Source organism: Bacteroides sp. MSSM.1001136sp1_RTP21357st2_D2_RTP21359_211015, assembly GCF_040913205.1.
GTDB classification, from domain to species: domain Bacteria; phylum Bacteroidota; class Bacteroidia; order Bacteroidales; family Bacteroidaceae; genus Bacteroides; species Bacteroides ovatus.
The window spans coordinates 57,672-115,342 of sequence record NZ_JBDFVF010000020.1 but is presented as its reverse complement, the minus strand read 5'-3'; the positions used below and the strand labels follow the sequence as shown (position 1 = coordinate 115,342).

The window sequence follows — 57,671 nt, the reverse complement described above, 5'->3', positions numbered from 1 at the left end:
ATAAAGTATTTGACAGCGGAAACAAATTTTCTACTTCCTTTATTAATTTACAATTGTTTAAAAAGACCTTAAACTGAACACACACCAGTACAATTACCAAACCTACAATAATAACATAGTCCATAAATTCAACAAGTTCAATTATTTTATTTCTATTTTTGCTTTATCAACGATTCTCCATTTGCCATTATCTTCCAATACGACTCTACCCGGAGTGATGGAAACCGTCTTTCCTTTTTGGTAAGCACCTTTCACTTCGCAAGCATCCGTAATTCCTGAACTACTAACCCTTGACAATTTAACTTCATACAATTGCTCATCATCAATAAGGACAAAATTCTGCTGATTTACATTCAACCGATATACAGACTTTTTTGTTTTATTTTCATTAACACGCACAAAACAATCATCACTCACATCTACATCCGCATAGTAAAAAACAAGCTTACTTACCGCTACTGTTTTTTCAGATATTGACAGATCCATAGGAGACTCAACAACATTCTCCCCTGTTTCAACAGTATTATTGACTACCTCTTGTTGTGTACCATCAGTAACAACACTTTCTTTACCTTTTTCTTCTCTCCTATCTTTTTCCAGTTTTTTAATTTTATCGTTCAATTTTTTATTTTCTTGTTCCAGTTTATCAACGTCTTTCTCCAAATTTCTATAGCTTGTTTTTTTGTTATCTAATTCATGTTCACAATTCAACAATTTGAAAAATAGCACAGCTACCCCTACGACAAGACAAAAAACAACAGAACCTAGCAATATCCAAAATCCAATAGGCAACCTCGCTTCACTACTCTGTTCTTGAACCTTGGTTTCACCTTTCTCTTCATCCTCCGGTTTATTCTGTTCTTCCGAATTCTCTTCGTTTTGAAAGATGTAACTTAAAATTTTGCGTTCCAATACACGTTCATCCTCTCTCTTAATGTTGAATCTTTCAAATCCTTTTGCATCAGCGACCTTATAAACAAACTCAAATATTTCATCAGACGACTTCAAATATTCAACATTCCTGTCATTTAAGGGTTTCGTTAAATTTTCTGCAGTTGTTTTCATCTCGTTCGCCTTCAGAATACGATCCAACTCCGCATATTGATAAGCATTTTCAATGGAAATAGTATCTATTCCTTTGTTTTTAATACCTTGATTTTCTTTCTTCAAATTCGGATGAGCCAAGATATATCTTGCAGTATAAAAACAATTAACGTAATTGATTATCTGTTTTTGCTTTTCCCTACTAATGTTTTGCGCTTTGCAAATACATTCTACACCACCAACAATCATCAGTAGCATAATGAGCAGTAACTTCTTCATACTATTATTATTCATCTTCCGGTTCTAACATTTTTTCACTACCTCCTATGGCACATAGTATTTCACGAATAGGATAGAAGAATAACGTTTCTTCCACTTCATCTTTCCCATCTTTCCCGCTAATACCATCCTTTACTGACTTGGCAATATCTCGACTGAAATATGGTCTTAAACTTTCCCAATCTTTTGTTACACCAAACCTTTTGTTGAAAGAAAACTCTTTGTTCAATTCATAGAATAAATCGGTAAACGCATTAATTTCATTTACCACCCCATTTATCACATTTGAATCAACATCTGCATATTTAAAAGAGGAAGGGACAAGAATATCTTTTGTTCCCAACAAGCACACTTTCATTTCATCCATCTTGGCTACACTCATCGTTTTCATTTCCAATAATCCACCCTTACAAGTCACCTCTTTAGGATTGCTGGTATTGATCAGAATATCCAGTCCGTTTTCATCATACTTCTCGCCATACACTTTTTCAAAAATAAGTTTTGTGTATTCCTCCAGAACGCCCTTTTCACGGACAGATACTAATATCTGAAGAATCTTAGAACCGGTTCCGCTAAACGCCAAATGTCTTGGACAATCCAGCAATTTGCCTTTCATTATTTTTGCAATATGATAAATCAACGCTGTATAAAAAAGAAGGAACAAGATTTTCAGCTTAGAGTCTGAAAACAACATCGAACTATAATTTACTTTACTGATTATACCCCTTTCGACAATATCCTTGTTCCGCACCAAAGAGAATAAAAGCATCACAATATCCGAGGCGGGTCTATCTTCCTCCATCCAACTATCGACCAAACTCATTACCTCGCCATTTGTTTGCGCGTCAAGAATCTTACGGAATGTGTCAATATACTTACTTATAAACGGATTACTACGCGATGGCTGACAATCAAAGATTGAATTTGCCGCAAAACGACAGGATGACAGATAGAGGGGAATGCCGTCTTTCACCAGTAGAATGTCTGAAGTGCCTCCACCTATATCAACGGATACAACATTAGTCGTCGCCTTATTGTTTTTCTTGTAATAATAGTAAGGGACAATCGATTCAGACATTGTGACAATCTGCGTTTCAGGGTCTCCTCCAAAATACAGGGCATAAAGTTCAATCCAAATATCTTCGATTTCCTTGACGCGTTTAGAAGACATACTAGCTGGATAAAACCATGCCAGTTTGGTAGCCGACAAATCACCGCCATTCATCAGCACTTTGTTTCGCATCAGTATAATCAGATTTTCAAAATAAGAGCAAATTCTATTTCGGCTTTCTTGCTCATTTGCCCATTTTAAGTCAACAGATGATTTATTATAAGGAGGCAAAGGAAATGTTTCAAAGACAAAAGGCAAATTAGTTTCCGCCATGGGAGTCACAGTATCAACAAGCCAATCAATACCTATTTTTTCAGATAGAACCGTACGGGTAGGGAACTTGAAGCTCTTCCCAATGACATTCGGCAAGAAATCGGCCTGAACCGGATTATCAGAGTCTTTACCATAGTTTAAACTCATAGGTTGTATCATACGTTCATCTTCACTGATAGTAAACGGCTCTATTTTTCCACCATCCTTCCGACATTCAATGTGAGTATTCGACGTACCAAAATCAACGGCAAACTCAAATGATTGAGCACCGGTTTTTCCATGAAACTCCGGAATAATAATATTCTCCACCCCTTCCACATCAAAAACGATATAGGAGAAAGCTTTGTCAAAGACAAACGTTTGTGGATCAAACACTCCACCTCCTGTCGGCTTTATCATCTCTCCATCCTCTGTGCGGTTTCTCCCTAGGCAACACTTTTTCTCAAAGACATCCTTACCATCTCCAAAATGCAAATCATAGTTATCATCCCCCGCAAAATCCATTACATTGACACGATAATCCGCTTTCACATTGTTTTTCACCTTCAAAAACGGAAACAAATACAAGCCAAAGTCTTTCACGATTACCCGTCCGTTCTTTTCATCCGAAACTCCGGAATTCGTTTCATAATAGAATCGTTCGTATGTAACATAATTCACCTGTCCGTTCTGTTCCTTAATAGGGATTTCCAATGTCACTTTCACCGTTTTATCATTCGACACATCGCGCCTTTCAATGCGAAAATGTTTTTTGAGATCATCTATAGTGAAGTATTTAAAATACTCTTTTTTGATGGGAAGCAGATAGCTATATCCATCCGATTGGCTACACAATTTGTCTCCTCCATTATAAAAACAAGTTTCATTCAACGGATAAGTGTTGCAGATAATGACATCCTCTAGAAAATCGCCCATTGTCAGATAAGGATAAGTACGTCCATCCACCGGCAACTTCCGCTTGGAAAGATCTTTATTTTTGTCATGAACAGGCACGACAATCTTATCATCCCATGGATCTTGTGTATATATCAACGGTTTTCTGAAGATATCAACAGGAAGCACCAACGGTTTCTTTCCATCCACTGAAAAATCACTGTCTATCACAAAATCCGAACAAAACGGACTGTCCACATCCAGACACTTCAGCTCACAGCCCAGCACCTCCACCAAATCGTCTCTGTTGACAATGGGAATAGACTTATATTTAACCATTTGTGCTTCCGTCATCACATTAACCCTGTCTTTAAGTTCTTGCGGCAAGTGCCTATATGTCAAATCCAAATATTCATCTACTTCCTTAAACAAATCAGAGAAAGAACGTTCCGTGCTTTTTTGCAACTGATTCCAGTAATTCTTCAGTCCAAACCAATACAGAATGAAATTTGGATCACGCTTATATAGCGGCTGAAAATCTGAATCGAAAGGCTTGTCATTGCCAAATCGCACATGGTCAGATACATAATTCAGATTATTGGCAGATGTAAAAAACAAAGTCACCGGAGAAGTGGCACCTACGATATTCAACTGGGAAGGTGCATCCGGGCCTTTATAGTTCAGTAAATAGATATTCTTAAGCAAATCAAAATTATAGGCTTTCGCGTCCTGATTCAAATACATAACAAGTGTCTCGCCCAACTGCTTATGAGCCGGATTACCTCCCTCGAGCAGTTGTTTAAGAGAACTTTCCTTGTTCCATGTAATAATGTCAAACTTGTCACGCAGCTTTTCAATATTAAAGAAGATTTCCGCCACATCCAAACAATCCGAAACCAGTTTATGATAGATGGTTTCTTTATTATCCAGGTCTTTGCTTTCCACAACTTGTCTGAACGCATTCTTCATTAAATCTATACGAGCGAAAGGACTGGGTATAGATGTTATTTCTCTTTTGCAGGATCCACCCTCCGGGTCACTGATACTGCTGATTGCCTTTGTTCCATATCCATTGGAATCATTCCAGCCTTCGATATTATCATTACCACCGGCTGTATATAAACGAAAAACATGTGCCATATTCTACAATCTGATTTTATCGTTAATAAGCTCTTCGGTTACCGTATAAAACAACTCCATGAAACGTTGTTCTAAAGACAGTCCTTCCTTGAATTTTTTCTCTTTCTTATTCAAATAGCCATCGAATAAAGCATAATTTGAATCCACACGAAACAGTACTTTTTTAGTTTCGCACCCCTTGACCAAACTGAACACCGCATTCCTATTCTCACCTAATTCAAAAGGAGCGAATCCGCGTTTGTTGTTTTGCATTTCTGTCAACCATGTCACATATTCCGCCACGAATCTATTGATATAGCTTTTCACATAACGGTCAGCGAACCATTTTTTTTCATTAAAGCGAACCGTCCAAGGCAATTTTTGGCGAATGGAATCACTCAACTGCTCGTTAATGAATTTACAGAACAAGGTAAACTGTGTCAATGGTTTGGCAATTGTATCATAAGTCATATCACAGAGATCGGGAAGAGTCAGATTCTCGGAATTTGACTTTACACCAAACTCCCGATAAATAGTTTGAGGACTTCTTTCCTTGATACTCTTATCAAAATCCACAATAGCCAAAGCGGCTGCAAGTTCCATCAAATGAGCATCATTCTTTTGATTTTCACCGCCTTCGTTGTTTTCATACTTATTCTTTATGTCATCCGCCAAATAGTACAAGAGATCAATAGTACTCATATTCTGATTATAGTAAGTCAATGCCGCCTTCGTTTTCGAAATGAACGTAGCCTGATCAATAGCACTTTCGTCTTTTGGTTTTACGCCAAAATAGGGCAATACGGAAATAGCTCCTATCACGCAGTCCTGGATTTCTTTACCATTCGGAAACTGACTGTCTTTCTGCAATAATGTGCGCAGGTTCTTTAAAAGTACAGGAAAACCACTGGCTCCTGTTCCACCGAATATGGAACTGATAATAAAGATCTTGTCTCCCCCTTGAAAATCGGATGCAAAATCAAGAAACTGAACAGATTGAGTGAAACGGTTGAGCACCACACTCCCAATATTGGGATTTCCTTTAAAACCCACTTCCATATCCGAATTCAAATTATCATCCGAAAACAATATTTTGGCAAAAGCTTGATTGGCTCTATCCATAGTACTCAATTGAATATACTCCTTGAAACGCAAATTTTGAGTATTTTCCAGATTCATTCTAAATCCCGGCAATAGTTCCCTTATCTCTGTACGAAAGAAATCACATTGAGTATCGGTGGTAAAGGTTAATTTCCCACGAATGTTATTAAACGTATGTATCAAGTCCACAGTACGTGTCAAGTCGGCCGCTGCTACATCAGGGTCTATAATGATAGGAACAATAGCATCCGAGTCCATTTGTACTCCACTCGCCAACAACATGGTTAAAGATTTGATAACTCGCGATCCGGTTCCACCGATTCCGAAAATATAGATTTTACTCATACTGACTTTTTTATTTAAAAAGGTGATTTTCTACAATTAACGCTTCTCCATTTCAACAACATCGAAAGCATAAAAAAAAGGAATAAGGATATGATGGCATTGGCAAGACTGAATCCCCAGAAACTGCTATCCGTTATATAAGACTCGATAATAGTTCCGGCTTCATCTCTCTGGTAAAGCAGACAATCCCCTATCAAGTTGTTTTTAAAGTCCTCAATAATCCACCAATAGGCAAAGAAAAAGCAGAGCAAACTATTGGAAAACAGCATAATCAACCAACTCCACCAACGATGAAAACGACTACTGTTTATGATATAATAGTAGAGCACACCTATCACAAGCGAGATAGAAAGAGTCCATAAGGCAATACGCGAAAAGAGTGCAGGATTGGTATAATCTCCTGTCTCGCAATTATATCCCCACAGATACTCACCCAGTTGCTGTCCGAACAAAGATTCAAAAAAGCAATAAATACGGCCTATAAATTCCATAACCTAAAATTATTAATTAATAAAAACTTTTAATTCCGCAAAGTTGTTGTTATCATCCTTGGTGAAAGCTTCATAGATTCCCTCAAAAAGATACCTCAATCCATAGGTTTGCGTCATGGCATCACCTTCGTGTATATCTAGTCCTTCTTCATCCGTACATTGGATAATCCATGACGGCAACCGCTTCTTTAACGCAACTTTCAAATCGCATTTACCAGGCTTCGGCATTTTGGAATTCAACGTAAAACCTAACAGATGTGAATGTTTTCCTTTCCCTTTGAAGGTTGAGACACTTAACGCATAATCTTTGGAATTCAATTCATAATTCTCCGGTTCAAGCAAATAGTCATTTTCAATCGGAAAATCGGAAAAATCCACACCCAAAGAAAACATAAAGTTTCCCTTGTTCTTTCCTTTAGAGGCTTTTTCCGCATCAACAATGTGATATTTAGGGTTTTTCATGCACTTCTTGAATGTGCCAATCTTAGGAATACCAACAATTTCATAGTTTACCTTATGCGGCATATTACTGATGGTAAAAGAATGTTCAACCCCTCTTCCTTTGATTTTATCTTCCGGCACTTTTCGGGTGATGACATTGACCATCTCCTCACTCCCTATCAGCAGGAGATAAAAAGGACGTATTTCATTGATATTGGTAGGTTGATTCAGCCTATTATAGTACCGTCCCTTAAATTTTCCATTTAGCCGATATGCTTTCACACAAAGGTCATTATAGTCTTTCAATTTATCAGCGAAAGCGACCTTAATGCCAATTTGTTGATTGACAAGATATTCGGAAGCATTAACGCCACTACCCGGAGAAAAGATGCAATCAGATATGAAGATGGACACCGTTTCATCATCGGTCTTATCCAAAATAGAAGTCATCATTTCTGCTATATCCGTCACACCTAAAGAACCTCCCGCACTTACAAAATGATTGGGAGACAACTTCTCAATAAAATCTTTGATGCGAGCACTATGTCCAAGGTTACTTTGCTGTGGAATGATTCGATTGTTAATATAGTACAAGTTCAAAGAGTCGATACCACTCAAACAAATATCGGACAAATAGCTGTATACAGATTCTTCAAACTCCGTCAATCCATTGACATAGCCGAACATACTGCCCGAGTTTTCCAAATATACATTCACTATCGGTTTTTGCCCACTTAAGTTCCTGGACATTCCCGATTTGAACGTTTGGCATCGAGGACATTCTTTTGTGCCCAAATCATTACAGCCGCATAGCATAAACATACATACAGTCAATGCCACTGCATAAAGTGATTGATTTAGCAATCCGCTTACCCGCATCATAGCGCCTTAAAAGTGTTGCGCCCGACAGATTCCCGAACCGAACGGTTCATAAATTAGATATAAGTAATCATATAAAAAAAAAGCGCGGGAATCTGTACCTGTCACTCGTCCCGCTACTTTAGGCCTTCGCATTGCCCATCACTGTAGAACGAGCAACGCAGAAGCCCACGCCGATATGTATACGAAACATCATACGCCTTTCAGGTTTCCCCCAAAAGCATATCAAGAATATAAACATATCCCGCAGACATCTACCGTTGCTTTGTTCTTTGACAGTGATTAAAAGTTGCGAAGTTTTAAAGTAGCCAAAGACAAAACGTCAAGTAAACGCCTTTCTTTATATAATATACGCCCCACACCTCCCTAATCTCATAAATGAGATATCGGCGTGAGATCGTTTGCAAATCTATGAAAATATAATTGAATATCCTACATCGAGACAATCTTTTTGTTTGCTACCTATACAAAGACACCGTTTCCCGCCGACTACGTTCATATTACCATCACTTCTCTTCCAATTCATTAACAAATAAATTGCTCTTCATCGCTCACAAACTTCTTTTTGCCGAACAATAAACTTTTCTTTGCCTAAATATAAACTATAGACAAAGGCTTTGATTGTAAAATTGAAAGCTTCATTTTTATAAATGCAAGCTTCGTTTGTAAAAACAAAGGCTTCGTTTATAGTTTGTGATTAGGCAAAAAGCTCTTTAAAACCGGAAGAAAGGAAGTTTGGAATGAGTACAAAAGAAGTTTTCTATTAATAGAAAGGAACAAATCTGCTAATACTTTAACCCCACTGATATAATGCGTGAAGATACACCATATATATAATATTACACACATCTGCAAGGAGACAGGGAAGGCGTGATACTAATCCGAGTACTGATAAACTTTTAAATCAAACTTCGGAATCATTGCCAGCAAATGATCGAAGATATCCGACTGAATACGCTCGTATTCTTTCCAGACCTTATTGCGGGAGAAGAAATAAACCTGAATAGGTACTCCGTACATCGTAGCTTCTTTCTGACTGATAATCAAATCCAACTCCTGATTGACCACAGGCAGACTACACAAATAGCGTTCAATATATACCCTGTACACTTGAGAATTGGTAGGAACGACTCCTTCTTCCGGCTGATAATCCGCCATTAATGGAATTTCTTTCCGGTAACGGTCCAACATTTCCGGAGTACAGAATTGAAGTGTAGTCAAATCCAAAGTTATACTCTTCATCACCCGTCGTCCTCCCGACTGTGTCATTCCCCGCCAATTCTGAAAAGGACTGCTCACTAATGTATAAGGAGGAATAGTGGAAATGGTATTATCAAAATTCTGGATCTTGACTGTATTCAGCGTTATTTCCTGTACAATGCCATTTGCGTCACCGGAAGGAAGCGTCACCCAGTCCCCCGGACGAACCATATCGTTGGCAGAAAGCTGGATACCCGCCACAAAACCTAATATGGAATCTTTGAATACTAACATTAAAATAGCCGCTGAAGCGCCCAAGCCCGCAAACAAAGTAGCCGGAGACTTATTCACGATAATAGCAATGATTACAATCCCGCCAACAAAGAAAAGAAGCACCTGCAACACTTGGATAAAACCTTTCATCGGGCGGTCTTTCATCGACTCTCTTCCGTCATAGATATCCATTATCATCAACAGAATCCCATTTATAGCCAATAGTAAAGAGAAAATAATATAAATGACGCACGCCTTCTGGGAAATCAGCAACAGCTCTTTTCCACGGATAAAAGCCATCGGCAACAACGAATAAACCAGAAAAGCCGGGATGGTATGAATCAAATTATGAAATACCCTACGCTTCATCAACAATGTATTCCATTGATGAGGTTTACGTCTCGTATACTGTTTCATACCTCCAATAAGAATTGCCTGGCAAAGATAATTCAAAACGATAGCAACCACTATCATCAGTAAAGCCATAATAGTCTCATCAAAACGATCGGCAACTGCCGGATCTATTCCCCAATTAATGAGGGTTTTATTCATCCATTTTCCTAAATCTACTACTAACATAACTTCTGTCTTTTTTTATAAATAACAGTAAAATATTCATTTGGTTTAGAAAAAAAGAGACTAGTATCCGATTTATCAAGAATCAAGACACCGGTCTCCACTGCTACTCTCTAAGCATATCATTTTTCGATGAGGGCTCCATCAGGGAATCACCATCACCCCTATTTCATTCATATTTACTTTAGCAACGGTAGCATCAGGTGTAGTGGCCTCCAGTTTAATGAAACGTGCCTGTACTTTCTGACTGAAAGCAACCGTCTGTGGCAACGGATTATGCATAATATTGCTGAACTCTCCACTGGCAGGCACTTCTTTCCAGCTCTTACCATCCATGCTTACAAAGAATTGATAACGGAATGCCATCGTCGGCTTTGCCTCCGCTTTTGAAGGCGCGTACGTGAAACTGCTCAATGTTACCGTCTTCCCCAAATCAATCGTTAATGGAGAAGCAGCAACCTGTTTCCATCCGGAACGCGGCAAATTATTCCAGTCTTCTTTCGTTGTTTCTTCCTGCAAAGGTTCTGCATAATAAGCGGCAACCTGACTAACGTAAGCAGTCAACCGGCACTCGTCTATTCTCACCCGGAGCTTATTGGCATTAACTGCCGGAAAGCGCAACATACGTTTATATCCTATCGTCGTACCTTTTCCTACTTCTTTCCAGCCATTATCCGTCAAGGCTTCCACAGTAAAAGCCTCTACCCTCTGCCCTTTCGTTATATCTTCCTGCAACATGACCAGATTGATTTCCGATTTGGACTTCAAGGCATAGACAGCCTCACCGCCCGAAGTAGTGCTCCAGTATTTTCTTCCGTTTTTCACCCGGTTGTCAGCAAACGTTTGTTGCCGATAATCAGCAAACTCTTTCAACCGCTTGATATCAGCTTCATGAATCAGTCCCCTCCGGTCAGGTGGAATATTCAGCAGGAGCACTGAATTATATCCTACCGACTGGAAATAAATATCTGATAAATGCTTCAAAGATTTCACTTTACCATCTTCCTCCGCATGATAGAACCATCCCGGACGGATAGATACGTCGACTTCCGAAGGATACCAGAATAATTCCGTAGCTTTCTCCAAGATCTTACGACTTCCCAAATCCTCTGCTTTACTGAAAACACCCAAACGTTTGTTGTTCTCTTGTGAACGGGCATATATACCGGGAGTCAACACAGTTGCGTTCCATTCCGTTTCACGGCCTACTCCTTTCTCGTTTCCGACCCAGCGGACATCATCCCCCATAATTGCCATCACAGCTTTGGGTTGGAGGCGTTGGATGGTTTGGTAAAAAGCGTCCCAGTCATACACTTGCTTCTTTCCGTTCGGACCTTCTCCATTCGCCCCGTCGAACCAGACTTCATGCACTTCACCATAATTGGTGAGCAATTCCGTCAATTGCCGAATAAAAAAATCATTGTAACGGGGAGAGTCTCCATAACATTCCGCATTCCGGTCCCAGGGAGAAAGATATACTCCAAACTTCATATCATATTTGTCACAGGCAGCACGAAGTTCTTTCACTACATCGCCTTGTCCGTTTTTCCAGGGAGAAGAGGCCACGGAATGTTTCGTAGTAGCCGTTGGCCAAAGGCAGAAACCGTCGTGATGTTTTGCAGTCAGAAGCACCATTTTAAAGCCGGCTTCCTTGAGGGTACGTACCCATTGTTCAGCATCCAGTTCCGAAGGATTAAAGAGCGCGGGATCTTCTTTCCCGTCCCCCCATTCACGTCCGGTAAAGGTGTTGATACCAAAATGAAGGAAAGCTGTTAATTCCATTTGTTGCCAAGCGTATTGCTGTGGAGTAGGTACCAGACGCGCTGCCATATCAACCTTCTGTTCGATAGTTGCACTTTGAGGAAATTCAACATGCTTCACATAGTAATTTTCTTTTTTCTGCGCCTGCGCTCCACTCATGAGAGTAACAGACAATAAAAGAGAGGTTAGTAGTTTATTCATGGTCTATTAATTATTGCAATCGTACAAAGATAAAATAAAGGTGCAGATTTCACGATCCTCATGGAATATTTTCTTACGACATTCCATCCAATCAGTGTAACCCCCACCTTTATATATAATCTAAATAACCTATTGATTTAGTATCTATTTCACCGGATAAAGGGTAAATTCAAAACTCTGTTTCTTTAATGGAACCAAGTATTGCGGTAATACTCCGGGACCACAAGTAGCCGTTCCCACACCTGCCTGTTCAGCATCCAGATGCACTGTCAGCAATCCATCGCGTTCCAGTTCATTGATATGGCGGGCCTTCTCTAATAATACATCCGAAAAAGGAATGATACTAAACTGGAAAGCACGATCCGACTCAACAAAGATACCTTCGCCGGAAGTATCTCCCAACTTCACCCAACGTACATCGGTGCGGTTGCCTGTAGATTGCGGAGCAACATAATAGTGGAACATCCGTTCCGGTGTGGTCTGATATACACCGATTTTACCGGACTGATTGCGGTCAATATAGGTTTCATTATCTCCACGTCCCAAGTAAGAAACCTGATCGTAGGCGTTCGACACACGGAACGTCAATCCCAGGCGTGCCATTGATTTCACGATGGTCGTGTCGGGTTGGAAAGTTGTATGTACTTTCAGTGCACCGTTTCTATCCAGTGAATAAACAAAGTCAGCAATTCCTACCCTTTGCGTTTTTGCATTTAGAATTTCTACACGGGCAGTGGTCGAAGTCTTACTTTCCTTCAATGACACTACTTTCTGGGTCAGACAATCCAATCCCGCATCACGCCACAAGCGTGCGCCGTTCTTATCCCGGTTGTCATTATCCGTTGCCGGGCGGTAAAGGCTCAATGTCAGCGGAGTAGCCAATAATTCTTTGCCGTTCAGGTTCAATGAAGTCAGTGCGCCAGTTTGCTTATCAACGGTGAAAGTCGTTTCACCTGCTTTGTGCGGACGGTAGCCTGTGTAGTTCTTATTACCGGCAAATACAAACTGGTCGTATGCCACCTCCCAATCCTTATCTATCATTGAAGAAGCTTCACGACGGGTCCAGCTGATATTCAAATAAGCCTCACGGACTGTATTCGGAAGTTTTACAGCACCCAAAGTAACATCAACAGTAGCGTGCGGTGCACAATCAACCGTTTTTGTACCTTCCGCCAAAATCTTGCCATTATCTGCCGTCACATTCCAGTTCAGTACATACTCATTCAAGTTAGAGAAATCATACCAGTTCTTGACACGGATAGTCAGATTCTTCTGATTCGCCAGCGTTACTTTTATGTTCTGATATACTTTCTTTACTTCGAGCAAATGCGGGTGCGGTTCACGGTTGGCGCCCACCAAACCGTTACAGCAGAAGTTTCCGAAACTTGGAATTCCTTCCGGTCCGTAATCACCGCCATACGTCCAGTACCATTTACCGTTCTTGTCTATTTCGCGGAATGTCTGATCCACCCAGTCCCAAACGCAGCCACCTTGTGCCATCGGATTGTTTTCAAATACGTCCCAGTATTCTTTCAGTCCGCCGCAACTGTTTCCCATCGCATGAAGATATTCACAAAGAATGAAAGGGCGGTAGATGTCTTTCTCTTTTACGTATGCTTTGATATCGTCTACACTGCGGTACATACGACAGTAAATATCCGTATTATAGTTCAATTCGGCACGTTCATACTGTACAGGGCGAGTTTTCTCTACCGATTTCAGCCAGTCATAAGTACGTTCGAAGTTAATTCCATTTCCTGCTTCATTTCCCAATGACCAGATAACGATAGCCGGGTGATTCTTAGAACGTTCATACATCCGGTGAGTACGATCCATGTGTGCAGTCAGCCAGGTACTATCCTTGGCTAGGGAAGCAGGACCATATCCCATTCCGTGAGATTCGATGTTTGCCTCATCAATCATGTACAAACCGTAACGGTCGCAAAGTTGATACCAGTAAGGATGCGTAGGATAATGCGAGTTACGCACCATGTTGATGTTGTGCTGCTTCATCAGTTTGATGTCCAGTTCCATCAGCTCCTTGCTCACGGTACGTCCCAGTTGAGAATGCTCGTGTCGGTTGGTTCCCTTCACCAATACCGGAACGCCGTTGATGCAGAAACGTCCGTCTTTGATTTCCGAGGTACGGAAACCGACTTCACAACCAGTCAGTTCGGTTACCTTGCCTTGTTCATCCTTCAGTTCGAGTATTAATGTGTAAAGATGAGGATGCTCTGCACTCCAAGCCTTTACATCGGGAATATTCTTTTCATCAAACGTGATAAAATTGCTCAATCCGCGGGATTTTATCCGGATAGCATCCTGCAGGACAGCTTTACCATTGGCGTCTTTCAGGGTATAAGCAATAGAAGTAGCTCCAGATATAGCAGAATGTCCCTCTACGGTCACTTCAAGTCCGAAAATACCATCTTTGTATTTCTCTTTTTCTAAAGAAGCATTCAGTTTATAATCCGCAATGTACTGTTTGGGAGTACTGTAAAGATACACGTCACGTTCGATACCACTCAAACGCCACATATCCTGACATTCCAGATAAGCACCCGAACTCCAGCGATACACTTCCAAAGCAACCACATTTTCGCCTTCATTGAGGACATCTGTAATATCCCATTCGGCAGCCGTCTTTGATCCCTGATTATATCCAAGTAATTTTCCATTCACCCATACATAATAGAAAGAAATGACTCCTTCACAACACAGTACTACCCTGCGTCCTTTCCAGTCGGCAGGCACTTTGAAGGTACGTCGGTAGGAGCCGACTTCATTCTCTGCATAAGGCACCAGCGGCGGATTCTTCTTGAAGTTGAACATTTTATCATCAAACTCATACGTTTCGTTGACATAGATAGCCGTGCCATACCCCTGGCGTTCCCAGTTACCGGGCACATTGATATCCGCCCATCCTCCTGTATAATAAGAAGGTTGGTAAAAGTCCTTCGGACGATTATCGGGATTCTTCACCCAATGGAATTTCCACTTTCCATTGAGACTCATATAAAAAGGAGACTGTTCATACCCTCCCGGCTTTTCAATGTCGGAAGCGTTGGCATAAGGCCATACGTATGTGTGAGGAGCGAGCTTGTTCAGTCCCACCGCATACTGGCTTTGCCATTCGGGCAACGGTTGTTGCTGCGCTAAAGTGAAAGTAGCAGTCAGTCCTGACAATAGAACTAAAAGAGTTCGTTTCTTTAAGCTAATATTCATAAGCATGTCATCATAATTGGTTTATATAATAAATTAGGCACAGATTAAGCTGATTGACGCTATTATTTTATATACTCATCATTCTAAAAACCGTGAAATTCGTGTAATCCGTCTCTAATAATATAAGATTATTCTGCAAGAGCACTTAATTGCTGTTTTTAACTATTTGATTACTATTCTATAATCACTTCATCAAAATAGACTCTCGCTTCCTGACCGGGACGGACATGCTCGTCGGGACATATCCCCGCACCTTCCGCCGTCACTCGGACATAACGGGCAGATACTCCGCCCATATCTATCGAATAGTCATTTCTAAAAGTTCCTTCCAGATAGATTTCTTCCGGAGAGAAGTTCAATTCTCCCATAGTATGGTAGGTTCGATTGTCATCGGAAACTTCTACGCGAATCATCTTCGGTTTATGTGCTCCCATTCCATAATTCGTAATGCAACCGATGGCAAATTTATTCAAAATCTCCCGCCCCTGCAAATCTATCGTGAAAGATATAGAATCATTTTGATTCCAGTTACACCATTCAAAATCAGTATATTTCAGGCTTCCCCGCAATCCGTTGACTAATAACATTTCGTTCTTCTTATTGCCAAGCAAAGGTTTTGCCGTAGCTTTGTTCCATGTGAGTTGCAACTCTAAAGTTTCTCCCATTTGCTTGCCGTTCATAAAGGTAGCGGCTTTCACCATTTGTGTCTTCGTCACACGGATAGGTCCGTCGTAACGATGAGAAGACATTGCCGGATTACTTCCGTTCAGTGTATAATGAATCTCTACATCCGGGCGGATACATTCCAAATTCACTTCCAAATGTCCGTCCACTGATGTCACCGTCTGTTGTATGTTATACATTGAACGGGCATAGACAATTCCTTTTTCCGCAATATGCGCGTTGTATGCGTCCATCCGCTTCAAGAATCCAGACCAGTCCTTCGTTCCTGCGGGCGTCCATGCCACTTCTGCTAAAGCGGCCAGGCGGGGAAACAAAAGATAATCCACATCTTCGGGTTTATTACAGAACTCTGTCCACATACAAGCCTGTACTCCCATTAACAAAGACTCATATTCCGGTTTCCAATCCTTCTGTACAGGTTCGTAATCGAAAACATCTTTCAGGGTATTGTTGCCAAAATAGGTTACCGGTTCAAACCATTGCGGTCCCTGATAACGAATCAAGTATAAGACACGCGCCGGAGTCATGATAAAACGATGTCCCTTTTCGGCAGCTTTCAGAGCAGCCGTACCCATTCCCTGCCAGCCTAGGATAATAGATTCTTCAGGAAGAAAAGAGCTGTTTGTCAACTCATCCCAGCCAATCACTTCACGACCTTTCTTACGCAGATAATCACTGATACGTTTCATGAAGTAACCCTGCAAATCTTCTTCATTGGCCAAACGCTGTTTTTTCATCCGTTTTTGGCAAAGCGGGCATTTCTCCCAGTTTGTCTTTCGCGCCTCATCTCCACCAACATGAATATAGCGAGAAGGGAAAAGCTCTAGAATTTCGTCAAAAACATCTTGCAAGAATGTAAATACGCTATCATTTCCCGCACAGTAGATAATCTCGGAATTTCGTCCTCCCAGTCCGGGAAGTACACCGACAAAGTCTTTCACAACCGGACAGGCAAGCTGGGGATAAGCAGCTAGAGCAGAGTTACTGTGCGCCGGTACATCTATTTCGGGAATGACTTCTATCTGTCTGTCGGCTGCATAAGCTACAATTTCCCGGATGTCCTCCTGCGTGTAGAAACCGCCTATCGGAGTAGGTTCTCCCCGTTCCGGGTTGCGACGTGAGTGGAAAGGCACATCTGTACGGTCTACTCTCCACGCTCCTATTTCCGTCAAACGGGGGTATTTCTTTATTTCAATCCGCCAGCCGTTATCGTCTGTTAGATGAAAATGAAGTTTGTTTATTTTCAGCATCGCCATACAGTCAATGATTCGCAGTACATTCTTTTTAGGGATAAAACAACGTACCGGATCCAACAGTAATCCGCGGAAACCGAAACGGGGTTCATCCTGAACCGTCATTGCCGGAACTCTCCAATCGACATTCCGGACCGGTTGTTCCGATTCTATGGCAGCCGGCAGAAGTTGGCGGATAGATTGCAGGGCATAGAAAAAGCCTTTTGTATCCGAAGCTTTAATGAGTATCTGTTCCGGCGTAATCTCCAGTAAGTAGGCTTCACTTTTTAAAGAAGAATCCGTCACAAAACGGACTTGTCCCTCTTCACGCCCGACATTCAAAGCAGGAGTTATTCCGGCAGCACGAGTAAACAAGTCAATAAAATTGCGGGCAATCACGGCTTGTTCCTGACTTTCTACCGCAAACACCGTTTGGGCTGAAAAGGTGAAGTTACCACGGCCCGGCACAATCTGTGTCGGGCGTGGTACTATTGAAATTAAAGGGGATGTTAAGTTATCAGCCTGCAAAAACGCTGTCAGTGGCGAAAGCAGTATGAGAATGATTAAGATGTATTTTTTCATGGCGTATGTACATTGGTATTATTCCTTGTCTCTCTCCGGTGAGAAGCGGACAGGATCATTGTATTGCTCCTGAAGTTTCAGCATTTCTTCTTTTAGTTCTTTCACTACCGGTTCATATTCAGATTGTCCGTAGAGGTTGTGCATTTCCGACGGGTCTGCCTGCAGGTCGTAGAGTTCCCACCAGTTAATGTCATTATAGAAATGAACCAGTTTATAGCGTTCCGTACGTACACCATAATGACGTTTCACCATGTGTTCAGCGGGATATTCGTAGAAATGATAGTAGAGAGCCTTCCGCCAATCTTTCGGATGTTCGCCTTTCAGCAAGGGGACGAGGGATACACCTTGTATGTCTGAAGGAATCTCTGCTCCTGCCAATTCGAGGAAGGTAGGTGCATAATCGATGTTCTGAACCATTTCGGTGATGTCGCCCCTACGGTCGAATCCTTTCGGCAGACGCATGATGAGTGGTGTACGCATGGATTCTTCGTACATGAAACGTTTGTCGAACCAACCGTGTTCGCCCATGTAGAATCCTTGGTCGGAAGTATAGACAACAAGTGTGTTATCCAGTAATCCCTTCTCTTTCAGGTAGTCGAGTACACGACCAACATTGTCGTCCAGCGACTTCACCGTCTTCATATAATCGCGCATATAACGCTGGAATTTCCAGTTGGCTAGTTCCTTGCCTTGCAGGTTCTGTTTATAGAAATCGTCTATTATTGGGGTGTAGAATTTGTCCCATGCAGCACGTTGTGCTTCATCCATACGACCAATATATTTCTCATATAAGGATTTCAGACGGGTATTTTTGTCGGGACGAAGCATTTTGAGGTCATAAATCATGTCCATGTCTTTCATAATACTCATCTCTTGTGCGGCAGCGGCAGGGCGTCCTTCGTAATTGTCAAAGAAATTGTCCGGTAGCGGGAAGGTTTTATCTTCGTACAAAGCCAGGTTGCAAGTATCTGCCAACCAATTACGGTGAATAGCCTTATGGTGAATCAAAAGACAGAAAGGTTTCTCCGGATTGCGTTTGTTTTCTATCCAGTCAATGGCATCGTCAGTGATAAGGTTCGTGATATATCCATGTTTTTGGATAGTGTCATTGTTCTGTGTGATGAAATCCGGATTGTAGTAGTCGCCTTGTCCGGGGACAATCTGCCAGTAATCAAAACCGGAAGGCAAACTTTCAAGATGCCATTTACCTACCAGTGCTGTCTGATAACCGATTTTCTGCAACAGCTTCGGAAAAGTCTGTTGCGAACTGTCGAATACGCAAGTGGTATTATCATAGAATTTATTAGCACAACTATGTTTACCCGTTATCATGCAGGCACGACTGGGACCGCTTAATGAATTGGCTACAAAACTTTGAGTAAAGCGTACACCATCGGCAGCAATACGATCGAGATTGGGTGTTTCCATGTAGCGTGTGTCATAACAGCTCATCATCTGAGCTGTGTGATCGTCTGTCATAATGTAGACGATATTCAAAGGTTTCTGTTCCACAGGCTTTTGCTTGTTTGAACAGGAAGCAAAGGAAGCTACAGCTGCTACTCCTGCTAAAGGAAAGAATAAGTTTGGTTGCAATTTTTCCATAAATACTAATTTGTATAAGATTGTGTCAGCAAAGATAGAGGACAGCCATCTATTTAACTTCCACAAATTACCATTTAATTTCCAATAATCTCCATTTCTGCATAATTGACTAATAAATAGCCGGAAGCATATCGCCTTCTAACGATAGCTTCCGGCATAAAATTCATTTCACACTATTGAAAGCTAATTGAAAGAGATAGCATTAATAAAATAACTGATTAGCCCAGACTTTTTCAGCATCAGTCTGTACATAATTCTTATTTGTATAGATACGAATCCAATCAATTTCCATTCGAGGCGTATTATCATCCGTTTCACAATTGGCAATACTTTTCAGTACATTATCCCAACCTTCAGGCGCTTTACCAGCAGCCCGTTCCGAGCTTTCAGCCAATCTCATAAAGAAGTAGAGACCGGCACTGCCACCAGCAGCAGTAGCAGGATCAGGATTAGCAGTAGCAGGAGTTCCAGCCTTGTCGAATGGCCACCTGTCAGGAGATTGTGTACGATTCACAGTCAGATTGGTTGCTCCATTAATTCCTAAATTGATTATATTTTCATCCACAAGTTCCACCCAATATATATTCCATTCATTCGCTTGAGGTATTGCTACACTCTTTGAACCTATCTCATTATCAACAGTTACAGCCTGAGTAATTACAGAACCTTGAGTGTTCTTGAGAATATCGATCTCATCTTTCGTGTTCGGAAGGGAATTTTTCTGATTTTTAAGTCCGATTGTCGGAACAAAACCAGTCCGTATTCCTCTCAAACGCGCCTTCACTTCAATTCTCATACCAGGAAAGAACCGAGTATGTTGTGGGGCAAAAATACCACCAAATTTAGAACATTGCAATGCGGCGACACCGTAATCCTTGGTAGCAGTCATGGCACCAGTCCCCTGAACATTTTTATCCACCCACATATTTAAAATACCTTCATTGGTTATATTTGTACATTTTGCATTATTCACAGCTTGTATTTTCTGTGACGGTGCATCATTAATATCAGAAAAGGCCCAAGAAATACGATGTCCGAAAGCATTAGGGGTATTATTTCCGCCACTAAAACTATTATTAATATAATGGAACTCTATCGCATTGCATAATACCCAATCTTTATCTTTCAAAGCTGAAGTGGGATGAGCGCTATTCTTATTCATAGCTATTTTATCTCCCGTAAACCAACTTTCAATTGCAGTTTTATTTTTATCAGACATAAACGGCCTATCCGGGAATTCATACACCTTCGTTATATCAAACAGATTAGGATCTCCCATAGATTCCAAATCAGTCATAGTTATAGTCAGAGTAGAATTTATCATCGGATTCGCTGGAGAATCACTCTCCAGATTCAATACCAGTTGCAAATCCCCTGTCATTTCAAAATCCTGTTTAATAGTCACAGCATCACTTTTTGCCGAAGTTCTTCCTGCAGGAATTGTTAATGTAGACGGTAAATTTTCATACCTATCTCCTTCCCCTTCTTTCGGAGTAATTTTCATATTAAGAGGTACGGAACTTGGTTTTTCAATCTTTGCAACTAATACAAACTTACCACCTTCCATTACTACATTCTCCGCATTGTTCTCCAATGATGCCATTATCCGATAATAATCGGAAACCTTAATTACCTGACTGGAGCCTTCCATCTTATAACCACGGGCAAAAGCCGTAAAGTTTATAGCAGTACTACCCGTCAGTCCGGATGCCTTTATCGGAAAATCCACCTGAATCTGTTTCTCCCCCTTCGGAAAAGTAACGATTCCATTGAACTGTTCGAATACATTCGAAGCATCCTCCGTTCCGGCTTTCGCCGTAAAGTAAATATCAAAATCTTCATTTGCTACAACCTCCTTGCCATCAGCATCCGGTTCCACATTAATATTCACTTTCAAGTGTTCTCCCATCGCAAATGCGTTGTCATTGATGCTCATCGTTAATGGCACGATTTCCGGCAGAGGGCGGTATTTCGTTTCTTCCTCACACCCAGTCAACCCCATGGTCAACAAGCATATCGGAAATATTTTATATAATATGTTCTTCATATCTTTATCTATCTAATTATCATAAATGAATTTTATTCAGTTCCCTTACTTAGTCGGCCATCCCGGATTCTGATTCAGCTCATGGTCCATCTGGATTTCATCCGGTGGTATGGGTAACAAGTAATCACGATCTTCATTAAACTTGTAGCCTTCAGGCAAGTACTCTTTCAACGGATCCATCCATCCTTCATTATCTGTCAGTACATGATTCAGTCCTTCTTTCCGCAATGTAGGCGAAAAGCTCAGATAAAGCACACCGTCTTTGCCCAGATAAGCTCCACGTCCGCGTCCTTCCACACCTTTCAACGTACCGGCTACCCTCCAACGCATCAAGTCATCCAAACGAAAACCTTGCAGAGATAGCTCTGAACGTCTTTCCCGACGTACCTCCTGCACTGCCGGCGGCAGGCCTTGGAAAGGGAAGTGAGGATCAGCCGCCGGAGTAACATAGGCCACACCGGCTCTTTGACGCAATGGCTTTAATGTTTTCTCTGCCACGTTATCATTATACTGCCCTAATTCGGCAGCAGCTTCAGCATAACAAAGCAACCCTTCGGCATAGCGGAACATGACATGAGCCGTTTCACAATTGCCGGTTACATAGGTCGTATCAATGCCAAGGCGAGTATGGAATCCGGTCACGTTCTTGTAAATTCCATCCCCATTCAAGCGCGGAGATGAAATATCTTTATTCTTTTCCTTTTGTTCTGCTTCGGTCCCTGTCTCGTCATACGCTCTCACATTCATCAAGCTATTAGACTTGAACTTACAACCGGTATGCATCACCATAGCCAAAAGTCTTCCGTCACGATCTTTAAATACCTCATTAAAGTCCTTATACTTTTCATCGGTCGGATCAACCGGCGTACCATCCACATTCAGAAAATTATCCACCAAAGACTTGGATAGTCCCGAAGGCTTCACATTATCTGTTACTCCACCGCTAAGCTGTTGAGTAACGGTATTGAACACGCCATCAGCTATTGAATATTTTTTCCAAAAAGTCACTTCGCTAATGTTGGAAAGATCGTTTGAATTGAATAGCTCCGAAAAAGCGTCATCTATATTGGTAGCTTTCGGATTGGTTGCTGTCATATGCAAAGTCAGTCCGGCCGGGAACAAATATTGATCTCCCCAGTTCATCACTTCCTTAAAAAACTCTTCAGAGTTATCTTCCGTTGCAAAATCAGTTCCCTTGTGATACTTCTCCCACGAACCTTCGTACAAAGCAACTCGCATAGCCAGAATCATGGCCGTTTCTCTGTTGACACGCAATCCACTGTATTTACTGCGGGAATGTAAATTAGCACGAGCCTCCGGTATCAACCCAATAGCCGCTTTCAAATCGTTCAGGATAAAACGGGCTGCATCCGCACGTTTTGTCGCAGGAATTTGCAAACCGCCCAACGTAGCATTGCCATCCCAGAAGTCATCCATAATGGGAATATTACCAAAACGTGTGAGCAGATAGAAGTGCCAATAAGCACGGAAGAAATACGCTTCCCCTCTCAATGAAAGCACTTCGTCCGTTTCGTCCACTTCGGAAACTGCGTAATAATGAAAAAAGTAATTCACCATACGCAAGTTTTTATAGCCTTTATTCCAATCGTCAGAGCCACTGAATTGATTATTCTCTCCATTCAGGCGCATATCATACTTTTCCGAAAGGATATTGTCACTGTTCACCTCTTCTCCTCTGACACCAATACCATATTGAGCCGGAGCCGGTAGAGAAGTATACAAATTATTTATATAGCTTTCTACATTCTCTCTAGTTTTCAAGAAATCTTCATTGTTAGGCTGCGTATAGGGTTTACGGTCCAAATAGTCGGAACACGCCGACAACAGTAAGCCTGCAAAAACAGTCAGGATAATTATTTTATTTTTCATGATAGCGTTCCTCTTTAATTAAAATGTAAAATCAAGTCCAAACACGAAATTACGGTTCATCGGATACACCTTTCCGTTACCATTCTGATTTTGAGCCGAGGTAAGTCCCGGAGCAGCCGCGTTACTTCCGCCTGCCCACGCGTTCACCTGATTAAGGGTTTCCGGATCAAACTGATTCGGCAGTTTACTGATGGTAAACAGGTTATCGCATGTAAAGTATACTTTCAGGTTACTTAGTCCAATATTCTTCAACAATTGAGGCTTAAAAGTATAGGATACTGTCAAGTTCTTCATACGCATATATGCCGCATTCAGCATATAGCGGGTAGTATTGTATCCCGTATTGGCATTCGTTGTCTGGGCATCGGTCGTCAGTCGAGGTAGATATCCATTGGGATTCTCGGGACTGAAATAATCGAGATGCTCCTTGAACCATTCTTTACCACCGAATAGGTAAGTACTGGCGGCCATCGGGAAATCTCTCTTGGCAACTCCTTGCAGCAAAGTGGATATTTCAAATCCCTTATATCCTACGTTTAGATTGATACCGAAACTGTATTTGGGAGTGGCATTACCGATAATTTTCAAATCACCATGGTCGGCCAATGTACCCTTACCCGGATCCACTTTACCGTCACCGTCGGAATCAATGTATTTCAAGTCGCCTCGTTGCCACTTGTCACCGGACTTAAAGAAACTAAGATCTACTTGTCTGAGGTATGCATCCACTTCACGATTGGACAAAAAGAGATCATTCGCTTCATATCCCCAAATCTCACCAACGTCCATTCCTTCATAATATCCTTTATTAGTTGCCAAACCGGTATGATTGTTGTATATCAACCCCTCCGGATTATTATATTTGGTGACAACAGCTTTGTAATTGAATACATTGAATCCTATGCCATAGCTAAAACCACATTTCAACTGGTCCTGCCAGTTTACAGACAATTCCCAACCACGATTACGTAAAGTAGCGTTATTGACCTTCGCACGGTCATCCGTACTAATACCTCCGAGATTCGGAATAGCTTCAGCAGGTCCAATCATGTCGCGCGTGGTACGCTGATAAATATCGGCAGTAATAGACAGTCGGTTATCCAACAACATCAAGTCGATACCTAAGTTGGCATTATCCACCTTCTCCCACGTAATATACGAACTGATCATCTTAGGCGTAGTGGCTAAAGTTCCTTTTTGAGGAGTAGCTTGCACACCGGGCAACAGCCAAGCATTGGGTGAATCGGAGGTCAAACTCTGAATCCCAAGGTAATCGTAGAGTCCCGCTCCGTTCTGATTACCCAAGCGACCGTAAGAAACACGTACTTTCAATTGAGAAACCGGCAGATTCAAAGCTTTGAAATAGTCGGTACGAGAAATGTCATAACCGGCTGAGAAAGAAGGGAACAATCCCCAGCGATTTCCCGGAGCAAAACGGGAAGAACCGTCATAACGTCCACTGAATTCCAGAAAATAAATCTCCTTGTAATTCCAATTCAGTTTAGCGTACATACCCATTGTAGCCCAATGCGTCCGGTCTTCACCTGCCAATACTTGCCCGTTAGCATTCACAAAAGAGAATATATCACTAGTCAGCAATCCGTCTTTATAAGTATAACCATTCGAATTTTCTTGCAGTTCCATCTGGAAACCCGCCATCGCCTTAAAGAAGTGGTCGCCCCAAGCATGTGTGTAGGATGACGATACGTTTGGAGACAGGTAGTAGTTGAAAGTATTACCGCGTGTATAAGAGCCCCAATTAGAGTTTTTCCAGTTCATGCCCGGATATTGATACCCCTGCTTGGTTCCCTTACTTATATCCAACGTTCCGTCAGGCTTTTCAGCAGTGGGATATCCGCGTTTGAAGTCATTGTTTTCCACATCGAAGCGTACTTTCATTTCACCTACAATATCCCAACCTTCCAGCGGAGTAATCGTAGTGGCAAACGACATCGCATCAGAAATTCTGTTCTGCACATAATGCGATTGTTTCAGATAACGGTATTCGGAATTGTCATTATATTCCGACTTTACAGGAAGATGGGTAGGAGAATTCGGAAAGCTGCTTCCGATAGTTCCATAAAAAATGGTCTGGTTAGCCATCGGACGCTTCAGTATATTCAGCGAAAGGTTATTATTGAAATTAAACTTCAACCATTTATTGGCTCGGATCTGAAACTTCGAGTTTACATTGTACTTACTCAAGTTATCGTCCACTTGATCCAGTAATCCTTCCTGGTAAATATATCCCAAACCTACGTAATAATTAAATTTATCAGAACCTCCCGTTACGCTCAGATTATGAGAATGACGGATGGAAGCTTTTTTAAAGTAGTAATCATACCAGTCGGTATTGGCATACACAGCATCTTTAGAACCTGCCCAACCGGTACCGTCCGCATTAGGTCCTATGCCCGGGAACTTTTCCGAATAAGGATTCTCCATAAAGCCCTGCATCTTTTCGATGAGCGCATCAGGAATCGAGTGTTTTACTCCATCGTTATCATCTCGTTCGTTCAGATAATTGGCAAATTCAATAGAATTCATCATTTGGGGCATATTAATAGGAGAACTGAATCCTACAGTACCACTGTATGATATACGTGTTTTTTCCTTTTTACCACTTTTGGTAGTGACGATAACCACACCATAGGCGGCACGTGCACCATAAACGGCAGCAGCAGAAGCATCTTTCAAAACACTGATGGTTTCAATGTCGGCAGGATTCACATTCTGCAAACTTTGCTCCACTCCGTCTACCAATACATAAGGTTCGCCTCCATTGATAGAACCGATACCACGAATATTGAATTTAATTTCGGCACCGGTCTCACCGCCTACCCCATTAGCAACCGCATCAGAAGAGAAGTTTAAACCGGCTACATTACCCTGAAGGGCACTCGTGAGGTCAGTAACCGGACGGTTGACAATAGCATCGGAACCTACAGTAGCCACCGCCGCCGTAATGGTGCTTCGTTTCTGTTTATCCATACCTACTACTACCACTTCATCCAAGACTTTTGTATCCTCTTTTAACGTAAATCGGTTGCCTTCTGCTTTTGTCACCTTTATTTCAAGGGGAGTAAAACCGACATAAGAAATAACCAATGTGTTACCTACTTTCCCTTTCACGGAAAAGTTACCGTCAATGTCAGTCAGCGTCCCATCTTTAGAACCTTTCACCATCACTGTGGCGCCGATAATGGTTTCACCTTTATCATCTACCACTTGTCCTTTTATCATTTGTTGCTGTGCCAACGCACTCAAAGGAAAGGATAGCAGGAGTATCAGAAACAGAATCAAAAATTTCTGTACTCGCATGAACTTCTTTTTTTCCATAATATTGTATTTGATTAATTTAGATTCTCTTTTATTCCGTCGGATTCGCATAATATTCAAACTCTTCTTTTATGGCCTTCAACAAAGACTTATTATTGGTTACGTCAATATCCGTTGCCAAATCCCAACTCATAATACCTGCAAAGCCTTCTTCACACACATATCTCGCTTTCTTGCGAATCGTTTCTACACTGTTGAAAGTATATGTATTTCCTTTATATGTATATGTATCCTCAATCGTAGTAGCCAGACCGTCATTCACGAAATCATAATAGGCAGCAATCAGACTACCCGTAGAACCATAGAAAGGGACTCCCATCACTAGTTTATTCTTAGGAATTCCATATGTTATAGCCATTTCTCCATCTTTTACAAATTGCTCATAAGGAAAACGCATCACTGCAGGGCCATAACATTGATAAGAGATAAAATCCAGTGCATCAATAGCTTCCGGAGATATTTTAAAAGAAACCGGATGCAAAGACGCAGTGAAGTAAACATACTTTCCTAATGTAGAACGCATTTGGATAACTGTTGCACTATAATTATTAAATTCATTCGTATTTGTAGGCCATTCAAAATCAAAATCAACTCCATCAAAATCATATTGTTCGATAATCTTCTTCACCTCGGAAGCAAATCTTGTGCGAGCAGTGGCATCAGCCATCATCTTTTTCCATTCTCCACCGGCAATGCCCAAGCGCAATCTTCTATCTCCCTGTTGTCCCTGTAAAGCGGTACGTATATTATTCAAACGCCCCAGCCAGGAATGTGAATCCTTGCCAGGTTTCGTGGCATCATCGTATTTCCAGTAAGCAAGTATTTTGGAATTATTCCAATTGTCAAAGGTGATAGGATTTCTACCTGATGTACCTACTACCAGACTGCTTACAAAAGTTTCATCTAAATAACCTTTAAATTTATCTCCAATCAAAAAATCAGTACGTGTATTAGGTACTTCATTAGGGAGAGCACCTACAAAACTTATTGCAGTATTGTTTGTATCCACATAAAGTTTCGCCGTTCCCTGTTCATAAGTCAGCCCAATATAGTGCCAGCCTGTTGCCAGATCAGGAGTGGTAACGGTTGCAACCGAACTTCCAATAGACAGTTTCAAACTATTAGCTGTCGCACCCATTTGAAAAGCAATGATCGTGGAGTTTCCATCCATTTTCTTAAAGAGAAAAGCTCCGTCCACCCATTCACTTATATATATATAGGTACCAAAGGTGAATTTATTAAAGGCCCCATCAGCAGAGTGAAGTAATCCATCACCGCCATTCATAAAACTTGTTCCTTCAAATTTAACCACTCCATTACGACCTTGAAAAGTGCCTGTATGAGATACGTTTGTCATCGTCGCATCATTCAACGGCAATTCAAAAGCTACCTCACCATTTGCATAAGGACGCGCTGCCAAATAAATCAAATCTGTACAAGCACCCATACTGGCTGCCGAAATACGGTTTATTTCAAAAAAATCCCCCCGAATGTAAGAGCAATTAATGAATGATTTTACAGTAGGATCATCCGGTTCTTCCGGTTCACCAGGTTTTCCTGTGATTGCACCTTCAGGAGGAGTACCAGTTGGAACGTCTACCCATTTTGTGTCTTTACAAGCTGTCAACGTTCCAAAAAGGAAGAGACAAAGAAATAGGAATTTGTTTCTCATAAATTTAATAATTAAGATTAGCTTTATTTAATAATTGTGCTGTCCCTTTTGACAATCACGATCACAAATGTAGGCTATATTAAAGGCAAAGAATGTTCTATTTTAGCTACGATTCTTCCAAATTTGTCTAAAATCGTCCATTTCATCGATATATCTAAACATCATAGACATTGTTGGACATCTTACGAATCAAAAAAAGAAAGCGGAAGTATTCATTCCTGAATATTCCCGCCTCTTTTATATTTTATCCTAATATAACTACAACAATTTTCCTACGAAGATATATTATAGGTTTTCTATATCAGAAGATTGAAGACCCGTGTATTTGATAATTGTATCAATGGATATTCCGTCCTCCCTCATCTTTCGAGCAATTTCAATTTGCTTCTTTTGCTCTCCTTTCTCCATCCCTTTCTCCATTCCTTCCTTTATTCCTTCTCTTATCCCTTCCTTTAGCCCTTCTTTCATCCCTTCTTCAGCCGCTTTTCTCCGCATCTCTTCGTTTTTACGCCGTTCATCCTCCTCTACGATTTGATTGACTCTATATCGATCTAATGCCTTATCATAAGCGATACGATTTTCTTCCGAAAGATCGGCAACTGCTGCCAATCTCGCCAGATGTTCAAACACTTGTTCTTTCAAAGCATCCGGCATTCTATTCCAATTGCTCATATTCTTCAGTGCATAAATCAATTTATCATATAATGTATGGCAGTCCGACAAGTCCTTTGTAAAATAAGGAAATTGCAAATAAATCTGCCGGAGATGCAGATTTACAATCTTCCCAGTATCACGGCCGGAAAGAACCGTATCCGTACGGAATTTAGCCTCCAAATTTTCCTTACGGATTTATATAGTTCATATCTAATTTACGAGGCAAAAAGAACCCCTTTATACAATTAGGATTACGCACACATATCTGAATATGATTCTTTTCTCTAAACCCTGCGTCTGGATAGAGTTCAACACCTTCCCAAAATACACCTTTCACTGAATCAAATTCTCTTCCTGATACTTCTCTGTTAATCTGATGTGCCGTTTCAATAACTGCACAATCCAATCTGCGCAATAGCTTATCTTCAGATATTCCTATTGTAGAATTTGTAGGAAGAGAAATCCCTGTTACACGACATGTTTCCACAAGTACATTATAAGATTCCTTCAATTCACCTAAATACAATGAATCTGTCAAGTCCATGCAGTATCCCAAATCAATAATAGCACCAATTACAGCTGGGCATTTAACAGATGAATGAGCTCTACCCATCATATCATTTGCATATTGCAATGCACGAAGCTCGTTGTTTTCCCAAAAATAGATTCCATGTCCCAGCCAATCATAATCATTAGTACTTGCAATTAGATCATCTTTACCTTCAATTATCTTATTTGCAATTGATTGATCACAACCATGAAAGCCAACAACAAGATTAGAACGACGTGAGTATAATGTTTCTTTCATCTATAAATTTTGGTAAGTTCACCTGATTTAGAGACTATTCCAGCTTTTTTTAGAAAAGATTGGGCATTCCTTTTATTAGCTGTAATTTTCTTCACTACCTCAACTCTAAGTTCTTCCCGAGTTTTTATTTTCTTTGTAGCAGTCATTATATACCTCCTTTCTTGTACAAAGATAACTATTTAAATCCATAAACATAAAAAACAATCCCAAACTTTACGGATTTATAGCCTTTTATAGTAAGCCGTCTCCCTTTCAATTCCTCCAAACAAACAAGAGAAATGTTCTATTTTTCAGATTAAGAAAGAAAACAAAACTATTGAAGATGGGAATCCGGAATTAAAAGCATCCATATTATCACATATATATGCATATTACTGCCACAATACAGCATATATTTTCAGATAATATGCGTTTTCTTTAAAGAAATAAATGATTTTCCTCGGTGAGCAATAAGCCATTCCTCGGTGAGGAACACATCCTTCCTCACCGAGAAAGCCTTCCATACTCACCGACCAAGTTATAAAAGCCCTTGGAAAAGCCCGTTTATAGGCTAGTTCATCATCACATGCGCACCAAAAAAGAATGATAAAACAAACTACATACGGGCAAACAACAAGCATATAGATAGCAATACAGAGGAATTATTTATTTTTAGACAGGAATTATCCAGGATAACAAACAATCCTACATTCTTTCATCCAAAATGCAGAGCGTTTTTTCCTTCACCACAAACAAGTGACTGATATATTAAAAACAGAAAGAATAGAATATACCCTTTTTCAGATCAGCACATTTCTAATCCCATCCTTTCAACAACCATACTCTTTCAGCGTCTGCATCAACTTCGCGCCATTGATCGGCTTCACCAGATAATCATCACAACCGGCTTTCAACGCAGCTACCCGGTCAGCATCAAAGGCATGAGCAGTCAGGGCGATAATTGGAATTTCAGCATTGAACTTCCGGATCTCCGAGGTTGCAGTACGTCCGTCCATAACAGGCATCTTCATATCCATCAGTACCAAATCCACCGGTTGGGTACGGACAATCTCAACTGCCTCCAGTCCATTCGGTGCGTGTAACAACTGGCATTTGTTTTTCAAGATAGAAGATACCAAAAAGAAGTTACTTTGTATATCTTCAACGACCAGTACTCTTTTAGGTACTTTTTTTGTTTCTTCGGAGTCAAGAATATTTTCTTTATTCGCATCCTTCTCATTGTTCCGACGTGAAGAAGTCGGTTCGCTGTTAACCGATTCGAACTGGCATGGCAAAACCGCCCAAAATAAAGACCCTTTATCAAATTCTGACTCAAAGCCTATCTCTCCTCTGCAAGCCTCAACAATGGCTTTACAAATGGACAATCCCAATCCGGTTCCCTGTGCAAATTCATCCAGTTTCTCAAAACGATGAAATACTTTATCTTTTTTATCCTCCGGTATGCCGATACCTGTATCGCGAACGTAAAGACGAATATTTTCGTCTATCTTCTCATACCCCATTTCAATAGTTCCTTTGGAGGTATATTTGATAGCATTAGTTACAAAGTTAGTGAGAATCTGCGCTAACCGGTTTTTATCCAAACGAACGGTACAAGTTTCATAAGGATTCACGGGAACTAACCGAACCTGCGGATTTACTACACGACGATGCATCGAAGCAGCTAATTCGTTGAAATAAACAGCCAAATCAAAATTTTCGTATTTCAGTTCTACCGAGCCGGCTTCTATTTTCGAAAGATCCAGTATGTCGTTAATCAGCTTCAAAAGCAACTCATTGTTGGCATTGATAATCTGAATAAATTCTTCTTTTTCTTCTTGATCTTCCGTCACCATCAATAAGTCGGAAAAACCAACGATAGCATTTAACGGTGTACGAATTTCATGGCTCATATTTGCCAGAAAGGCGGATTTCAACTTATCGGATTGTTCAGCGCGGCTCCTTGCCTTTTCAAGTTCACCAATCATGTGCTGCCGCTCGGTAACATCATCTACACGAATCACGACACCGTCAACATCTCCCTGTTCATTAAATATGGGAGTAGCAAAGACTTCTATGACATGCTTGTTATCCAGATTAAACAAGATAGACTCTACCTGACCGGATTTCCGGGCACGTTGCATCACACAATTCTCACAAGGAGTGGTGCGATTATGGGCTGTCAGATAGCAAGGTTCTCCTTTTTTGTAAGCCTCATAAGAAAGGCTTTTACTACAAAGCGAGATATTCTCCCATTGTACGATATAGTCGTTCGCAATATATGCCAATCCCGAATTAATATTGTTCAATACCAATTCATTCTGACGAATCAAATGGATCATTCTTTGTTCGCTCTCAAGAAGTTCTTTTTTCGAACGCACAACCTCTTCGTAAAGATTATCATATTTGTTTTGCCACAAAACACGTTCGGTGATATCTTGAGTTATCACCATATAATTGGTAATTTCAGACTTATCATTATGTACAAAAGAAACGGTAATCTCGAAGAATTTTATACCGGACAGATTAGTAGGAAAAAGACGGCACAAGTCATCAAAATCATATTTTGCCATGAAACGCACTGTTTCTCCTTTTCTGATCTGTTCCTTGATTTCATCAGAGAAACTGGTGTAGTTGAATAGATTATAGCCCAAAATATCCTTTTTGTCTTTTATCCCCATTGATCTCAACCGTGAATAATTGACATCTATCATGAAACCGTCCTTATCATACAATTCCAAGCCTACAGACAAGTCATTAAAGATATTATGCAATAAGTTATCAGCTATCCCATTTACCAAAGTCTGTTCCATGCAGCAAAATTTGTATAGTATTACAATATTGATTGTTTATCCAAGCAAAGTTACTTTAATATTTTGTTACATAGAAAGAAAGAGGCCTTTTAGCCTCTTTCAGTATCTTTATTTCGCATTTTGGTATAAGAAGCCTTCTGCTTTCGCTAATGTTTCCGGTTTGCCTATATCAATCAGATGCAACTTTTCTGTCAAGTAACCACCATAGTTTACTTGCCGGCAAGTGGCAAGATAGAAATCCATGATAGAGAATTTTCCATCCCATGAGGGAGAGGTCATCCATTGAAAAATGGCGGGCGAAAGTACATGGATGCCACTGAATGCATATTCTTGATAAAGGGAAGAATCATACTGAAAACCTTCCGGTTTCACTTGTTCCGTATCCTTGTTTATCCATCCGCAAAGTCTCTTATCTGTATCAAAAAGAAGATAGCGGGAGGTTTTACGTTGGCTGGCCAGTAAAGTGGCAACAGCACCGCTTCGTAAATGGTAGTCATATAATTCTTTCAGATTCACGTCTGAAAGAATATCGACATTGTGTATCAGGAAAGGCTCATCGGAGTTTTCAAAGAAAGAACGGGCTTTCTTAATTCCCCCACCGGTGTCGAGCAACAGATCGCGTTCATCGGAAATATGTATGATAAGCCCAAAATTCTCATTGGCTTCTAAGAAATCAAGTATTTGTTCGCCAAAATGATGGATATTAATCACTATTTCTGTGAATCCGGCAGCTTTCAGTTTTAAGATCACATGTTCCAACATCGGATGTCCGGCTATGGGAACCAAAGCCTTCGGCATGGTATCGGTGAGCGGCTTCAGCCGGCTACCCAAACCGGCTGCAAATATCATTGCTTTCATTCTTTCGGTTACTTTCTTCTTTAATATTTACTCTTCTTAGATTGTTGCCTCAAACGTATGTTCGATATTCTGTTCCCGATGCACCAGTTCGACTTTCACACCAAATTTCTGATTCAGGTGCTCTGCCAGATGCTGGGCAGAATAAACAGAACGATGCTGTCCGCCGGTGCAACCGAAGCAGACGGACAAATTGCTGAATCCGCGTTCCATATAACGTTGCACGGAGGCATCCACCAAAGCATAGACATGATCGAGGAAACGGAGTATTTCTCCATCTTCTTCCAAGAAAGTGATTACAGGTTCATCCAGTCCGGTGAAAGGTTTGTAACGCTCATACTTACCGGGATTATTCACGGCGCGACAGTCGAATACATAACCTCCTCCATTGCCGGTAGAGTCATCAGGAATTCCTTTCTTATAGGCAAAACTCATTACTTTGACGGTTAACTGCCGCTTTTTCAGATCGTCCGTAAATTGTTTCAGTCCGGTAAGCTCTCGCAAAACGTTACAGAGATACGGATATTCCGGATATTCTTCTTTCAACAATTCACGCAGGTTTTCGATGGCATAAGGAACACTTTGGATAAAATGCGGTTTCTTTTCAAAGTAACCACGGAAACCATAAGCTCCCAACACTTGCAGCGTACGGAAAAGGACAAAGTGACGAAGCTGGCTATAAAAATAGGATTCGTCAATCGGTTGGTATTTGCGAAGAGCTTCCATATACTCTTGCAGCAGTTCTTTACGAAGACTATCGGGATATTTCGCTTTCGCTTGCCACAGGAAAGAGGCTATGTCATAATAGAACGGGCCTTTGCGTCCGCCCTGAAAGTCGATAAACCACGGTTCGCCGTCTTTTATCATCACATTACGGCTCTGAAAATCACGATACATGAAAGTAGCGGAAGAACTGCGAAGCAAGACATCGCTCATTTTCTGGAAATCATCTTCCAGTTTATCCTCCTGAAACTCCATACCGGTAGCTTTCAGGAAGCAATATTTAAAGTAATTCAAATCCCACAAAATGGAACGTTGATTGAACTCCGGTTGAGGATAACAACGGGAAAAATCAAATCCATCGGCCCCGGCAAACTGAATAGCAGGAAGCAGACGAATCGTTTTGCGGAGCAACTCTTTCTCCTCTTCTGAAAAGACACTGGTAGCACGTCCTTTCTCTATGGCATGAAACAATAGAGCATCTCCCAAATCTTCCTGCAAATAATAGGTTTTATCTTCCGAGACAATGCGAACTTCGGGAACAGGCAGACCGCACTTACGGAAGTGCCCCGCCATATAAAGAAATGCTTCATTCTCATCTATTGAAGCCCCGTAGACTCCAATCAACGGCTGAATACCCGTCAACCGAAAATAACGACGGTTGGAACCGGAAGACGGTAATTCTGTTATGTTTTCAGCGGGAACGCCCGTATATGACTGATAAAGTTTCTGTAGTTCTTCAGTAATCATAGTCGTATATTTTCGAGCAAAGATAGAGAATCTAGTTAAATAATACTATCTTCCCGCTGATAAAAACCGCCTACTTTACCTAATCTGCTGTGTACAGGCCTTTACTTCCAATAAGCCGGTTATTTAAAATAGTTGTTGGAATGGCTCCCTATGAATATAAGATGAAGAATTAGCAAATCTCATTGTATTCAAAGATTTTCAGTGCAGAGATTAAAGATTTTCAGTACAGAAATTTATAATAGTTTATGCAGTCGAGTAGTCATCTCTTTATAAGGTGACGATAGTCATTTTGTAAAGTGACAAATAGCACCCTATAAGATGACTATTATCCCATTACAAGGGGACAAACTATTCTTAAAAGGTCGGAAAGCTTTAAAGATACAAAATTAAATAGAGAAAAGCAAGTAAATACCACTCTCTTACTTGAAGGAATGCAAAATAAGTTTGCTTTTCAACCAATATTCATCCGAATGTATTATCTTTGTTTTAGTTTAACTGACCTAATCTCATGAGAAGAAAGACCTTTTTACTACTATGCATCGCATTTATCACACTGTTTATCGGCGTTTCCCCTCTTCAAGCCGGTCATTATTACTATAAGCAAATCTCACTAAAAGATGGCCTTCCTTCCACCGTGAGATGTATTTTAACGGACAAACAAGGTTTTGTATGGATTGGAACCCGCTCCGGACTGGGACGATATGACGGACATGAACTTAAAAAGTATGTCCATCAGTCAAACAACCCTCATTCCATTCCTCACAATTTAATCTACCAGCTGATAGAAGATGTACAAAACAATATATGGATTCTGACAGATAAGGGAGTGGCACGTTATCAGCGGCAAAGCGATGACTTTCTTATACCGACTGATGAAACAGGAAATAATATCATCGCCCATTCCGTCTGCCTGACTGATGATGGAGTGTTATTCGGTTCGAAAAATAAAATCTTTTTCTATAATTATCAGGATGCCACTTTCCGCCTCCTGCAAACGTTTGACCTAGAGCCCAATTATAATGTGACTCTGCTAAGTCTATGGGATAAACGAACATTACTTTGTTGTAGTCGCTGGCAAGGACTACTCCTGCTTGACCTGAATACCGGAAAATGCCGCCGTCCTCCTTTCGATTGCGGAAAGGAAATAATGAACGTACTCATAGACTCACAAAAAAGAATCTGGGTAGCCCCTTACAACGGAGGGCTGAACTGCCTGACACACGACGGTAAACTACTGGCTACATATACTACCCACAACTCTTCTCTAAGTAACAATGTTGTACTAAGTCTCGCCGAACGGGAAGGAGAAATCTGGATTGGAACAGACGGAGGAGGCATTAATATTCTCGACCCGGAAACCGGACATTTTTCTCTGCTGGAACATGTGCCCGGAAGTGACAACTATTCACTTCCCGCCAACTCTATCTTATGCCTATACAACGACTACAACAACAATATATGGGCAGGCAGCATCCGCAACGGACTAATCAGCATCCGGGAAGTTTCCATGAAAACATATACAGACGTACCACCCGGCAACGACCGGGGACTTAGCAACAATACCGTTCTAAGTCTTTTCCAGGAATCTCAAGATCAAATCTGGGTAGGCACGGACGGAGGAGGTATCAACAACTTTAATCCGCTCACAGAGAAATTTACTCATTATCCCTCAACCTGGGAAGACAAAGTTGCCTCTATCTGTCAGTTTACTCCCGGTAAATTATTAATTTCTATTTTCTCACAAGGAGTATTTATTTTCAATCCGGCAACTGGAGAAAAACAACCTTTCACCATTGTCGACGCTGAAACAACAGCACTCTTATGCAATCGAGGCAAGGCTGTAAATCTACTCCGGAACACTCATCACAGCATTCTGTTCCTTGGAGAACATATCTATATATATGATTTGAATACACGTACTTTCAGTACCGCTATAGAACAGGAAGAACAAGATATTATCGGTGCTCTCCTGCCAATCGGCAATTATAGGAACACCACTTATCTAAATGATACGAAGCACATATATGAACTGGACAACCATACAAACCGGCTGAAAGCCCTATACAGATGCTGGAAAGACACGACCATCAACTCCGTTTCAAGAGACGAAGAGGGAAACTTCTGGATTGGGAACAATTACGGATTGGTACACTACAATCCCGCCACCAAAATACAGACTCCGATCCCGACCTCTCTATTTAGTGAAATCACTTTGATCGTATGCGACCAGCAAGGAAAAGTATGGATAGGAGCTGACAGCATGCTTTTCGCTTGGCTTATCAAAGAAAAAAAGTTCGTTCTATTCGGCGAATCAGACGGCGTAATCCAGAACGAATATCTTTCCAAACCCCGCCTGTTAAGTATGCAGGGAGACGTCTATATGGGTGGAGTAAAAGGTTTACTGCACATTAACTGCAAAATACCATTAACAACTTCTGAACTTCCCCAACTCCAATTATCCGATGTCATCATCAATGGAGAATCCGTGAATAACGAATTAACCAATCGACCAACAGGGATCTCCGCTCCCTGGAACAGTAATATCACTATCCGGATCATGTCGAAAGAGAAGGACATTTTCCGACAGAAAGTGTACAGATACCAGATAGAAGGGCTGAATGACCAGCAAATCGAATCGTACAATCCCGAACTGGCTATACGTTCACTTCCTCCGGGAAGTTATAAGATTATGGCTTCATGTACAGCTAAAGATGGCAGTTGGATTCCCAGTCAGGAAGTACTGGAACTAACCATTCTCCCTCCCTGGTATCGGACATGGTGGTTTATTCTTAGCTGTACCGTTCTTACTGCTGCCGCTATTATTGAAACTTTCCGAAGAACTCTAAAGCGTAAGGAAGAAAAACTGAAATGGGCAATGAAGGAACATGAACAACAGGTATATGAAGAAAAAGTACGTTTCCTTATTAATATCAGTCATGAGCTGCGCACACCTTTAACGCTCATACACGCACCGCTTAGCCGGATACTGAAATCGCTTTCTGCCGAAGATACACAATATTTACCTATAAAAGCAATCTATCGCCAGTCACAGCGAATGAAAAACCTTATTAATATGGTACTCGATGTACGCAAAATGGAGGTTGGGGAAAGTAAATTGCAGATACAGCCGTATGCTCTCAATCAATGGATTGAACATGTATCCCAAGATTTCGTCAGCGAAGGTGAAGCTAAAAACGTCCGTATCCGCTATCAGCTTGACCCACAGGTCAATACTGTAAGTTTCGATAAAGATAAGTGTGAGATTATTCTAAGCAATCTGCTTATCAATGCCTTGAAACACAGTCCACAAGATGCAGAAATAACAATTACATCGGAGTTGCTTTCCGAGAAAAATAGCGTACGTATCTCCATCATTGACCGGGGAAACGGATTGAAACAAGTAAATACACAAAAACTCTTCACCCGTTTCTATCAAGGTACAGGAGAGCAAAGCGGCACAGGTATCGGATTATCTTATTCCAGGATTCTGGTAGAACTACACGGAGGCTCCATCGGTGCACGGGATAATCAGGAAGCTGGTGCAACATTCTTCTTTGAACTACCCTTGAGACAACAATCGGAAGAGATCGTCTGTCAGCCGAAGGCATATCTGAACGAATTGATGAACGATGATAGCAAAGAACAGTTACCGGAGGAAAATACGTTCGATACGAGTCCTTACAGTATTCTAGTGGTGGATGACAATCCGGATTTGACGGATTTTCTGAAAAAGTCACTGGGAGAATATTTCAAACGGGTAGTGATTGCTTCCGATGGTGTGGAAGCCCTTCAACTGACCAGAAATCATGCTCCGGATATTATCGTCAGTGACGTGATGATGCCGAGAATGAATGGATATGAACTTTGCAAAAATATAAAGGAAGATATTACGATCAGTCACATTCCTATCATTCTGCTGACAGCAAGAGATGATAAACAAAGTCAGTTGAGTGGCTACAAGAACGGGGCGGACGCTTATCTGACTAAGCCCTTTGAGATAGAAATGCTAATGGAAATCATTCGCAACCGATTGAAAAACCGCGAATCTATCAAGAAAAGATATTTGAATACAGGATTAGTCCCTGCGCCGGAAGAGAGCACTTTCAGCCAGGCAGATGAAACATTTCTGCTGAAACTGAATAAAATTATTCAGGAACATCTGGATAGCAGCAATCTGGACGTCACTTTTATCTGCAAGGAGATAGGTATGAGCCGGGCTTCCCTTTACAATAAGCTAAAAGCTCTGACCGATATGGGAGCCAATGATTACATTAATAAATTCCGGATGGAGAAAGCGATCACATTAATCACCAGTACGGACATGTCGTTCACGGAAATTGCCGAGAAGGTCGGCTTCACTACTTCACGCTATTTCAGTACGGCTTTCAAACAATATACAGGAGAAACGCCAACTCAATATAAGGAGAAGAGAAAACAGGAACGGAAAAAAGAGTAATGAGCAGCTACCCGAAAAAACAAATATTCTTTAGGCACGGAATTCTAAGACCTGAGCAAATAATCCGTGCCTAAAAATTTTAATATACTGCAAGTTTCATTACTTACTCAACCATTGACTTTTTTATAGTCTTCCAGAAACTTCTTCAATCCCGAATCCGTCAACGGATGATTCAATAAACCCTTGATAGCACTCAACGGACAAGTAGCAACGTCCGCTCCCACTTCCACACATTCGATAATATGTTTCGTATTGCGGATAGAAGCAGCGAGCACTTGTGTCTTGTAATCATAGGTACGATACATACGTACAATATCTCCCACAAGCCCTACTCCATCTTCACAAATATCGTCCAGACGACCGACAAAAGGCGAAACATAGGTAGCTCCGGCTTTAGCTGCCAGTAATGCCTGTCCTACTGAAAAGACTAATGTACAGTTAGTACGGATTCCCTTTTCCGTGAAATGTTTGATCGCTTTAATGCCATCGGCAATACAGGGAACTTTTACTACAATATGCGGATTGAGCGCGGCAAGTTCTTCACCTTCACGAATCATTCCTTCATAATCGGTTGCTATCACTTCGGCACTGACATCTCCGTTGACAATCTTGCATATCTTGATATAATGTTCACGCTGATTCTGCGTTCCTTTGATACCTTCTTTCGCCATCAGCGAAGGGTTGGTAGTCACTCCGTCAAGTACTCCGAGGTCATAAGCCTCCTGAATTTGCTCCAAATTAGCTGTGTCAATAAAAAATTTCATACTCTTAATTTTTAATGGTTAACGATCTAATAGTCAAAGATAATAATTTATTTCCATTCATCTCTGATTATGCAATCGTTATTGACGAATCAAGATATACATCCTGAATAGTATTCAATAATTCCACCCCTTCGTTCATTGGTTTCTGGAACGCTTTACGTCCGCTAATCAATCCCATACCTCCTGCACGTTTGTTGACTACAGCTGTAATGACTGCATCACGCAAATCGGAAGAACCGTGAGATTCTCCACCGGAGTTAATCAAACCAACGCGTCCCATATAGCCGTTGGCTACCTGGTAGCGGCAAAGGTCAATCGGATGTTCGGAAGCAAGTTCGGTATACATACGCTCGTCGATCTTTCCGAAACCGATAGCTTTGAAGCCACCATTATTAGTCGGAAGTTTCTGTTTCACAATATCAGCTTTGATAGTCACTCCCAAACGGTCGGCCTGTCCTGTCAGGTCGGCGGCAGCATGATAATCGACAGCACCTTTCTTGAAATCATTATTGCGCAGGTAACACCAAAGAATGGTTGCCATCCCCAGTTCGTGAGCATATTCAAAAGCTTCGGCTATCTCCACGAGCTGACGGCGACTCTGTTCCGAACCGAAATAGATAGTGGCGCCTACCGCTACTGCTCCCATATTCCAGGCTTCTTTAACGGTACCAAACAATACTTGGTCGAAACTGTTAGGATAAGAAAGTAATTCATTGTGATTCAACTTAACGATAAAAGGTATTTTATGGGCATATTTACGTGCTACGGATCCAAGAATCCCAAAGGTAGAAGCTACTCCATTACAGCCTCCTTCAATAGCCAGTTTTACGATATTTTCCGGATCGAAATAGATCGGATTGGGGGCAAACGATGCTCCGGCAGTATGTTCGATGTCCTGATCGACAGGAAGTATAGACACATAACCGGTATTTGCCAGGCGGCCATGTCCCAACAACGTTTGCAGACTGTTCAATACTCTGATGCTCCGGTCCGAATCAATCCAGATTTTATCTATTGTATCGGGAGACGGAACATGAATCAATGATTTATCAATGGTTTCGCAAGTGTGGTCCAGGTAATAACAGGCCTTATCTCTTAATAATTCTACTACTTTACTCATAACTTCTTTTTTTAATGTGTAACTTTTCTATTTTTTCTTTCCCTGATTGGCTACTGCTTCCATCAGTTTTTTGATCTCTTCCGGGTTTCCCAGGAAATAGTCATTAGCAACGTTCAGGTTTTCATCAAACTCAAATACGTAAGGCACAGCCGTAGGTAGATTCAGCTTGACAATATCTTCATCGGAGATGTTTTTTAGATGCTTGATGATGCCTCTCAAACTATTGCCATGAGCGACCACCAACAGCGTATGAGCTGTTTTCAGACTAGGAAATATATCACTTTCCCAATAAGGCATAATACGTTCAATGGTATCTTTCAACGATTCAGTACGAGGCAACTCCGCATCGGGTACTTCATGATAACGGTAATCAAAACGGGGATTTCTCAAATCACTTTCTGAAAGAGGATGGGGAGCTATATCATAGCTACGACGCCACACTAGCACTTGTTCTTCTCCATATTTCTCGGCAGTCTCGGCTTTATTCAATCCCTGCAATTCACCATAATGCTTTTCATTCAAGCGCCAGCTTTTCTCTACAGGTATCCAGTCCAGATTCATCTTATCGAGAACACAGTTCAAGGTTTTCACCGCACGCTTCAAATAGGAAGTATAAGCCTTATCAAAATTGAAACCATATTCTTTCAATGTCTCTCCGGCTTTTTCAGCTTCGGCAACTCCCTTTTCTGTCAGATCTACATCTGTCCAGCCCGTAAAACGATTTTCTTTATTCCATGCACTCTCTCCGTGACGAAGTAATACTATCTTTTTCATTTCTAAAATTCTCCTTTCTTCTTTTTATATATACAACAGATTGTTTCTTCACAAAGTTCACTAGAAAATAAATAGTTGTCAATACCCAGAAATAATGATTCTTTCTACAAAGAAGCGGGATGCAGTAATCAGGGATATAAAAAAATACCCTCCTCTAATTCTAAGCTTGCATTATGGATGATGATTCATCAAAGCAAGGTTATCATTAGAGAAGAGTAAGTCTGTAAAAGTAAAAAGAGAGAGTTTATATATACAAGAAAATCTGTTCTACTTTTCTATTTTTTTCTATTCTTCGTTTTCCTCAAAGCTATTTATCAGAAGACCGCGTATCAGCATCTTTTCCATAATATCCTTCTTTTATTTTCTGAACGTTGCGCAGCAATGCCGCATAATGCCGGTAATTGAGATCTCCCTCCTTAGAAGCAGCAAGTTGCTCTTTTACTGACTCTTCAATCTTATCTAAATGCTGTTCTACAAAAAGCTGAATATCAGAACGGCTGATTGCCAGATTTGCATTGGCACCATCTTTGCTACTAGGTTTAATCATTCCTTCGACAAACCCCAGATAAGTCCGGTGCAACTGACGGCGGAAATTATTCTCCAGTTCATTGGGATCATTCAACGGTTTCCATATTGCAGTAAATACATCGTTCAAATAATCATCGAGTGCATACGATTCCGAAGAACACAATGAGGTTGAGTAAATATTATACAACATTCCCGGTGCAAGTAGCAAAGCTACAACAGAGCTTTGGCGGTCACGAATCTCATCCACCGGTTTGACTCCGGTACGACTCACCACTTCATCAGGGTAGAGCCAGAGTGGAGCTACAAACAAATTGCGTCCCAACCATTCAACAGCTTCTTTCTGCAAACTGCGTGGCAGATAATCATGCACTTTGAGATCCGGCAAATTATTGGTATAGCGTCCTCCTATGTTCTTCTGCACTTGCAGGGTATACTTCAGATGTTGGGCACGAACCGAATTATAAATGGTGGTTAAGTCAGTGTACTCTCCGTCAGGCTGTGCTGTCCAGGTCAGTATGTTTTCCATCACTCTTTTCAGGTTCTTTATACCGTATTCATTGGCTTTCATATTATTGTCGCCCAAGTCCTCACTCTGGCTACGGGGATCAAATCCCTTTCCTTCATCACCAACAAACCACAAGCGATGATCTCCCCGCAGTTTTTTGGTTACTTCGGCACGTAATACGTCTTTTTCTTTATAAGGATCCTTAAATTCCGGACGATAGCGATATCCCCATTGGATAGCCCATTTGTCATAAACACCGATACGAGGGAACAATCCTTTTTCGGAAATCCGATCTTCCGGTTGGGCTACATAATTAAACCGCGCATAATCCATGATTGATACCGTATGACCATTGGCTTCTACCCAAGCTTTATCACGCAGTTTCTCTACCGGAGTAGCCGAACTGGCTGCCATATTGTGCCGTAAGCCGATACTATGCCCCACTTCATGTGAAGAGACAAACTGAATCAGACTGCCCATTAATTTGTCGTCAAAAGTCATCGTGCGTGCGCGCTTATCCAGTGGCCCGCACTGCACCATATACCACTTTTTGAGTAAGTTCATTACGTTGTGATACCAACAAATATGACTTTCCATAATTTCTCCACTACGCGGATCGACAATACGCGGACCGTAAGCATTCTCCGTTTCGGAGGGTAGATAACGTATCACACTATAACGCGCATCGTCCAAACTCATATTGGGATCGTTCGGCCATTCTTTAGCTATTATAGCGTTCTTGAATCCGGCAGCTTCAAATGCTGTATTCCAGTCTTCGACACCTGCTTTAAGATAAGGTATCCACTTCTTCGGTGTTGCCGGATCAATGTAGTAGATAATGGGATTTTTCGGTTCGGAGAGTTGTCCCCGACGGTAACGTTCCGGATCTTTCGGTTCCAACCGATAGCGCTGGATGATGGCTCCACGATCGGTAGTCTGCTGGTCGTCCGAAAATTCGGTCAACGAGTTTTGGAAAAATCCCACCCGGTCATCGGCAAACCGTGGCTGCATCGGTTCTTTGGGTAACATCACGATGCTTGTATTCAGTTTCACAGTCACCGAACCAGTCTGTGCAGCCGGTAGTCTACCAGCACTAATACTATAAGTACGCAAAGTCACTGCCTCCACGTTGATAGGATAGGTTTTTATCGTATCCATAAATGTGCGGTCCTGGGCTAAAGTACCAATGCCAAGAATGGAACGGTCGCTTGAGGTAAAGCCACACAATTTATTATCACCTAAAAAGAGTTTTGATACATCAATGAGCTGTGCCTGAGTCTCCGGATTTCTACCGATTACATCAAATTTATAGATTACAGGATCTACAGTCGATTGTTTCAATGCCTCGGCAATGTTATCACCCGGACGGGCAAACTGTGATTGCACATATTCGCGTAAAAAGAGAGTCTTATCATCATGCTGTTCCCAATAAACAACACTCCGGTTCACCTCTTCTCCGCTAAGCATTTTGAAACCCTGTGGCACTGCTTTAAACCGGGTCACAGCCAACAACAACCGTCCTAAAAGAGTATCCGGCACTTCAAAATACCAGTTATCTTTGATGTGGCGTACCGTAAACATACCCTCAGATTCACTTCCTCCATCTTTCAACAGTTTTTCATAAGCCGTTACTTTCTTAACAGTGTCTTTCTTGACCGTATCTTCCTGTGCTACCAGTTTCTTCTTTCCACTTTCCAGAAGAGATATACCACTGGCACGAGCTCCCACACCTTGCAAGGACAGGAACGCCAACACAGCCATCATCAAAATCTTTCGCATAGTTTTCTCTTTATTTTTTTCATTCGTTAGTGTTCATTGTCAGGTTCGGATTTTTTTCACGGGCAGCCAACGGGAATGGAATGATATACAACCGTGAATCCGGCTTCAACGTATATGTCTTTTTCTCGACATCCGTAGATACCAGCGGGAAAGTACGGGTGATTGTCTTTGCGTAATCAGCTTCCGTATTGTATCGTTTCAAATCCCAGAAGCGACTAAATCCGGAGATTAACTCCTTACGGCGCTCATCAATGACTGCCTGCACCATCGCACGTTCGGTAGCAGGTTCCGGCAATACAGCTTCGGCTCCCTTGATTCGTTTTTCACGCAACTGATTCAATGTTTGGACAGCTCCCGGTATATCTTTCAGCCGTGCTTTCGCTTCTGCCAGAATCAGGTAAACTTCGGCAGTACGCATTCCCACAGACATAGGCTGAAACTTAGAATAAGTAATCGAAGTATTCCACAAAGCAGCTCCTGAACCTTCGTCAAAGTAGTATACACTGTTGTCACTCGTTTTAAAGAATTGGTTCAAACGTTCATCATTCTGCCCGAAAAGTTGTACCATCTCCGGGCTAAGCATACCATAACAAAAGGCCAAAACTTCAGTAGGACCACCCATATAAGCATAGTTCAGCACTTCCGGGTTACCGCCTTTGGCATAAGTAGTAACCTTAGTCGGACCTCCTTTAGCTCCCAAATCAATATAATCAATCAGGGTATTATTCAACTTCAATGATTCTTCGGCAGCTTCTTTCGCTTTTTTCCAATCTCGATGGAACAGATAAACACGGGCAGCCAACGCATATCCAAAAGCTTTTGACGGATGATATACATTCACCGGCTCTTCCTGTAAATAAGGAAGCGCTTCTTCTATATCCTTAATAATAAAATCGTATACTTGAGCAACCGTAGATTTGGTTGGAGTAGCCTCCAAATCATATTTATCAATGATAGCAACTCCACCGTCAGTGGCTGCAGTTTCCGGATTATATGCTTTCGCAAATGTATTTATCAGAATAAAGTGATCCCAGGCACGCATGATCTTTGCTTCCGCTTTTGCCAATTCCTTAACATCTTTATCACCCAGACTAGCATCAACCAATGAAATTACGATATTTGACCGTAGGATATATGTATAACAATTTTCATATAAATTGTTATCACTTAGCTCTTTCCGGTTAGCTGCCTCATTAAAAGTCATGTTAATACCATCCCATGAAATAAATTCATTACCTATGATATTCGATTCTTTCGACCAGACATTATCGCTCAACAAGGCAAAAGCTGCCGGATGGTAGGCCCGGTTGGGCAGGGCTATCAATTCATAATAAGTATCAGTAGAATCCACCGTTTTCTTGCCTGTAGGAGTAATATCCACATAGTTTTCACAGGCTGCAAAACCCAATATGAGAATAACTGGCAATATATAAAGTAATTTACGCATATCTTATATTTTTAAAATGGTTAGAAACTTGTTGATAATCCGATGGAGTAAGTCTTGGGAGAAGCGATGCCACGTGTACCGTCATTCATTCCATAGCTTTCCGGATCAATATCACTTCCTGCCTTACACCAGGTAAACAGATTATTTACCTGCACTTTCACTTTCAGAGAAGAGAGGCGGAGGTGTTGGCAAACCGTAAACGGCAAGTTATATCCTACACTCAAGCTACGCAATTTTACATAACCTGCATCTTTCACATTGATGTCACCGTATTGCCACCAATCTTGGAAAGTGCTGGCATAAGTTTTTACCTGTGCCGGTATATCGAGGTACATACGTACCTGTGCATTCGAATCATCCGCAGTCCAACGGTTGGCAATTCCTTTCAAGGTTTGAGTACCTAACTGGTCATCCATTTTTAATACACTGTTACGCAGCTTATTACCACCAGCATACACAAAGAATGCATTCAAATCAAAATTCTTATAGTTGAATCTTAACCCCACTGACCCGCTGAATTTCGGAGTCAGCGAACCAAGGTTCACCAAGTCATCAGTACCTTTGAGCGAAGAACCAGAAGTGATACTGGCTACCGTGCCGTCTTCATTAAATTTCACCAGATCATTTCCATCTTTATCCACTGCTACCGGATATCCATTCTCGATACGATGTATACGGTAAGCCCATAACGTATTATAACTAGTACCTTCCATAAAATAAACCTGCGGACTTGCGATAAAGACTCTTGCATTATCAGATTCACTATGATCGACTTTCAACATTTTGTTCTTATTATAGTCAAAGTTAAAATCTACAGCGAAGTTCCAGTCTTTCTTACGTATGATATTGGTTGTAAGGGAAAGTTCTACGCCACGATTACGCATCTCACCATTATTCACCACACGTGAACCGGCTCCTAAAGTAGGGTCCATATATCGGCGTACCAGCAAATCAGATGAGTGACGATTGTAATATTCCAGACTACCGCTTATCAGATTCTTGAAAAGACGGAAATCTAATCCTATATTGTAGGTGGCTGTTTTCTCCCAACGAAGCTTCGGATTTGGCAAATCATCATCCTCATAAGTCAGATAGGTCGTTTTAATAGGATTACTTTGCGTTTTTTTCTTTACAACAAAATAGGTAGTTGAGCTTTGATCGACATTACCGTTGATACCGTATGTCATACGTAGTTTAAGGTAATCCAGCCAGGAAATCTCTTTTATGAACGATTCTTCCGATAAAATCCAAGAAGCACCGATTGACCACAAAGGATGGCGCTGATTGCGTATATCGAGCCCGAACAAGTCAGCTTGATCCCAACGTATACTTCCGGAAAGATTATAACGTGACAGATAAGAGTATCCTGCATTTGCATAAAAAGACGCATAACGATGGCGTGACTCGTGCAAAGTAGCAGACAGCCCCGATAAAGTAATTGTTCTGCCAGAAAGAGCACTTGTTCCTACACCGTCACGATAGGTCTGCCAGTTCATAAAATCAGAAGTTAATGTCTGCGGATCGTAGCCATACAACAATTGGCGGGCAGGTGTCGGAATCTTGTTTTCACGAAATTCCAGACCGGCAATGGCAGTTACTGCATGGTCTTTCCAAGTTTTGTCAAAGTCAATCTGGTTTCGTACCGTGTAACGCTTACTTTCTACTTCTGTCTGATTAAAACGTCCCCCTTGCGGCAATTGTGCTTTTCCATTTGTATCAACCATACTGTTATATAGCATACGCATTACATAAGTATTTTCCGACTCAAATAGTTCACTCTTACCTTTATTCCATTCATACTGATACATGAAGTTGTATTTGAACATTTTCAGGAAACGAGCCTGTAAACTTACAAACGGACGAATACTAACATCATGTGACTTTGTTATGCTTTCCTCCAATGCATCAAGTACATTGAAACCAAACGTTCTATAAGGTGAGACACCTTCAGCTTTTCTTACAACACTCCCATTATAGGAAGGAGATGTATCCACATTCACGTAAGGAGAAGTATAATGGTTACCATCGGCATCCAATATCCGTTCATATCGCTGTTGCAGGGTGTAGCTAGTATAACCGCTATTCGGGGTATAACTACGTCCCATACGTACATCCACTCCGGCATTCAGGTTCAGCCAGTTTGTAACCGCATAATTCGATTTATAGTATAAAGAAATTTTATTACTTTTGCCACTGATAACGCGCTGACTATCCTTTTCATAATTGAAAGAAAGGAGATGGTTGCTATTTCCGGCTTTCTGTGATACGGTTACATTATAGCGCTGGGTTATAGCCGTACGCCAAGCGTTATCACGATATTCTTTATAATAATCATTATTGCACCATTGCCTCAACGTAGCATTTACTTCACCACTGGTAATATCCCCATTGGCCTGATCCAGATAAAGCTGAAACAAGGGATTGTAATAATTATACTCAAAAGAAGATAAAAAATTCGCCGCACTTCCTTTTTCCGCTACATTGGCATCAAAAACAGCTGTCTGATAATCAATAATATCACTTGTTGAAGCTAAATTCAAACTCTTGAAATTTGGTTTGGTAGTGATAAACCAGTCTGCATTAATGCTCACGTGCGCACCTTCTTTTTTAGCCCGCATCGTGGCTACCACAATAACGCCATTGGCTGCCAAAGCACCATAAATACTGGCAGCGGCAGCATCTTTCAGTACAGTGATACTCTCTACATTATACGGATTTATCTCGCTCAATCTCAAATTGGTTGGCATATCGTCCACAACAATCAGTGGTTCTGTTCCCACATCATGCGAGAATGTACCTACCCCACGAAGAATAGGACTCATATCACCCGTATTCGAATTGATATTCATACGCAAACCAGCTACTTGCCCTTCCAGAGATGAGGCCAGATCACTGTGCATCTGTCTGTTCAGTTGCTCGGAATCAACGAAACCGAAAGCGGCAGTAGAACGTTCACGGCTAATACGCTGATAACCCGTCACAATAACATCACCCAACTGTTGCTTGTCCTCATGCATTATCACCCTGACGTTGTTACGGTCTTTAACAGAAACCTTTTCCGACTGCATACCAACGAAAGACACTTCCAATGTATGTACATCGACCGGAACTCTACAAGTAAAGTTTCCCTCTGCGTCCGTAATAGCACCAAAGGGACTGTTAAGCACCTTTACATTTGCTCCCGGCAAGGGATCACCACTTTCATCCACTACCTGACCTCCAACATTTCTGAACTTGCCTGAAGCAGTTGTCGAGGTAGCTTTCACTTTACGGACAGTGATGAAATTTTGTTTCACATCATACTCAAAAGGCTTTCCTTCCAGCATCTTCTGAAGTGCTGCAAAAGGAGACATCTGATATATACTCACAGTTACACGATAGGGTGCAACGTCTTCACTGGGAAAATTCACCTTATAACCAGATACATTGCTGAACTGTTTCAAGGCCGAACCGAGCGGTTCGTTTTTCATCTCTAAAGAAATCTGCCTGTTTTCTGCATTCTGCGCCCATCCTTGCAAGGCTGTTGCTGTAAACACCAGCAATAGAAAGGCAGTTCTCATCCACACAAGCTTTTTTTTAGTTCTTTTTTCTAATAATGTAATTTGTTGCTTTTTCATAAGAGTTGTATTTGTATAGTTAAATCTGCTTGATTGTAATGGTCCCGTCCTGATAGTCCACCTGCACTTTCTCCAACTTATTCAGCAGTTCCAATGCTTCATCCAAATGGGTATTTTTATTAGCCCAGAAGTTCAACCTGATATGGTACAGTTCGCACCGCTCAAAATCGATATTCACATTATACCATCTTCCCAAAGCACCCATGATTTCTTCCAACGGCACATCCTCAAAGTAGAACATTCCCTCTGTCCAGGCTGTATATGTAGCGATATTCACTTCTGATACTTTTTCCTCTCCGGTTTCCGTATAGGTCAAATCCTGTCCCGGACGTAATGTTACCGACTTATTGTTAACTGTGTTTGTGACCTGCACCTTACCATTCACCAAAGTTACATGACGATCTTCAACACTATAGGAACGCACGTTGAATTTAGTTCCCAGCACCATGGTATTCATGCCATTAGCACATACAATAAACGGATGTTCGGCATCTTTTGCCACTTCAAAGCAAGCCTCCCCTTCTAGTTCCACACGTCGTTCTTTTCCATGAAATGCCACAGGGTAGCGCAAACGACTTTCAGCATTGAGCCATACCTTAGTCCCATCAGCCAGTACCAGCAGAAAATCTTTTCCACGTGGTGTAGTCAAAGTCTGACAGCATACAGTGTCTGCCGAGACAGTTTTCCAGTCTTTCACATCCATCACACTGTCTGTCAATAACTGCTGTTCACTACGACCATCCATTTGTAGGACCACATGTTCATCATTGTTGTTCGCAGCAAAAAAACGTATCGGCTGTTCTGCAGGTAAAGAAGTGGAAGGAAGCAAAGAAGGAATCAGAAAAGCCAGTATCAAGACAGCTGCAACAGAAGAAGCAATTGCCAAGATACGCATTTTCTTTCTGTACTTGCGTTTCCGTTGCAGATTCTCACGTATCACAGCTTCCTTACAAGCCATTAATTCCAAGAAAAGTTCTTTATTTTCAGGTATACCTATCCACTGAAGAAATTCATCAGTTTCTCTTAATTGTGGATGTTGTATGGCACGAAGTGCATAATCTAATTTTTTATCTGAATGGTCTATCATAGTGTCAATAGTTTCATTAAACACGTAAAGGTTACTGAAACTGATGACACCCCGATAGGATTTTTTTTAAAAAAAGATGGTTAATTGTTTTCGGAGTATCTTTAAAGCTCTGGCAATGTGCGTTCTAACGGTATTATCACTAATACGTAACTTTTCACTGATTTCCGCACATTTCTTTTCATTTAAGAAGAATTCTTCCACTACGGTTCGCATTTGTGGAGCCATCTGGCGAATACTCTCCTGCATCCGGTTTATCTTGTCTTCATACTCACGGTATTCTTTCACAGTCCAGCCACTGTAAAGTTCTTCCAGATATCTTTCCGCATTTTTATGCACCACGTTCTGATGACGTATTTGGTCAATACAACGATTTCGCACCATGACGAAGAATAACGGCAGCAGATCCTCTTCCGTTGTCAACCGTTCGTTGCTCTCAAGCACCGAACAAAAGACATCGTTCACCACATCTTTTGCGCTTTCCTCATCATTCAGCAGATTATATGCATGAATATAGAGTTTTTGCCAATGTTCCCTGTATATAACAGTTATAGCATTTTGACTATTATTCATGTATTTATAGTTACTTTTTGCGTTTCATAGAGCGCAAAGATAACCAATTGGAGCAAAAAACACTCTATTTATTAAAAAAGATTATAATTCATATAAATACATTTGTTGTTATAGACATATTCTATTCCCATCGTCTGACTCTTTATATTTTGACACTATGTTTCTCTCCAGAAAGATACGATTCACAACTATATCCGGCCGTTTCCATTCATCTGGACGTTGATTTAATCTTCGCTTTATCTTTACGCGTACAGAATGCTTCGATTACTTTTTTTACACGAAGATAATTTATTGATACTCTGCTCATATATGCCCATTTTCTTTGTAATACATACTTTCCTTGTGATACAATCATACTATCTTTTACTTTTTTAAGGTGGAATTCAACAAAAATGATTATTTTTACGAGCAAATTATTGTCTAACTACCTGATAATACAGACATACCTTGAAAATAAACGAACAAAACGAAAGCGAATTCCTACAAAAGCTTATGAACAAAGCGAATATAGGATGGTGGGAAGCTGACTTGAAAGCAGAGACTTACAAGTGTTCGGAACTTATCTCCCAACTACTCGGAATAGGAGAAGACGGGCTCATCAGTTTCGAAGATTTCAACAAGCGTATTCTAAAAGAAGATCAGGGATACGCAACTTTTCCGTCTTTTGACAAAGTACAACAGACTGTAGAAGAAATATACTTGTTTGATACTCCCAAAGGTCATGTATGGATTCGTAGCAAGGCATGCTTCCAGGAAACAGACGAAAATGGTAACACCAAAGTATATGGAATTGCCGAAACCCAAGAGGGAATTCATATAGCATCTGCACACCAGGCTCTACAAAATAGCGAGCGGATCCTTCATAATATATATAAGAATCTTCCGGTAGGCATCGAATTATATGATAAGGACGGTCAAATGGTCGACCTGAATAAAAAAGATATGGAAATGTTCCGAATTTCCAATAAAGAAGATATTTTGGGAGTCAACATTTTCGAGAATCCTATATTGCCGGAAGAGATAAAACAGAAAATAAAAGACAATGAGAACGCAGATTTTACATTCCGGTATGACTTTTCCAAAATCAACAAATATTATCAGCCTAACAGTACAACCGGTTTCATTGACTTAACAACCAAAGTCACCACTCTATACGATCACAATCACGAACCTATCAACTACCTCTTAATTAATGTAGACAAGACCGAAGATACAATTGCTTATAATAAGATTCAGGAATTCGAGAGTTTTTTCGACCTGGTAGGAGATTATGCCAAAGTAGGTTACGCGCACTTCGATGCTTTGAGTCGGGATGGGTATGCTTTGAGAAGCTGGTACAGGAATGTAGGTGAAGAAGAGGGTACCCCATTGCCGGAAATCATCGGCATTCATTCCCATTTCCATCCAGAAGATCGGGCTGTGATGATCGACTTCCTGGATAAAGTGATAAAAGGAGAAAGTTCCAAGCTATCCCGCGATGTCCGGATTCGCAGAGCAGATGGAAATTACACTTGGACACGGGTTAACGTATTAGTAAGGAATTACCAGCCCCAGGACAATATCATCGAAATGCTGTGTATCAACTTTGATATTACCGAACTGAAAGAGACAGAGCGGATGCTGATTGGCGCCAAAGAGAAAGCTGAAGAAGCCGACCGGCTAAAATCTGCTTTTCTTGCGAATATGAGTCATGAGATACGTACCCCGCTCAATGCGATAGTAGGCTTTTCCAGTTTGCTTGAGGAAGCGGAGGATGCAGAAGAAAAACATCTGTATGCAACGATTATTGAAGAAAACAACAAGCTCTTGTTACAACTGATCTCGGATATTCTTGACTTGTCAAAGATTGAGGCAGGGACTTTCGACATTATCCCGGAACAAGTGGATGCACAACAACTTTGCAACGAACTGCTACAATCTATGCAGGTAAGGGCTACAGAGCAAGTAGAGATTCTCTTAGCACCGGAACTGCCCGAGCTTACTTTTACCAGCGACAAAAACAGGTTGTATCAGGTATTGCTGAATTTTGTAACGAATGCTCTGAAATTTACTTCCGAGGGCAGTATTGTTATTGATTACCGAATCAACGGAAATGAAGTCAGATTCTCGGTTCAAGATACAGGAATGGGCATCGAACCGGAAAAGCAGGAAGCTATCTTTACCCGATTCGTGAAATTGAATAATTTTATTGCCGGCACAGGGCTGGGACTCCCTATCTGTCAAAGTATCGTCACACAGTTAGGCGGCAAAATCGGAGTGGAATCAGAACCGGGGAAAGGTTCTTGTTTCTGGTTTACGTATCCGATTAACTAAAATCTAAATTCAAAATAAATATCAGAAAACAATGTTTACCGGTTTCTCTTTAAGAAAATACGATCTGTTATAGTGTTGGGAAGTTCCGATTCATAATGTGTCACCATAATCATCGTCTTATCTTTGCGTCGGCAGAAAGCCTCAATCACTTTCTTTACCCGTCGACGATTATAAGTATCCAAGCCATGAAGCGGTTCATCCAGAATCAGCAGTTCCGGGTCTTTGACGAAAGCTCTTGCCAACAAGGACAAACGTTGTTCTCCACTGGATAGTTGCAGGAATGGTTTATCTTTCAAATCTGCAATGCCAAATATATCCATCCACCACTCACAGATAGCCATCTGTTCCGGTTGAGGACGTTTATACAGACCGATACTGTCATGCAAACCACTGGCTACAATCTCAATAGCGGGCAGATTTTTAAGATAAGCACGGTGCATCTCCGGACTTACGTAACCAATATGTTTCTTGATTTCCCAAATACTTTCTCCCGTCCCTCTTTTCCGTCCGAAGAGACTGATGTCACAGGCATACGATTGCGGATTGTCTGCACAGACAAGGCTCAACAGAGTCGATTTCCCAGCACCGTTCTCACCACTCAACGCCCACTTCTCACCACGACGGACTGTCCAGTCCAGTTCTTTCAGAATAGTTCGGTCGCCATAACGGATACTAACCTTATTAAGTTTTACTACTTCCTCCGAATCGTAATTGTTGCCATCAGATGACAAATCTATAATCCGTTGCTGCAAATCATCAAAAGAGGTAACCACATCTCTACTGCGGAAAGCTTCCAGATAGGCTTCACGTTCCATTTTAGGAAAGACCTCCATTTTGTCCACAGGAATGACATGAGTGATGAATGAAGGTATATCATCGAGCATGGAAAGTACCAGAATGATCTGTACGGACGACATTTTTGTCAGACGTTCGAGCAAAGAAAACAACAGTTCACGCGTAGGAGCATCCAGTCCGATAAACGGATTATCCATAATCAACACGCGGGGAGCAGTCAACAGGGTTTTGGTTAGCTGGAATTTACGTAATTCACCGCTGGAAAGGAGAATAATTTTCTTGTCGAGCAACGGTTCGATACGGAAGAGTTCAAACAGTTCGCGTTGTAGTTGCTCGTCCTTGATTTCTCCCAACATCTCACGAACATCAGGAGCTTCATCCTGATCGTGAGCATTCCAACGCTGCTGGTAGTAGTAATTGGCATCGGCAGCTCCATAGGTATCACGGAAAGCAATGTATTTCACATTATCATAAAGAGTCTGGGTGGCAGAGGGGGAAAAATCATATTGTACGGTTCCTTCACGCAATGGATATTTTCCGATCAGGGTATCTACAAAAAGACTTTTACCGCCACCATTGGGACCTACAATAGCTATGTGTTCATTCGCTCCGATAGTTGCCGTGATGGGTTTGGCTAAACGCACAAGCGGGTTGCGTGCTACGCCCCCCGCCATGCAGAATGTATTTTGGTTCATATTCTTTTATTCTGTTTTATTATTGCCCGCAAAGGTAACAATTTTATCATAAAAGACGCCAAATTGCAAACATATTCTTATTCGTTCCGTAGAAGGAATATCTTTATTTACTTACTAAACCCATAAGGTGGACATTCAAAATTGGTAATATCCAATTTGTATTCCATCATATCTTTCAACTCGTGTATGGGACGTTCCAATTCGTAAGGTATCGATTGTCTGCTGAATTGCTGGAAGTAAAGCAAACAAGCATCCCGCCACCAGACAGCATCCCGTGCCTGAATCTTCAGGCGGTGTTGCACATCACGAAAACGTTCGGAATCAATATACGGTTCCATCCTGTCCCACACTTTTTGAAAGTTTCTCACTTCGTTTACACCACGATCATACGCGTAGCACAGTTCTGCCCAAAGTGTACGTCCGCTCTTCATCTGATGATTCCAAGGGACATGGTGAAACCAAAGGAGCAGATTCTCCGGACAAGTATTCACATTGTCCAGTTGCTCGCATAATGGAGAATGGTATTGTCCGGTAGCATTACTTCCTGTACTGCTGCGGTCGAAACCTATTCCCATGTTGTCGGCACGGTGGTAATAAGGAGGCAGCCAATCCGGGCGGGCATCGGGAATATCACACCAGGGTTCCGGTCCGTAATGATGTCCCCATGCAAAGATATGATGCAAGCCGAGAGGCATCATGTAGTCTACTACTGCTTCTCTCGATTTCTGAAGCACTTGGGAGTTGAGAAGGGAGAGTTGAGCGTCGATCTGCTCTTTTTGAATGACTTCTCCTGCCGGAGTATCGGTTTGCGCACCGGTAACGGGAAGAAAAGTCTGTTTCAACCATTCTTCTCCTATCTGTTCGGAAGAGAGCGAATGTTTCCATGCCAATCGTCCGAAAGCATACCAGTTGGCTTGAGCAAAAGGATGTCCACACCAATTAGTATCATCACCGATGTTTGCCACTCCGGAAATAGCCGTGAGCGGATGAAAGAATAAAGAACCATCTGTCACACGGGCAACGGTAGAGCCTTTGCCTTGCAGATAAGTATCACTGTCTAAACACTCTTTCCACATAGGAGCAAGGAATGCAAGATGATTGGAAAAACCAAGATACTCTTGTGTGATTTGAAATTCGGGCATAACTGCCGTCTTTTTCATGGCTCCGAACAGCGGGCTGAATGGTTCACGGGGTTGGAAATCTATCGGACCGTTCTTGATCTGCACAATAACATTATCCCGAAATTTATCATCCAAAGGTTCAAATTCAAGATAGGCTTGTTTGGCACGGTCGCTGTCGGTAGGAGAATAAACGAAAGCGCGCCACATCACAATGCCATGATAGGACCTCAACACATCGGCAAGCATATTGGCTCCTTCGGCATGAGTCCGTCCGTAGTCACACGGACCGGGCTGCCCTTCGGAATTCGCTTTCACCAGAAAACCTCCGAAATCGGGAATCAGAGAATAAATCTCTTTGGCTTTCTGCTTCCACCAGTTTATCACTTCTTTATTCAACGGATCGGAAGTGGATAAACCGCCTAAAGCTGCGGGAGAAGAGAAATTGATAGAAAGATATATTTTCAAGCCATAAGGGCGGAAAACGTCGGCCAAGACTTTGACTTTCTGCAAATAATCATTAGATAGTATCTTAGGACTTGCATTGACATTGTTTATTACAGTGGCATTAATGCCGATAGAAGCATTGGCACGAGCGTAGGCTTCATAACGGGGAGAGACAACAGACGGAAGTTCGTCCCATTTCCAAAGTGAATGTCCGGCATATCCGCGTTCGATTGTACCATCCAAGTTATCCCAATGATTCAGGATACGAATTCGATAATCAGGTCGTTCGGAGATATTGAGGGATTGCAAAGCTGATTCCGGTAGTTGTCCGGTAGCTTGCAGACGGAGTAAATGATACGTTCCATAAAGTACTCCTTGTTCACCGGAAGAAGCTATCGTTATTTGATTGCCACCTTTGGAGGTCTGAATCGTATATCCCTCATTTCCAAGTGCACGAAGTTCTTTATTGTTCCGGACCTCCAAAGTAACCGGGATTCCTCCCTGCCAGAAGTTCTGTAATTCGGAAACCGCAATACGTAATGTAGGTGATTGTTTCTTGCTGGTAATTTCCGCTTTCGCTCCCGATGCATAACGAAGCCACAAGGCACTTCCATCTTCTGCCCAAATAGAAGAAAAGCAAAAAAACAAAGTGAATGTCAATGCAAATATATTTCTCATAGTACAAAGTATGTTATCACAATTAATTTACAGTATGATAGCATAAGTAAATTAAGCATTCATAGTTAATAATAACCGCCTCTACCTGAAAAATCCCTATTACCTAATATTCTGGTAAAAGTAGGTATGTTTTTCAAATAGAGGCGGTTGTTTTAATGT

The 57,671-nt window shown here is 41.3% G+C and carries 31 protein-coding genes and 1 pseudogene (1 of these 32 only partly in view); 2 read left to right on the top strand and 30 right to left on the bottom strand.

Translation table 11 applies throughout. The annotated features are described in order from the left end of the window. From AB5217_RS14125 to AB5217_RS14030, 20 genes and pseudogenes are all read right to left on the bottom strand, one after another. Positions 1–124, bottom strand: the beginning of a protein-coding gene (locus AB5217_RS14125; protein ID WP_050486371.1) for a hypothetical protein. The gene continues 1,493 nt to the left of window position 1, outside the view; only the first 124 of its 1,617 coding nucleotides appear in the window; the start codon lies at positions 122–124; its stop codon lies off the left edge, out of view. 17 nt (positions 125–141) lie between these two features. Beyond that, positions 142–1,323 carry a hypothetical protein gene (locus tag AB5217_RS14120; RefSeq protein WP_139147493.1) on the bottom strand — a complete coding sequence of 394 codons (1,182 nt, stop codon included), beginning with the start codon at positions 1,321–1,323 and terminating at the stop codon, positions 142–144. Positions 1,324–1,330: 7 nt separating this feature from the next. Further along, complete coding sequence (locus tag AB5217_RS14115) at positions 1,331–4,720, bottom strand: hypothetical protein (RefSeq protein WP_050486372.1); 3,390 nt, start codon at positions 4,718–4,720, stop codon at positions 1,331–1,333. Positions 4,721–4,723: 3 nt separating this feature from the next. Then, positions 4,724–6,145, bottom strand: a complete 1,422-nt coding sequence (locus tag AB5217_RS14110; protein ID WP_032845438.1) for a hypothetical protein — start codon at positions 6,143–6,145, stop codon at positions 4,724–4,726. Between the two features lie 14 nt (positions 6,146–6,159). Continuing rightward, entirely contained in the window at positions 6,160–6,636 is a 477-nt protein-coding gene (locus AB5217_RS14105) for a hypothetical protein (protein WP_032845437.1), read from the bottom strand. A gap of 12 nt (positions 6,637–6,648) precedes the next feature. Beyond that, on the bottom strand, positions 6,649–7,827 hold the full coding sequence (locus AB5217_RS14100) for a hypothetical protein (RefSeq protein ID WP_139147492.1): 1,179 nt from the start codon (positions 7,825–7,827) through the stop codon (positions 6,649–6,651). Between the two features lie 1,005 nt (positions 7,828–8,832). After that, positions 8,833–10,008 (bottom strand): mechanosensitive ion channel family protein, encoded by a 1,176-nt coding sequence (locus tag AB5217_RS14095; protein ID WP_032845434.1) that lies wholly within the window; start codon positions 10,006–10,008, stop codon positions 8,833–8,835. Between the two features lie 141 nt (positions 10,009–10,149). Then, on the bottom strand, positions 10,150–11,967 hold the full coding sequence (locus AB5217_RS14090; RefSeq protein ID WP_004304358.1) for an alpha-L-fucosidase: 1,818 nt from the start codon (positions 11,965–11,967) through the stop codon (positions 10,150–10,152). 144 nt (positions 11,968–12,111) lie between these two features. Beyond that, positions 12,112–15,198, bottom strand: coding sequence for a glycoside hydrolase family 2 TIM barrel-domain containing protein (locus AB5217_RS14085; RefSeq protein ID WP_080706880.1), 3,087 nt, complete (start codon positions 15,196–15,198; stop codon positions 12,112–12,114). Between the two features lie 167 nt (positions 15,199–15,365). Then, complete coding sequence (locus tag AB5217_RS14080; protein ID WP_042994254.1) at positions 15,366–17,690, bottom strand: glycoside hydrolase family 20 protein; 2,325 nt, start codon at positions 17,688–17,690, stop codon at positions 15,366–15,368. A gap of 18 nt (positions 17,691–17,708) precedes the next feature. Then, positions 17,709–19,292 (bottom strand): sulfatase, encoded by a 1,584-nt coding sequence (locus AB5217_RS14075; protein ID WP_032845431.1) that lies wholly within the window; start codon positions 19,290–19,292, stop codon positions 17,709–17,711. 202 nt (positions 19,293–19,494) lie between these two features. Beyond that, positions 19,495–21,339, bottom strand: a complete 1,845-nt coding sequence (locus AB5217_RS14070; protein ID WP_004304362.1) for a DUF5006 domain-containing protein — start codon at positions 21,337–21,339, stop codon at positions 19,495–19,497. Between the two features lie 45 nt (positions 21,340–21,384). After that, on the bottom strand, positions 21,385–23,229 hold the full coding sequence (locus tag AB5217_RS14065) for a RagB/SusD family nutrient uptake outer membrane protein (protein ID WP_032845430.1): 1,845 nt from the start codon (positions 23,227–23,229) through the stop codon (positions 21,385–21,387). An 18-nt stretch (positions 23,230–23,247) separates the two neighbouring features. Further along, a complete protein-coding gene (locus AB5217_RS14060) occupies positions 23,248–26,568 on the bottom strand; it encodes a SusC/RagA family TonB-linked outer membrane protein (RefSeq protein WP_004304364.1) in 3,321 nt (1,106 codons plus the stop codon). 31 nt (positions 26,569–26,599) lie between these two features. Next, positions 26,600–28,240 (bottom strand): glycosyl hydrolase family 18 protein, encoded by a 1,641-nt coding sequence (locus AB5217_RS14055; RefSeq protein ID WP_004304365.1) that lies wholly within the window; start codon positions 28,238–28,240, stop codon positions 26,600–26,602. Positions 28,241–28,525: 285 nt separating this feature from the next. Further along, positions 28,526–29,086, bottom strand: a pseudogene (locus AB5217_RS14050) (PD-(D/E)XK nuclease family transposase); the annotation flags it as partial. Then, positions 29,082–29,702, bottom strand: a complete 621-nt coding sequence (locus AB5217_RS14045) for a hypothetical protein (RefSeq protein WP_004300816.1) — start codon at positions 29,700–29,702, stop codon at positions 29,082–29,084. The gene AB5217_RS14045 and the pseudogene AB5217_RS14050, both read right to left, overlap by 5 nt. Before the next feature lie 809 nt (positions 29,703–30,511). Continuing rightward, positions 30,512–32,494, bottom strand: coding sequence for a response regulator (locus tag AB5217_RS14040; protein ID WP_032844761.1), 1,983 nt, complete (start codon positions 32,492–32,494; stop codon positions 30,512–30,514). A 108-nt stretch (positions 32,495–32,602) separates the two neighbouring features. Beyond that, positions 32,603–33,352, bottom strand: coding sequence for a nucleotidyltransferase family protein (locus tag AB5217_RS14035; protein ID WP_004300821.1), 750 nt, complete (start codon positions 33,350–33,352; stop codon positions 32,603–32,605). A gap of 36 nt (positions 33,353–33,388) precedes the next feature. After that, entirely contained in the window at positions 33,389–34,819 is a 1,431-nt protein-coding gene (locus tag AB5217_RS14030) for a phosphotransferase (protein ID WP_008999842.1), read from the bottom strand. Between the two features lie 508 nt (positions 34,820–35,327). Between AB5217_RS14030 and AB5217_RS14025 the strand changes: the two genes are divergently transcribed. Then, positions 35,328–39,275, top strand: coding sequence for a two-component regulator propeller domain-containing protein (locus AB5217_RS14025; RefSeq protein WP_008999841.1), 3,948 nt, complete (start codon positions 35,328–35,330; stop codon positions 39,273–39,275). A 107-nt stretch (positions 39,276–39,382) separates the two neighbouring features. Here AB5217_RS14025 and fsa read toward each other — a convergent pair whose 3' ends face one another. The 8 genes from fsa to AB5217_RS13985 form a co-directional block, all read right to left on the bottom strand. Continuing rightward, entirely contained in the window at positions 39,383–40,039 is a 657-nt protein-coding gene (gene fsa, locus AB5217_RS14020; protein WP_004300824.1) for a fructose-6-phosphate aldolase, read from the bottom strand. A 67-nt stretch (positions 40,040–40,106) separates the two neighbouring features. Further along, positions 40,107–41,159: a class I fructose-bisphosphate aldolase gene (locus tag AB5217_RS14015; RefSeq protein WP_004300825.1), complete on the bottom strand. Its 1,053-nt coding sequence runs from the start codon at positions 41,157–41,159 to the stop codon at positions 40,107–40,109. Positions 41,160–41,186: 27 nt separating this feature from the next. Then, a complete protein-coding gene (gene gpmA / locus AB5217_RS14010; protein ID WP_004300826.1) occupies positions 41,187–41,933 on the bottom strand; it encodes a 2,3-diphosphoglycerate-dependent phosphoglycerate mutase in 747 nt (248 codons plus the stop codon). A gap of 307 nt (positions 41,934–42,240) precedes the next feature. Beyond that, complete coding sequence (locus AB5217_RS14005; RefSeq protein ID WP_032844678.1) at positions 42,241–44,745, bottom strand: zinc-dependent metalloprotease; 2,505 nt, start codon at positions 44,743–44,745, stop codon at positions 42,241–42,243. A gap of 19 nt (positions 44,746–44,764) precedes the next feature. After that, a complete protein-coding gene (locus tag AB5217_RS14000; RefSeq protein ID WP_008774770.1) occupies positions 44,765–46,192 on the bottom strand; it encodes a RagB/SusD family nutrient uptake outer membrane protein in 1,428 nt (475 codons plus the stop codon). A gap of 20 nt (positions 46,193–46,212) precedes the next feature. Beyond that, a complete protein-coding gene (locus AB5217_RS13995; protein ID WP_004300830.1) occupies positions 46,213–49,809 on the bottom strand; it encodes a SusC/RagA family TonB-linked outer membrane protein in 3,597 nt (1,198 codons plus the stop codon). Between the two features lie 19 nt (positions 49,810–49,828). Continuing rightward, positions 49,829–50,896, bottom strand: coding sequence for a FecR family protein (locus AB5217_RS13990; RefSeq protein ID WP_004321485.1), 1,068 nt, complete (start codon positions 50,894–50,896; stop codon positions 49,829–49,831). Positions 50,897–50,962: 66 nt separating this feature from the next. Then, entirely contained in the window at positions 50,963–51,466 is a 504-nt protein-coding gene (locus tag AB5217_RS13985; RefSeq protein WP_004300832.1) for an RNA polymerase sigma factor, read from the bottom strand. A gap of 492 nt (positions 51,467–51,958) precedes the next feature. Here AB5217_RS13985 and AB5217_RS13980 point away from each other — a divergent pair, with 492 nt between their 5' ends. After that, positions 51,959–53,779, top strand: coding sequence for a PAS domain-containing sensor histidine kinase (locus AB5217_RS13980; protein ID WP_004326487.1), 1,821 nt, complete (start codon positions 51,959–51,961; stop codon positions 53,777–53,779). Between the two features lie 35 nt (positions 53,780–53,814). On the opposite strand, the gene AB5217_RS13975 is transcribed toward AB5217_RS13980, so the two are convergent. Then, a complete protein-coding gene (locus tag AB5217_RS13975; protein WP_004326486.1) occupies positions 53,815–55,269 on the bottom strand; it encodes an ATP-binding cassette domain-containing protein in 1,455 nt (484 codons plus the stop codon). Between the two features lie 107 nt (positions 55,270–55,376). Continuing rightward, the gene (locus tag AB5217_RS13970) at positions 55,377–57,512 is read right to left on the bottom strand and encodes an alpha-glucuronidase family glycosyl hydrolase (protein WP_004326485.1); all 2,136 of its coding nucleotides are present in this window, start codon (positions 57,510–57,512) and stop codon (positions 55,377–55,379) included. Between the last annotated feature and the right edge of the window lie 159 nt (positions 57,513–57,671).

What these genes read in the sequence shown, in the direction of transcription:
- AB5217_RS14120 (WP_139147493.1), bottom strand. Translation starts at nt 1,323, where the DNA reads ATGAAGAAGTTACTGCTCATTATGCTACTGATGATTGTTGGTGGTGTA.
- AB5217_RS14115 (WP_050486372.1), bottom strand. Translation starts at nt 4,720, where the DNA reads ATGGCACATGTTTTTCGTTTATATACAGCCGGTGGTAATGATAATATC.
- AB5217_RS14110 (WP_032845438.1), bottom strand. Translation starts at nt 6,145, where the DNA reads ATGAGTAAAATCTATATTTTCGGAATCGGTGGAACCGGATCGCGAGTT.
- AB5217_RS14105 (WP_032845437.1), bottom strand. Translation starts at nt 6,636, where the DNA reads ATGGAATTTATAGGCCGTATTTATTGCTTTTTTGAATCTTTGTTCGGA.
- AB5217_RS14100 (WP_139147492.1), bottom strand. Translation starts at nt 7,827, where the DNA reads ATGTCCAGGAACTTAAGTGGGCAAAAACCGATAGTGAATGTATATTTG.
- AB5217_RS14095 (WP_032845434.1), bottom strand. Translation starts at nt 10,008, where the DNA reads ATGTTAGTAGTAGATTTAGGAAAATGGATGAATAAAACCCTCATTAAT.
- AB5217_RS14090 (WP_004304358.1), bottom strand. Translation starts at nt 11,967, where the DNA reads ATGAATAAACTACTAACCTCTCTTTTATTGTCTGTTACTCTCATGAGT.
- AB5217_RS14085 (WP_080706880.1), bottom strand. Translation starts at nt 15,198, where the DNA reads ATGCTTATGAATATTAGCTTAAAGAAACGAACTCTTTTAGTTCTATTG.
- AB5217_RS14080 (WP_042994254.1), bottom strand. Translation starts at nt 17,690, where the DNA reads ATGAAAAAATACATCTTAATCATTCTCATACTGCTTTCGCCACTGACA.
- AB5217_RS14075 (WP_032845431.1), bottom strand. Translation starts at nt 19,292, where the DNA reads ATGGAAAAATTGCAACCAAACTTATTCTTTCCTTTAGCAGGAGTAGCA.
- AB5217_RS14070 (WP_004304362.1), bottom strand. Translation starts at nt 21,339, where the DNA reads ATGAAGAACATATTATATAAAATATTTCCGATATGCTTGTTGACCATG.
- AB5217_RS14065 (WP_032845430.1), bottom strand. Translation starts at nt 23,229, where the DNA reads ATGAAAAATAAAATAATTATCCTGACTGTTTTTGCAGGCTTACTGTTG.
- AB5217_RS14060 (WP_004304364.1), bottom strand. Translation starts at nt 26,568, where the DNA reads ATGGAAAAAAAGAAGTTCATGCGAGTACAGAAATTTTTGATTCTGTTT.
- AB5217_RS14055 (WP_004304365.1), bottom strand. Translation starts at nt 28,240, where the DNA reads ATGAGAAACAAATTCCTATTTCTTTGTCTCTTCCTTTTTGGAACGTTG.
- AB5217_RS14045 (WP_004300816.1), bottom strand. Translation starts at nt 29,702, where the DNA reads ATGAAAGAAACATTATACTCACGTCGTTCTAATCTTGTTGTTGGCTTT.
- AB5217_RS14040 (WP_032844761.1), bottom strand. Translation starts at nt 32,494, where the DNA reads ATGGAACAGACTTTGGTAAATGGGATAGCTGATAACTTATTGCATAAT.
- AB5217_RS14035 (WP_004300821.1), bottom strand. Translation starts at nt 33,352, where the DNA reads ATGAAAGCAATGATATTTGCAGCCGGTTTGGGTAGCCGGCTGAAGCCG.
- AB5217_RS14030 (WP_008999842.1), bottom strand. Translation starts at nt 34,819, where the DNA reads ATGATTACTGAAGAACTACAGAAACTTTATCAGTCATATACGGGCGTT.
- AB5217_RS14025 (WP_008999841.1), top strand. Translation starts at nt 35,328, where the DNA reads ATGAGAAGAAAGACCTTTTTACTACTATGCATCGCATTTATCACACTG.
- fsa (WP_004300824.1), bottom strand. Translation starts at nt 40,039, where the DNA reads ATGAAATTTTTTATTGACACAGCTAATTTGGAGCAAATTCAGGAGGCT.
- AB5217_RS14015 (WP_004300825.1), bottom strand. Translation starts at nt 41,159, where the DNA reads ATGAGTAAAGTAGTAGAATTATTAAGAGATAAGGCCTGTTATTACCTG.
- gpmA (WP_004300826.1), bottom strand. Translation starts at nt 41,933, where the DNA reads ATGAAAAAGATAGTATTACTTCGTCACGGAGAGAGTGCATGGAATAAA.
- AB5217_RS14005 (WP_032844678.1), bottom strand. Translation starts at nt 44,745, where the DNA reads ATGCGAAAGATTTTGATGATGGCTGTGTTGGCGTTCCTGTCCTTGCAA.
- AB5217_RS14000 (WP_008774770.1), bottom strand. Translation starts at nt 46,192, where the DNA reads ATGCGTAAATTACTTTATATATTGCCAGTTATTCTCATATTGGGTTTT.
- AB5217_RS13995 (WP_004300830.1), bottom strand. Translation starts at nt 49,809, where the DNA reads ATGAAAAAGCAACAAATTACATTATTAGAAAAAAGAACTAAAAAAAAG.
- AB5217_RS13990 (WP_004321485.1), bottom strand. Translation starts at nt 50,896, where the DNA reads ATGATAGACCATTCAGATAAAAAATTAGATTATGCACTTCGTGCCATA.
- AB5217_RS13985 (WP_004300832.1), bottom strand. Translation starts at nt 51,466, where the DNA reads ATGAATAATAGTCAAAATGCTATAACTGTTATATACAGGGAACATTGG.
- AB5217_RS13980 (WP_004326487.1), top strand. Translation starts at nt 51,959, where the DNA reads ATGAACAAAGCGAATATAGGATGGTGGGAAGCTGACTTGAAAGCAGAG.
- AB5217_RS13975 (WP_004326486.1), bottom strand. Translation starts at nt 55,269, where the DNA reads ATGAACCAAAATACATTCTGCATGGCGGGGGGCGTAGCACGCAACCCG.
- AB5217_RS13970 (WP_004326485.1), bottom strand. Translation starts at nt 57,512, where the DNA reads ATGAGAAATATATTTGCATTGACATTCACTTTGTTTTTTTGCTTTTCT.